The sequence below is a fragment of the Pseudoxanthomonas sp. 3HH-4 genome (assembly GCF_006716465.1).
GTDB lineage: Bacteria > Pseudomonadota > Gammaproteobacteria > Xanthomonadales > Xanthomonadaceae > Pseudoxanthomonas_A.
Genome location: NZ_VFPB01000002.1, coordinates 55,325 through 111,099, shown reverse-complemented (window position 1 = coordinate 111,099; position 55,775 = coordinate 55,325). Strand labels below are relative to the sequence as shown.

The window sequence follows — 55,775 nt, the reverse complement described above, 5'->3', positions numbered from 1 at the left end:
ATGTCCATCGATACCCAGAAAGTGATTGCCGACAACGCGCGCGGCGCCAACGACACCGGCTCCCCGGAAGTCCAGGTCGCCCTGATCACCGCCCGCATCGAACACCTGAGCGGCCACTTCAAGACCCACAAGAAGGATCACCACAGCCGCCGTGGTCTGCTGCAGCTGGTCAACCGCCGCCGCAGCCTGCTTGATTACCTCAAGAAGAAAGACAACGAGCGCTACAAGACCCTGATCGAAAAGCTCGGTCTGCGTCGCTGATATATCCCCCACCGCGGCGCAGAGATGCGCCGCGGTTTGCATTTCAGGGAACGGAATGCGCTGCACCCGCTGGCCGCACCGGGCCCGCCTCCCTCAGCACCACCGGCCGGACGCATCCGGCCAGCCACACGCGACAAGGGTCGCGTGAGGTCCAACCCGCACAAGGCATCTCAAGGAACCAACGTGGCAAAAATCACCAAAACCTTCCAGTACGGCAAGCACCAGGTCACCCTGGAAACCGGCGAAATCGCCCGGCAGGCCGGCGGCGCCGTCGTCGTCAAGTTCGATGACACCGTGCTGCTGGTTACCGCCGTGGCGGCGAAGTCGGCCCGCGAAGGCCAGGACTTCTTCCCGCTGACGGTCGACTACCAGGAGAAGTTTTACGCCGGCGGCCGTATCCCGGGTGGCTTCTTCAAGCGTGAAGGCCGCGCTACCGAGAAGGAGACGCTGATCTCCCGCCTGATCGATCGCCCGCTGCGCCCGCTGTTCCCGGAAGAATTCCGCAATGAAGTGCAGGTCATCGCCACGGTGATGTCGCTGAACCCGGAGATCGACGGCGACATCCCGGCGCTGATCGGTGCTTCCGCCGCGGTCGCCCTGACCGGCGCGCCGTTCAACGGCCCGATCGGTGCCGCCAAGGTCGGCTACGTCAACGGCGAGTACGTGCTGAACCCGACCGTCAGCGAACTGAAGGACTCCAAGCTGGAGCTCGTCGTCGCCGGTACGTCCAACGCCGTGCTGATGGTGGAATCCGAAGCCGCCGAGCTGTCCGAAGACGTGATGCTGGGCGCCGTGATGTTCGGTCACCGCGAAATGCAGAAGGTCATCAACATCATCAACGAGCTGGTCACCGAAGCCGGTACCAAGAACTGGGACTGGGCTGCGCCGGCCAAGAACGAGGCGATGATCTCCGCGCTGAAGGAAGCCGTAGGCACCCAGCTCGAGTCCGCCTTCCAGGTGCGCGACAAGTTGCAGCGCCGCGACGCCATCGCCGCCATCAAGAAGGATGTGATGCAGCAGCTGGCAGGCCGTGCCGAAGCCGATGGCTGGAGCGCCGGCGCGCTGTCGAAGGAATTCGGCGAGCTCGAGTACCAGACCATGCGCGGTTCCGTGCTGGCCACCAAGGTCCGCATCGACGGCCGTGCGCTGGACACCGTCCGCCCGATCTCCTCCAAGGTCAGCGTGCTGCCGCGCGTGCACGGCTCCTCGCTGTTCACCCGTGGTGAGACGCAGGCGATCGTCGCCGTCACCCTGGGCACCGCCCGTGATGGCCAGGTGATCGACGCCGTCGGCGGCGAGTGGAAGGACCACTTCCTGTTCCATTACAACTTCCCCCCGTTCTCGGTGGGCGAAGCCGGTCGAATGATGGGCCCGAAGCGTCGCGAAATCGGCCACGGTCGCCTCGCCAAGCGCGGCGTGCTCGCCGTGATGCCGACGATGGAAGCCTTCCCGTACACCATCCGCGTGGTCTCGGAAATCACCGAGTCGAACGGCTCCTCCTCGATGGCCTCGGTCTGCGGCAGCTCGCTGGCGCTGATGGATGCCGGCGTGCCGATCAAGGCGCCGGTGGCCGGCATCGCGATGGGCCTGGTGAAGGAAGGCAATGACTTCGTCGTGCTGAGCGACATCCTGGGTGACGAAGACCACCTGGGCGACATGGACTTCAAGGTCGCCGGTACCGCCAACGGCGTGTCCGCGCTGCAGATGGACATCAAGATCGAGGGCATCACCGAAGAGATCATGAAGCAGGCGCTGACGCAGGCGAAGGCCGGCCGACTGCACATCCTGGGCGAAATGGCCCATGCGATGACCTCGCCGCGCCAGGAGCTGAGCGAGTTCGCGCCGCGCCTGATCACCATCAAGATCCACCCCGACAAGATCCGCGAAGTGATCGGCAAGGGCGGTTCGGTGATCCAGGCCATCACCAAGGAAACCGGCACGCAGATCGACATCCAGGACGACGGCACCATCACCATCGCCTCGGTGAACGGCGCCGCCGGCCAGGCCGCCAAGGCCCGCATCGAGCAGATCACGTCCGACGTCGAGCCGGGCCGCATCTACGAAGGCAAGGTCGCCAAGATCATGGACTTCGGTGCGTTCGTCACCATCCTGCCGGGCAAGGACGGCCTGGTGCACGTGTCGCAGATCTCCAACGATCGCGTGGAGAAAGTCAGCGACGCGCTGAAGGAAGGCGACGTGGTCAAGGTCAAGGTGCTGGAAGTCGACAAGCAGGGCCGCATCCGCCTGTCGATCAAGGCCGTGGAAGAAGGCGAGGGCGTGTCGGCCGAGTAAGCCGCACGACATCGCGACGCGCTATGGAAAAGCGGGCTTCGGCCCGCTTTTTCTTTGGCTGTTTCCTTCCTTCGTCGACTTCGACGCTCATGGCGCGAGATGGTCGATAAGCAATGCGTCAAGCAAGGCGCGATGCGCGAGTACCATCCCTCTCCCTGCCTGTGGGGAGAGCAACTGTCTTGACTAGCAGGAAGCGTAAGTTCTCCGCGGACATCCAGTATTCGATCAGCCTGTAGTCGCTGCGCTGCGGAAGGGTCGGCGCCAAGAGCGCCCCTCATCCACCCTTCGGGCACCTTCTCCCCGCAGGCGGGGAGAAGGCCACAAGCGTGTCGCCTTCTTTGAGGCACAAGCACGGCGAGACAACCCCTCTCCCTGCGAAGCGGGGAGAGGGTGCCAAAGGCGGGTGAGGGGCAATGCCGGGGCCGCGATATCTCATCGAAGGTGATGCATCGAGTGCTGCTCGGGCATATTCGCGCTCGATGCATCTGCCGCCGCATTGAACGCGGTGGCGACGGCGCCCCTCATCCGGCGTGCCGGCCACCCCATATCGAGTACGGGGCAGGCTCTTCTCCCCGCGCGCGTGGAGAAGGAGTTTCTCCATCGCTGCGCGCGGTGCTTGTGCATCGACAGGCGTCACGACCGGTTGTGCAGGACACACCATCCCCCTCCGTGCGCCGATCATCTCGACGCCATCGCCGATAATGACCGCCATGCATTCAACGAATACACGCGCAGGCGCTTCAACCTCCCTCTGGTCAGGCCGCGGGCTGGTGCTGCTGGGCATCGTGCTGTCCGCATTCAACCTGCGTACCGCGGTGACCTCGCTCACACCGCTGCTCGACACCTTGGGTGATACGTTCGGCTTCGGCGCCACCATGACAGGCGTATTCGGCATGCTGCCGACGGCAGCATTCGCGGTGTTCGGCGTGGCGACGCCCGCGCTGGCGCATCGCATCGGACTGGAGCGCACTGCACTGCTGGCCATGTTGCTGGCGACACTGGGCCTGCTGCTGCGCAGCGGGGCTGGCGATACGGCCGCGTTGATGGCCGCCTCGCTGACGGCGCTGGCCGGCATGGGCATCGGCAACATCGTGTTGCCGCCGCTGGTGAAGCGCTACTTCGCCGATCGCGTGGGTACTGTCAGCACGCTCTACATCACCGTCCTGCAGGCCGGCACCATCCTGCCGGCGCTGGTGGCCGTACCTGTGATGGAAGCTGCCGGCTGGCGCATATCGTTGGGCCTGTGGGCGGTGTTCGCCGCCGCGTCGGCGGTGCCGTGGTGCCTGGTGCTGTGGCAGGAACGCAGCAAGGCCTCGCCGTTGGCACGCACGCACGATGCCGCCGTTACCGTCGACGACGAAGCTCCCGAGCTGGCCGCGCCGCGACCGCAGGGGCGCGCATGGCGCTCGCCGGTGGCCTGGGGCATGGCGCTGATGTTCGGCATGACGTCGCTGGTGACGTATTCGATGTTCACCTGGTTGCCGAAGCTACTGGTCGAAGCCGGGGGTTCGCCCGCGCTGGGCGGCACGATGGTCGCACTGTTCTCCACGTTGGGGCTGGCGGCCTCGCTCACGATGCCGCTGATCGCGGTGCGCATGCGCAATCCCTTCATCGTGGTCGTGGTCTGCGCCGGCTTCTACGCCGTCGCGTTCGTGGGCCTGCTGCTGGCGCCGATGGCCGCACCAGCCCTATGGGTGGCGTTGCTTGGCCTGGGGCCCAGTACGTTCCCGCTGTCGTTGACGATGATCAACCTGCGCACGCGCACGCCGGAGGGTTCGGCGGCGTTATCCGGTTTCATGCAGGGGGTGGGTTACACGTTGTCCTGCGCGGGACCGCTGGTCTTCGGCCTGCTGCATGAGTACACGCATGGCTGGTCATGGCCGATGGCGTTCCTCGGCATCTGCGTTTTAGTGCTGCTGGTCGGTGGCTATCTGGCATGCCGGCCGCGGTATCTGGAAGATACTTGGCACTAGTGGGTAGGATGGGATGAGCCCGCATGCGATACCCATGATCGTGGCTTCGGCGTATCGCAGGATGGGTATCGCTGCGCTCAACCCATCCTGCGAGCTTAGCCCGTAGTTGGCGCCTGGCGAGTGCCGTTCAACGGGGTGCCGGGGAGGTGTGCGCGTGACCGAACTCCCTCGCGAGCGTTGCGCATGAAAGAATCACACTGATCTTTGGCTGGAGGCGGTCATGAGACTTGGGCAGGGCATGTTCATGGGCTTTGCGCTCTCGTTGTGGGTGCCGAACGCGGTGGCTGATCCTCTCTTCCCGCGTGCGAAGGTGACGTACTACTCCGTCGCCGGAGACAACCTGCGGGCGATCCAGCGTGCTTTACGGACCAACGGGCCCAGGAATGAAGACGGGCGCGTGGTGCATGGACTGACTCGATGGCAGGTCGAATGGACATTCGAGGTGGAAGGCGCCGGAAACACCTGCGAGGTTGTTGACCTAACGATCGCGTTGGACACAACGGTCACGCTGCCACGATGGACGCCCACTGGCGGTGCATCCCGGGACCTTGCCAAGGCCTGGACGCGGTATCTGGATGCACTACGCCTTCACGAACACGCTCACTACCGTCATGGATTGCAGGCGGCGGAGGCCGTCCGGGCCCTCGCAAAGTCGCTGCCACCCAGTAACTGCGCGGCACTGTCCAGGTCTTTCAATATCAAGGCACTGCGCATCATGGAGATGTACAGGGTGCGCAGTCGCCTTTATGACCAGCGAACGCGACATGGAGCAACCGAGGGTGTCGCCTTGGAGTGAGGTCGGAATCGCCCGGGCTCGTCATGCACGCTCTGTCGGGATTCACTCGCTCACTCCACTGCACAGCCTGGACTTGCCCGGACATCCTAGTGGACCTTCATGGCCTGCTGGTCCCAGCGCACCTGCAGCGCTTGTTTCCCGCGCCATGCGCCGATGTGGACATGAGGCGCGCGGGCGTAGCCGTTGTTGCCGACAAGGCCGATGAGTTCACCGGCTTCTACGTGATCACCTTCTTTCACGGCGAACGCCTGCAGGTGGGCCACGACGAACACCGTGCCATCGGTTGCCCTGAGGATGATGCTCGAGGCGCGGCTTTCGTGAGGCTGACCCGGCACGTTGACGAGCGGGTTCACGTGGAGCTTGACGACTTCGCAGTCACAGGGCGAATTGACCGGACGGTTCCATCCGTACCAGTCCTGATTCCTCGCTCCGTCGTTCCTGTACAACCCAAGGAACGAACGCTTCGTGTCATCGCCGAAGGCAGTGATCATGCAGTCCTGGCCGAGAGCATCGCCAAGGTGGGGGAGCTCGTTCTCGGCGTGCTCCGAACACATGTAGGGGTCATCGAAAAGCGGATGCGCCATCGCCTGCTGGATCGGAACGCGCGCTGGCGCGACGGGTTTCTCGGCGAAAGCCGGTAGCGAGAGCATGGCAATGACGAGAAGCATGAATGCACGCATGGTGTCTTCCATCGGATGTTGCGGCACCTTACCCCGGCGCCATCCCTGGTGTGAGGGTCAGACAGCCCCATGACCACTCGCAGTGGTCGGGACGCCGCTGTCGAGATCGAGGTTGCCTTGTCCGGGCCATACCGGGCATAGGACTTGAAGTCATGAAGACTTCCGGCAGGGGCAGGCGGGTCGCGGCGGTGCTATCTAGTCGGTTTCCTGACACCGCTGGGGAGCCCCTGCATGACCACCCGTCGTGACCTGTTCAAGCTGGGCGCGCTGGCCGCCGCCGCGGCTGCGCTGCCGTCCTTTGCCTCTACTGCCAGCGAGGGCAAGCCGGTGGGGAAGGCGGCCAAGCCGCTGAATATCCTGATCCTCGGCGGCACCGGCTTCACGGGTCCGTTCCAGGTCGATTACGCGCTCAAGCGCGGGCACAAGGTCACCTTGTTCAACCGCGGGAAGCGGCCCTCGCCGGAATGGCCGGGCGAAGTGGAACAATTGCACGGCGACCGCAATACCGGCGACCTGGCCGCACTGAAAGGGCGCAAGTGGGACGTCTGCATCGACAACCCCACCAGCCTGCCGTTCTGGGTGCGCGATGCCGGCCAGGTGCTGAAAGGCAACGTGGGGCACTACCTCTTCATCTCCACCATTTCGGTATACGCCGATGGCGGCAAGCCGGGCATCAACGAGGATTCGCCGCTCGCCGTCTACAAGGGCAAGGATGCGATGGCTGAAACCCAGGAGACCCTGCGCGCCGACATCGAGAATCTCTACGGCTCATTGAAGGCATTGAGCGAAGCCGAAGCCCGCAAGCAGTTCGGCGGGAACGTCACCATCGTGCGCCCGGGTTACATCGTCGGTCCGCGCGACGAAACCGATCGTTTCACCTACTGGCCGCACCGGGTGGCGCAGGGCGGCGAGATCCTGGTGCCCGGCCAGGGCAAAGATCCCATCCAGATCATCGACGGCCGCGACCTGGGCGAATGGATGATCCGCCTGGCCGAAACAAAGACCACCGGCACCTTCAACGCGTGCGGCCCGGATTACACGCTCGGCATGGACGCCATGGTGCATGGCTGCCAGGCCGTGACCGGCGGCGGCTTGACGCTGACGCATGTGTCCCCCGAGTTCCTCGAGCAGCAGCAGGTCGGCCTGCCGATCTGGGTGTCGCCGATGCACCCGCAGTACGGCGGCTACGGCGCGGTCAGCAATGCGCGCGCCATCGCGGCGGGGCTGACCTTCCGTCCGCTCGCGACCACCGTCACCGACCTGCTGGCCTGGTTCCGCGGCCTGCCGGCAGAGCGCCAGGCCAAACTCAATGCCGGCATCACCCGCGACAAGGAAGCCGAGTTGCTGAAGGCGTGGCACGCGCGCAACGGCTGATGGCATTCCTGCCATGCAGGAGGGGCTTCAGGGCCCGACCTGTCACCGCAGGCGCGACCGCGCCCACGGAACATGAGCGCCCGGGCGCAGCGCGGGTGGCTGCCGTCTGATGGGCAAGCATCGGGGCTGAAGCCCCTCCTACAGGAGCCTTGATTCAGCGCTCCCGCCGCACCAGCGTTCGATCCACAGGCCCCCGGCGCTGCCAGTCGGGCACGACGCGTTCGGTGGGCGCGCTGGTGGCGGCCGCAGGCGTTCCCGCCCCCGGCACCACCAGCGACGGAATCGATGCGGTGACCGCCACCTCTTCGAGCTTTGGCGCGATGTCGGTGCCCTGCATTAGGCCAAGCGGCGCATAACCGGTGTAGCCGGGGAAGACCTGGCTGAGGTTGGCGTTGCCCATGCGGCGGATCAGGATCTCCGACATCACGCGGCGGTAGTCGGTGGTGACCGGCACGTCGCCGAAGGTGGGGGAGAGAGTTTCCGGATTCAGGCCAGGCCAGCTGCCGTAGAAGCGGCGTCCGTTGACCGGACCGCCGAGCACCAGCATGGGATTGCCGTAGCCATGGTCGGTGCCGCCGTTGGCGTTCGCACGCACGCGGCGTCCGAACTCGGACTGCACCACCACCGTCACCCGCGCCATCTCGCCGGTGCCGTTGAGTTCGGCGTAGAACGCGGCCAGTGCCTGCGACAGCTCCGCGATCTTGTTCTGGTAGTAGTGGTACCCGCTGCCCGCCGTGCCCTGGCCCTCGTGCGTATCCCAGCCGCCGAGATCCAGCGTGGCGTAGCGCAGGCCGAGGTTGAAGCGGATGGTCTGCGCAATGGTCCACAGCTGCTGCGCGAAATTGCCCGTCGGCCAGCTGGCCGGCAGGCTGGCGTAGCCCTGTTGTCCGATCAGGCGCAGCGCGCCATTCGCGCGGCGACCGCTGATCTCCATGCCGGTCTGGCCGTTCCACAGCGAGGCCACGGTTTCGCTGACGCCACGCAGGCCGCTGGGCGAATCGCTTCGCGTGCGCTGCCAGCTCCATGCGGTGGTGTTGAGCGAGAAGTCGGACGGGCTGCTCATGGTCAGCGCATCGATCGCGCCCATCAGGCCGGCCGGCTGGGTGCCGCTCACGCCGAGCGCGGGCAGGGTGCCGGCGCCATTGGGCCGCGTCTCCCACGCGCGCGTCATCCATCCCGTCGGCGAGCCGTACTTCCCGGGCGTACCCAGGTCGATGTAAAGCTGCGCATCGAAGTGGCTGCGGGTGACCGTGGTCGCCATGCCGCAGGCGTGCACGATGGCCATCCTGCCGTCGTTCCACAGGTCGCGCAGACCGCTGGCCGAGGGGTGCAGGCCAAAGCCGGTGCCAGCGCCGCCCGACAGGGTCAGTGGCAAGGCGCCGTAAGCGCCGCTGGTCTCGATTTTCAGGCTGGGGCGCGCTTCCTCGTAGAAGCCGCGGTCCACACCGTCGATGGGTACCACCAGGTTGAGGCCATCGATGCCGCCCCGCAGGAACAGATGCACGACGGTGTCATAGCTGTTGACGGCGGCGTCGACGGGGGCGGCGAACATCAGGCTGCCGCCCGCGGTGCCGACGATGGCGGCTGCGCCGCAGCCTTTGACGAAGTCGCGTCGGGTCAGTCGGAAGTCGGTCATCGGGGCCTCAGCGGCTCATGAATTCGGGAGTCATCAGGATTAACGCCACCAGGCTGCGCAGGCGCTCGTGGTTGTAGTGCCGCTTCAGGTCGCTGCCCTGCCACGTGTTGGTATCGGTGATGACATAGCTGTTCGGATCGCCGTTCTGCGCCATGAAGGCCACCAGCGCCTGCTTGCGCGCCGTTTCGGGCTGATAGCCGAGCAGACGGGTGCACCACCACGTCACCAGCGTGTTCGCCGTCCAGTTGGCCACGGGGATGTTGGCACGCGTGGTATCGACGATCGGGTGCAATGGCACGTCGCCGTCCTTGCTTTCGGTCAGCCAGCCCAGCAGGCGCCACGTCATGGCGTAGGAATTGGAGCCCGACCACGCCAGCCCGCTGTCGGGATAGCCGTTCGGCGCAGGCCAGTTGTACGGCGTGTGGCCGGTGAAACCGTACATCCACATGAAATCGCCGCTGCGGCCGTGGTCCAGCCGGATCGTCCAGTCGCCGCCGAGCGTCCGCATCGCCGCGACCGTTGCGTCGAACGGGCGACGGTTCTTCTGGCCGAAGCTGTTGATGAAGTCGTCGGAGTTCAGGATGTGCCGCAGCACCAGTTCGATCTGGTTCGGCGCGCGCCAGTTGGAACGGAAGATCGTCGCCGCGCTGTCGATCAGCGCCTGCTTCGGCGTGTCGCTGATGAAGCGGCGGATGAGTTTCTTGCAGATGAATTTGGCCACGCGCGGATGGCTGGCCAACCGGTCCAGTACGTCGCGACCGTCCTTCAGTGCGGGCTGTTCGGGATAGATCAGCATGCCGAGCAGGAATTTGGGGCCGGCGTCGTGCCAGGACTGCCGGTAGACGAAGCTGCCGTCGTTCTCGGTGGGAAACTGCCAGTGGCCGTTCTTCGCCGACCAGCCGGTGAACGCGGCCGAGGTTTCGTACACGTCGATGTCGGTGTAGCCGATGGGATACGCCGGATCCTCGGGACAAGGCGGCACCTGGAACGGGTCCATGAAGCCGAGGTAGTTCTCCGCGCCCAGCGTGTGCAGCTCCAGCAATTCGCGGGCGAAGTTCTCGTTGGGGCCGGAGCGAGAATTGCTGATGTTGTCCAGGTAGTAGAGCATCGCCGTGCTCTGGGCCACGCCTTCCAGCATCGTGCGGAAATTGCCCTTGGCGTTGGCGCGGATCACGTCGCGGTCGTAGTGCACGAACACCGGGCCTGTACTGAAGTCGTTGCCCAGTACGTTGAAGTGGTCGTGCCAGAAATTCACCAGCACCTCGCGCAACTGGCGGCGCGAATACACCGCGCGCACGAACGCCGCGCGCTGCACTTCATTGGCGGGCCGGATGCGGATGCTGTACTCCGGGTCCGTCACCACGTGGTCGGCCCACAACTGGGTCAGCGACTTGTTCAACGTGGTGTAGCCGGCGGTGTTGAGGCGGTTGGTGACGGCGCTGTCGTCGATGGCGTCCCAGTTGAGCTGCCAGTCCACGTAGTTGGCCAGGCGCTGGCGGTCGCTGCTACCCAGCGCGTTGAATTCGGCGATGCTCGCGGCGGTGGCGCCGTAGCTGAGGTTGTTGAGCGCCTGCACGGCGAACGGCGGTCGCGCCATCGTCATCAGGGTGGGATTCGACTGCCCCATCATCACGCGGCCACCGCTGGGTGCGGCCACCGCTACCGCCTCCGGTGCGGGCGTGGTGTCCTTCGGACTGGCGCGTTCGCCGCCCTTCCAGCCGTACAGGCGGTTCAGGCGTTCACGGACCTGTACGCCGAGATCGGGCGCTGCGATGTGCGGCTTTGCCTGAACGCGGGCGTCGAGGCGCGCACGCGTGCCCACGGCCTTGCGTCGCCACGGGCCACGCGCGAACAGCCGACGCCACGGGACGGTGTAGTACGCCATGCGGATTTCCCTGCCTTCCCCGGAATGCGGGAAGTATTGGCCAAGCGCCGTGCGCCGTTTGCGACCGCGCGCACAGGCCGGTCACGCCACGGGAGGTGTCAGACCCAGCCGGTGGCGTAGAACACGCCGATGATCACGAACACCGCCGTGGTCTTGATCAGCGTGATGGCGAAGATGTCCTTGTACGACTGCCGGTGGCTGAGGCCGGTGACGGCCAGCAGGGTAATCACCGCACCATTGTGGGGCAGGGTGTCCATGCCGCCGGAGGCCATCGAGGCGACGCGGTGCAGCACCTCCATCGGGATGCCCGCCGCGTTCGCGTTGGCGATGAAACTGTCGGCCATCGCCGCCAGCGCGATGCTCATGCCGCCCGAGGCGGAACCGGTGATGCCCGCCAGCGCGGTGACCGAAATCGCCTCGTTGACCAGCGGATTGGGAATGGCCTGCAGCGCATTGGCCACGACCAGGAAGCCGGGCAGGGCGGCGATGACGGCGCCGAATCCGTATTCCGACGCCGTGTTCATCGAGGCCAGCAGCGCGCCGCCGATGGCGCTCTTGGTGCCCTCCGCAAAGCTGGCGAACACCGGCTTCCATGCGAACGCGATCACCGACACGATGCCCACCAGCAGCGCGCCCTGTACGGCCCAGATCGCGGCGACCTTCGAGACCTCCTGCACCACGGGCGCGGGATTGCCGATGACGGCAGGCACGAAGGACTGACTCTCGCCGTAGAAGCCGGGAATCCAGCGGGTGAACAGGAAGTTGGCCACGCCCACCAGCAGCAGCGGCAGGATCGCGATCAGCGGATGCGCCAGCCTGTCGCCCTTGAACGGTTCGGGTTCGTTGCGCAATTCGTCGTTGCCGGCGTAGCCCTCGCCATTGCGCGCGGCCACGCGGCGGCACCATTCCAGGTAGCTCATGCCCACGATCAGGATGAACACGCCGCCCAGCGTGCCCAGCACCGGCGCGGCCCAGCCGGTGGTGCCGAAGAACGAGCTGGGGATGATGTTCTGGATCTGCGGCGTGCCCGGCAGCGCGTCCATGGTGAAGGTGAAGGCGCCTAGCGCGATCGTGCCCGGCACCAGCCGTTTGGGGATGTCGCTCTGGCGGAACAGCTCCGCCGCGAACGGATACACCGCGAACACCACCACGAACAGCGATACGCCGCCGTAAGTCAGCAGCGCGCACACCAGCACGATGGACAGCATGGCGCGCTGCGCGCCGACCACCTTGATGGTGGCTTTCACGATCGCCTTGGAGAAACCAGAGATCTCGATCAGCTTGCCGAACACCGCGCCCAGCAGGAACACTGGGAAATACAGCTTCAGGAAGCCGACCATCTTGTCCATGAACAGGCCGGTGAACATCGGCGCTACCAGCGAGGGATCGGTCAGCAGCACCGCGCCCAGCGCCGCGATGGGCGCGAACAGGATGACGCTGTAGCCGCGGTAGGCCACGAACATCAGGAAGCACAGCGCGGCCAGCACGATCAGGAACGACATCCGGTACTCCTCGACATCTGCGACCCCTCGGCCAGCGCCGATTGCAAGTGCGGCGAGTATCCGCAGCCGCACGCCGGCCGGCCCACTGTACGAAGGTACGATGCCGCCCACGCGGCCCGCCCCCTAGTGTTCGCTTCAATCGGCGGCATCCGTCCGCCGCCAACGTCATACCCGGGAGGAGGGGAGACCCATGAAGCGCAAGCATCTGAGCCTGGCCATCGGCTGCGTCCTGTTGTCGTCCGTGCCGGTGGCATGGGCGCAGGACGCCGCGCCGACCAGCGCATCGCCAGCCACCAATGCCACCACGCTGGATTCGGTCAAGGTCACCGCGCGCAAGCGCGAAGAGACCCTGCAGGACGTGCCCGTGGCCGTCACCGCATTCACGCCGGAAACGCTGGACAAGCTGAACATCAAGGACCTGGGCGACCTGGATGCGCAGGTGCCGAACCTGACCGTGTACGCGGCGCGCGGCTCCACCAGCACCGTCACCGCCTACATCCGCGGTGTGGGCCAGGCCGATCCGCTGTGGGGCGTGGATCCGGGCGTGGGCATCTACCTGGATGACGTGTACATCGCGCGTCCGCAGGGCGCGCTGCTGGACGTGTTCGATGTGGAGCGTATCGAGGTGCTGCGCGGCCCGCAGGGCACGCTGTACGGCAAGAACACCATCGGCGGTGCGATCAAGTACATCTCGCGCGGCCTGCCGCAGGAGACTACCGGCTTCGCCTCGGTCACCGTGGGCAACTACAACCAGTTGGACGTGAAGGCCGCGCTGGGCGGCGAGATCGGCGGCAAGGACAGCGGCCTGCGCGGCCGCGTGTCGGTTGCCAGCATGAACCGCGACGGCTTCGGGGAGAACAAGTTCAACGGCCAGGAGATCAGCGACAAGGAGATCAATGCCGTCCGCATGCAGCTGGGTGCGTACTCACAGGACGATTTCGACGTGCAGTTCGCGTTCGACTACCTGGATGACCAATCCGGCGTGCGCGGTGGCAAGCTGTTGTCGGTCAACACCAGTCCGACGGCGAACTTCCTGTTCCCGGGATTGTCGGCCTATACGCCGATGGACAGCCGCTACGACATCTACAGCGCCATGCCCAACGTCAACGACACCGAGATGAAGGGGCTGTCGGCGACCGTGAACTGGCGTCCCAATGATGATTGGGCGTTCAAGTACATCGTCGCCAAGCGGGAGTCGGATACCGAGACCAATATCGATTTCGACATGACGCCGTTCCCGGTCGCGGACGTGAAGGCGTTCTACAGCGACAGCCAGGTGACCAACGAAGTGCAGGCCAACTACGATGGCGGCGGTCGCGCGCGCGGCGTGGTCGGCATCTATCATTTCGACGGCGATGCCGGCGGCCAGGTGCTGAACAACTTCTTCGGCCTGAGCTTCGGCGATACCCAGGGCGTGGTGAACACCAGCAGTCTGTCCATCTATACCGACTGGACGTTCGACCTGACCGATCGCCTGAAGCTGGACGTCGGCGCCCGCTACACCGACGAGGACAAGCATGCGGTGGCCTACAACATCGGCTATACCGATGCCACCTTCACGGTTCCGAATGGCGTGGTCGCCGCGAACTTCGACAAGACCATCAATTTCAAGAACGTCTCGCCGAAGGTCTCGCTGGACTACCAGATCACCCCGGACATCATGGTCTACGGCCTGGCGTCGCGTGGCTTCAAGTCGGGCGGCTACAACATCCGCGCCAACACCACGGCGGTGCCGCGCTCGGGCGAGCCGTTCGACGACGAGTCGGTCGACAGCTTCGAGATCGGCAGCAAGATGTCGTTCCTCGACCAGCGCATGTTCCTGAACCTGTCGGCGTTCCACAACAAGTACGAGGACATCCAGCTGTCGGTGTTCACGCAGTACATCGACGGCAACGGAAACCCGCAGTTCTTCGGCGACTTCACCAACGCCGGCAAGGGCACGGTGAACGGCGTGGAGGTGGAGTACCAGTTCCTGCCCAGCCAGAACTGGCTCATCAGCGGCAACCTGGCATGGCTGGATGCCAAGTACGACGAGTTCATCACCGGCGGCGTCAATGTCGCCGACAGCCAGTACTTCACCAATGCGCCCGAATTCTCCGGCGCACTCAACGTGGAATACCGGACCGATCTCGCGAACGGGGGCAACCTGTCCGCGCGGGTGACCTACTCGTATCAGTCCGAGGTCTATCCCACCACCGACCTGAGCGAGGCGATCAAGCAGCCCGGCTACGGCCTGCTCGGTGCCGGCGTGGTCTGGCGCGCGAACGACGCTTGGTCGTTCTCGCTGCAGGGGACCAACCTCACCGACGAGGAATACCGCACCACCGGTTACAACCTCCAGGCGGCGCTGGGCGTCCTCTCCGGCTTCTACGGCCCGCCGCGCCAGTACAGCCTGACCGCGCGCTACGATTTCTGAGTCCGGCGTCGCAACGCATGACGCGGCGGTGCGTGAGCATCGCCGCGTTGGCGTTTCCGGACGTCAGGGTTTGCGCGGGTGTTCGGTTTTGCGGGGAGCCTTCACGTATTCCTCGGCGAGCAGGCCGGCCACGCCGGTGGTCGGCGGGGGCGTGTCCTTGCCCGTCCTGGCGACGGAGCATTCCTGCTTGTCCTGGGCCAGGTTGGGACAGCTGACGCACTGCTTGCCGTCGGTGTTGTTGACGCAGATCTCGTAGTTGTCGCCCTTGTTGGCGATGCTGCAATCCGGGCCGCGCGATATGCAGATGCCGAGCGCGGTGCTGGTGCGCGTTGCCCAGGCGGGCGCGGATGCGGCAAGCAGCACGAGGGACAGCGCGGCAGCGCGCAGGAACATGTGGTTGTGCATGACGATCTCCTTGTTCGACTCCGTGTGGGCACCCCCTTGGGCCCGGCGATGACGGAACCGCATGGCGGCAATCCCCTCGGGAGGAGCGTTCCGCACCGGCTTCGTCATGAGGAAGAACGAGGCCCTGCGGAGGCGTCGGCCACGGGAATGGACAGGGGACAGTGCCGATCGTCGGCGCGGTAAGATCGTGGCTGGGCGGACAGGAGCATTCGAGGAAGCATGCTGAGCATCGGCGTGGTGGTACTGGCGTCCCTGCTGTGGCTGGGCGTGCTGTTCGGGTCCGCGCTCTACGCCGAGCGGCACCCGCGCGTGCTGGCGGTGCAGTGGCCGTACATCTACGCGCTGTCGCTGGCGGTGTACTGCACCTCGTGGACGTTCTTCGGCACCGTGACCCAGGCCGCTCGCTACGGTTGGCCACTGCCGCCCACCTTCGTCGGCACCATCCTGTTGTACGTGTTCGGCGCGTTCCTGCTGGTGCGGCTGGTGCGGATGGCGCGCGAGTCGAATGCCACGTCGCTGGCCGACCTGATCGCCACGCGACTGGGCAAGGACGGCTGGCTGGCGGCCACGGTCACGCTGATCGCCGCGCTCGGATTGATTCCCTACATCGCGCTGCAGCTGAAGGCCGTGGCGATGAGCTTCGCGCTGCTGACCCGTTCGCCGGGTAACGATGCGCTGCCGGCGTGGCAGGACAGCGCGCTGTACGTGGCGCTGGCGATGGCGGTATTCGCGATGCTGTTTGGCACGCGCCGCGCGAGCGCGGTGGAACACAACCGCGGGCTGATCCTGGCGATGGCGTTCGAGTCGCTCTTCAAGCTGGCGGCGATGCTGGCGCTGGGATTGTTCGTGTGGTTCGGCCTGCCGGACCTGGAAGTGCCGCCGCCGGCACCGGCCCCGGCTTCCACCACGTATGGATTCCTGCCGCTGGTGGCGCTGGGCGTGCTGGCGATGTTCACCCTGCCGCACCAGGTGCACGTGGGCGTGGTGGAATGCCGCGATGAACGGCATGTGCGCACGGCGCGCTGGCTGTTTCCTCTGTACATGGTGTTGATGGCCGCGCCGCTGCTGCCGCTGGCGCGCGCGGGCGGCGCGATGTTCGGCGATGCGGTGCCCTCCGACCTCTACGTGCTGGCGCTGCCGCTGTCGCAGGGGCACCAAGGGCTGGCGCTGCTGGCGTTCCTTGGCGGCCTGAGCGCGGCTACCGGCATGGTGGTGGTCAGTACGCTCACGCTCAGCCTGATGATCGGCAACCACTGGCTGGCGCCGGGCCTGTTGCGGGGCGGCTGGGTGCGCGGTACCGGTCGCGACCTGCGCGGAGCCGTGCTGACACAACGGCGCGTGGGGATCGTGGCGGTGATGCTGCTGGCGTGGGCGTACAGCCGCCTGATCGCGGGCAACGATGCGCTGGCGGACGTGGGCGCGGTGTCGTTCTCCGCATTGGCCACGCTGGCGCCCGCGCTGGCGTTCGCCATCTGGCGTCCGCAGACATCGCCGCGGGCCGTCATTGCCGGCATCGTGGCCGGGTTCCTGGTATGGGCATGGCTGTTGCTGCTGCCGGTGGCGATGGACGCACGCGGTGTTTCGCCGGCATGGCTGCAGACGGGGCCGTTTGGTCTGGCCGGCCTGTCGCCCGACGGCTTCTTCGGCCTCACAGGGTGGAGCCGCCTGGGCCGCGCCGTCGGTGTCAGTCTGTTCGCAGGTGCCGTGGTCACGCTGCTGGTGGCCAGTTGGCGGGGTTCGGCACCGCGTCGCGCCGACAGCCGGGGCTTCGATGCGAAGACGCTGCGCGATGCCGGCAGGCGCTTCCTGCCGCGCGAGCGCGTGGAGGAGCTGCTGGTCGACGCGCCGCGCAATGGACCGGTGCCGGCGATTATCGAAGCCCGGCTCGAGCGCGAACTGTCGGCGGTGCTGGGCTCTGCGTCCGCACGGCTCCTGCTGGACGCGGCACGCCGTGAAACCGGCGACCTGGAGACGGTGGCCGCCATCGTCGGCGAAGCATCGCAGGATCTGCGCTTCAACCAGCAGGTGCTGGAGGCCGCGTTGCAGAACATGAGCCAAGGCATCAGCGTGATCGACCGCGAGCAGCGGCTGGTGGCCTGGAACCGGCGCTATGCGCAGATGTTCGGCTTTCCCTCCGATCTGCTGCAGGTCGGGCGTCCCATCGCCGACCTGACCCGCTGGGCGCTGCAGCGCATGCCGCAGCGGGGACACGACGAGCGTGCGCTGGAGCGGCGCCTGGCCTTTATGCGTGCCGGCACGCCGCACCTGACCGAGCGCGTGTTCCCGGATGGCAGCATCGTGGAGGTGCGCGGCAATCCCATGCCGGGCGGCGGCTTCGTGGCCACCTACACCGACGTCACCGCATCACGCCAGGCCGAGCGCGAACTCAAGCAGGCCAACGAGACGCTGGAGCAGCGCGTGGTCGAACGCACCGCCCTGCTGGAAACCGCCAAGCGCGAGGCCGAGCATGCGAACGATGCGAAGAGCCGCTTCCTGACCGCGATCGGCCACGATCTGCTGCAGCCGCTGCACGCGGCACAGTTGTTCACCGACGCGTTGTCGCAGCAGTTGCCGGAGGCGCGGCAGCGCGAGACGGCGCTGCAGGTGCGTGGTGCGCTGGATTCCACCACCGATCTGCTGACGGGCCTGTTGGACATGTCGCGCCTGGACGCCGGCGGCCTGCTGCCTGAGCCGCGCGACCTGCCGTTGATGGAAGTGCTGGAGCCGCTGGCCTCCGAGTTCCGCGTACTCGCGCTGGAGCGAGGACTGTCGTTCGACATCGTGCCGACGCGTGCCTGGGTGCATACCGATCCGCAGCTGCTGCGCCGGATCCTGCAGAACTTCCTGGCCAATGCCGTGCGCTACACCGCGCGTGGTGGTGTGCTGCTCGGCGCGCGCTGGCGCCATGCGCACGTGCGCATTGAAGTGTGGGACACGGGGCCTGGGATCGCCGAGTCCGACCAGCGCCGGATCTTCGAGGAATTCCGCCGCGGCGACGATGTGCCGGGACAGGGCCTGGGCCTGGGCCTGTCGATCGCGGACCGCATCGCCGTGCTGCTCGACGCACCGCTGTCGCTACGCAGCCGGGTAGGGCACGGCTCCGTTTTCGCGGTAGACCTGGTGCGCGTGGCGGCGCCTGCGGCGATGCCCTCGCTGGCCGGCAAGCCCGGCCTTGCCGGTCGCCATGTGCTGGCGGTCGACAACGATCCTGCAGCGCTGGCTGCTCTGCGCCAGGTGCTTGAAGGCTGGGGATGCAGCGTCGCGATCGCCAGCGATGGCGCAGCAGCCGATGCGGCATTGCGCGAGAGGCATGCGGACCTCTGGCTGTTCGATTACCACCTGGATGCCGGCGACACCGGCGTCGCGCTGGCCGAACGTCTGCGTGCCTCGCATGGGCAACGTCCGTGCCTGATCCTGAGTGCCGACCAGACCGATGCCGTGCGCCGTGCCGTCCGGGATGCGGAACTGCCGCTGCTGGCCAAGCCGGTGCGGCCGCTCGCATTGAAGTCGGTGCTGGACCGGCTGCTGGCGGCGCGGGCCGCGTGACCGTCATCCCGGCGAAAGCCGGGACCCAGTGCCTTCTGCGTGACGACGAATCCTGTGGGAAAAATCTCTGGGTCCCGGCTTTCGCCGGGATGACGGAGTGAAGTCGGTAGAATCCTTGCTTCGCCGCAAAAGAGTACCCCATGCCCTATACCCCCATCGTCGCCACCCTCGGCTACGTGCTGTCGCCCGATCGTACGCAGGTACTGCTGATCCATCGCAATGCTCGTCCGGACGACCAGCACCTGGGCAAGTACAACGGCCTGGGCGGCAAGATCGAACGGGACGAGGACGTGGTGGCCGGCATGCGTCGCGAGATCCACGAGGAAGCCGGGATCGATTGCGATGCGATGGCCCTGCGCGGCACGATCAGCTGGCCGGGTTTCGGCAAGCACGGCGAGGACTGGCTGGGATTCGTCTTCGTCATCACCGCTTACAGCGGTACGCCATTCGAGCGCAATCCGGAAGGCACGTTGGAATGGGTCCCGGTGGAGAAGATCCTGGACCTGCCGTTGTGGGACGGCGACCGCCACTTCCTGCCTCTCGTGTTCGACGAGGACCCGCGCGGATTCCACGGCGTCATGCCGTACCACGAGGGTCGCATGGTCTCGTGGGACTACTCGCGCATCTGATGTTGCTCGTGCGCATGTCGTTCGTGTAGGAGCGACGTGAGTCGCGACCGCGCCCCGATAGCGGTTCGCGTCGCGCGGTGATGAACGCGCCGCAGCGCGCCAGGGAGGAGAACGGGCTGCATTTGGCGCAGCGTCGAATCTGCGGTCGCGACTCGCGATGCTCCCACTGGGAGCAACTTCGTGTTCCACGCTGTCCGCTTGTCCACACGCCATGTGGAGAGCGTGTGGGAAACCGTGTGGATAACCGCGTCGGCGCCTTGTGCCGCAAGCCTGTCAAGATGGGTGGCGAATTTTTGACCAGTCCATGACGGTGCGGTGTCCGGGTTGTCCACACCCGGTGTGGATGGTCTGTCGATCAACATGTGGATAAGCGATGGCACGCGTTGCGGTGCAACGCTGTCAAGGTGTGTGGCGAAAAAATGACCGCAGTTCTTTGGCATTCGCGGAATCTGCATGTTTCACGAGAAGGGCCTCGTCGTCCCAGCGAACGCTGGGACCCAGGTTGCTTCTGCTCGGCGGTACTGCGACCCAAGCGAAGCATCTGCAGAATCCGAATGGATCCCGGCTTGCGCCGGGATGACGGCAGGGACCAAGAGGTGCTGTCTCGGCGGATTACGGGATCACTCGATATGTCGCGCCGGATCCGTCAGCTCCAGTTCGCGCAGCACCACGCCGGCCTGGGTGCGGTTGCGTACCCCCAGTCGGTCGAAGATGGCGGACAGGTGCGCCTTGACCGTGCGTTCCTGCACATCCAGGCGGTCGGCGATCTGCTTGTTCAACAGGCCCTGGGCCACCAGCGTCAGTACGCGGAACTGCTGCGGCGACAGGCTGGCCAGCCGGCCCGCTAGTTCGGTGTCGTGTTCGGACGACTGCGCGCGCGCCACGGCGCCACGCAGCGAGGCGGGCAGCCATTGCTCGCAGGCCAGCACGCTGCGGATCGCATCGCGTAACTCATCCAGCCCGGAACTCTTCGGCAGGTAGCCGGCAGCACCGTGGTCCAGTGCCCGGCGCACCACCCGCGGATCATCGTTCGCCGACACCACCACGACGGCGACCGCGGGAAACTGCGCACGGATCGCCGCCAAGCCAGCAAGGCCATGGTTGCCCGGCATGTGCAGGTCCAGCAGCACCAGATCGATGTCGTCGTGCGCTTCCAGCGTCGCGATGACGCCATCCAGCGATTCGGCTTCACGCACCGTCAACTGGGCCACGGCGTCGGCCGCCGCGCCGCGCAGGGCGGCCCGGAACAGCGGGTGGTCGTCGGCGATCAGGAGGTTGGGCATGAAGAGCAGGAGTGAGTGGAGGGGAGTGAGAAGTGGGTGGGGCGAGCTGGCTTTCGCTCACTCCTCTTCGCCATCCACTCGCTTCACTGCACCGTCCAGCCGCCATCCACGACGATCGTCTGCCCGGTGATGTTGCGCGCGGCCGGCGAGGTGAGGAAGGCGGTGATGCCGGCCAGTTCGTCCAGGCCGATAAAAACGCCCTTGGGCATCGGCTTCAGCATCACCTGGCTGACCACGTCGGCCTCGGAAATGCCGCGGGTACGCGCCTGGTCGGCGATCTGCTTGTCCACCAGCGGCGTCTTCACGTAGCTGGGGCAGACGGTGTTGATGGTGATGTCGGTGTCGGCGGTTTCCAGAGCCAGCACCTTGGAGAAGCCGACCAGCCCGTGCTTGGCCGCCACGTAGGCGCTCTTGTACGGGCTGGCCACCAGCGCATGGATGCTGCCGATGTTGACGATGCGGCCGAAGCCGCGTTCGCGCATGCCCGGCAGCACGGCGCGGGTCAGGCGGGCCACGCCGACCAGCATCACTTGCACCAGGAAGTCCCATTTCTCGATGGGAAAGTCCTCCAGCGGCGAGACATGCTGCAGACCAGCGTTGTTGACCAGCACGTCGATGGGGCGCGAGATCATCGCCAGCGAGGCATCGATGCTGTCCTGCGAGGTGACGTCCAGCGCCACGGCCTCCGCCGAGCCGCCGTTGGTGCGGATCTGCGTCGCGACGGCTTCGGCCGCGTCGAGGCTGAGGTCGCTGACGATGACGTGACGGCCGGCTTCGGCCAGTTGCGCGGCAATGCCGGCGCCGATGCCGCTGGCGGCACCGGTGATGAGGACGGTATGGGTCTGTTGCATGGGGGCTCCTGCGTGCTTGGGCTAGGGTAGCAGGCAGGCGCGACGGGTTCGTGGTACCAAAGTACGATGACGGCGCTTCCCGCGGAGGGTAGTTTCGTGGCACTGACCGGAACCCTGGATGATTTCCACGCATGAACGCGAAGATGCGCATGTCCTGCGGCTTGTTGCTCGGAGCGGCGCTGGCCGCCTGCAGCAGTACGCCGCCCAAGCCTGAAGCGGTGGCCCACATGATCCAGCTCCAGCGCGTCACCGAGCACCGTGGCGATGACGATCTGCTCACCGCGGGCCTGGGCCTGGATGGCCTGCGCGCGATGGCGGCGCCCGCATTCGCTGATTCCGCCAATCCCACGCCCGCCGAACTGCGCCGTCGCGCGATCTGGGCCAACTGGCGCGGCATCGCCGATCTCTCGCTGACGGGCGGTTACGGCCAGGCCTATGGCAGCGTGGCCAACGTACCGGGGCGCGAGTACTCGGCACTGGCGAAAGTACCGGGTGCCGTGCAGCCGCACCGCGTGCTGGTGCAGGTGCCGGACAGTTTCGATGCCACTAAGCGCTGCGTCGTCGTCACCGCTTCGTCTGGCTCGCGCGGCGTCTATGGCGCCATCGCGGTAGCCGGACCGTGGGCATTGCCGAAGGGGTGCGCCGTCGCCTACACCGACAAGGGCGCGGGTACGGATTATTTCGATCTCGACGAGCAGCGCGGCGCGCGTGAGGACGGCACCATTGGCGAGCTTGGCGTCGATGCGCTGGCCTTCGTGCCGGACGCGCCAGTCGGTGCCAGCGGTGTGGCGGTGAAGCACGCGCATTCCAAGGACAATCCGGAAGCGGACTGGGGACGGCACGTGAAGCAGGCCGCCGAGTTCGCGCTGGCCGCGCTGGATCAGGCGTTCCCACAGGCGGCGCCGTTCCGCTTCGACAACACGCGCGTGATCGCAGTGGGCATCTCCAACGGCGGTGGTGCCGTGCTGCGTGCCAGCGAGGAAGAGGGCGGCTGGCTGGATGCCGTGGTCGCGGGCGAGCCGAACATCCTGGCGGCGGATGCACACGGTGCGCGGTCACTGTATGACTACACGACGGAAGCCGCCCTGCTGATGCCATGCGCGCTGCTGCACCTGCCCGCGGACACGCTGCCGCAGCCGCCGCTGCGCGCGCAGGCGGATCCGGTGTGGACCGCGCGTTGCGCCACGCTGAAAGCGGCCGGGCTGGTCAGCGGCGCGGATGCGAAGGCACAGGCGGCATCGGCGCATGCACAGCTGAAGGCGAGCGGCTGGACCGATGCAGCGCTGGTATCCGGCGCGTTGAGTGTCGGTTTCGACCTGTGGCGCGCCGTGGCGGTGACATACGCCTCCGCCTATGGCCGCTATGGCGTCGGCGAGCATCCCTGCGGCTTCGCATTCTCTGCGCAGAACCCGGACTTCAGCGCGCGCGCGGCCAGCGCCGCCGAGCGCGCCGCGTGGTGGTCGGACGGCAGCGGTATTCCGCCGGGTGCGGGCGTGGGCATCGTCGACACGAAGGTGGCGCCGCCGGACTTCACCCTGCCTGGCCTGCAATGCCTGCGTGCCCTGCATACCGGCACCAGCGACGACGCGCGCCGCGTGCAGGCCGGCATCGCGCAGACCGCCGCACGCTTCCCGCGCACGCGGCGACCGGTGGTGGTGATCCATGGACTAGACGACGGGCTGGTGCCGCCGGCGTTCTCCAGCGCGCCGTATGTGGAAGCTGCGCGCGCCGCCAATCCCGACGTGCGCTACTGGCAGGTGCGGCATGCGCAGCACTTCGACGGTTTCCTGGCGCTGCCGGCCTATGGCGCGCGGTACGTGCCCCTGCTGCCCTATGTCTACGCGGCGCTGGACCAGGTCAGCGCCACGCTGGATGGAAGCCGGGAGCTGTCGGCGAATGCGCTGATCAGTCCGCAACCGCGGGGCGCGGGCAGCGTCGAAGCCAGCCAGTTGGCGATTCCGCGCTGACCCCGCTGTTGTAGGAGCGACGTGAGTCGCGACCGCAGACCTGGGCAGTCCGGGCAGATGGGCCACGCAACGGATCATGGCTGCTCTGTTGCCGCGGTCGCGACTCACGTAGCTCCTACAGGGAGCTGAGCGCGGCCCACGACGATTTCACCCGGTTCCGCTTACCCTGTAGGCCTTCCTTGGTCACGCCTGCCGCCATGTCCCGACACTTTTCGATGATCCGCGACTTCCAGCTGGCCGACTGGTTCACGCTGGGCAATGCCTTCTGCGGCACGGGTGCGGTGTTCGCATCGATGCGCTTCCTGCAGGAAGGCATCCTGCGCGACCTGATGATCGGCATGGCGCTGATCCCGCTGGCATTCATCTTCGACGCCCTCGATGGCCGCGTGGCCCGCTGGCGCAAGCAGGCGTCGGTGCTGGGGCGCGAACTGGATTCGCTGGCCGATGTCATCTCGTTCGGTGTCGCGCCTGCGGCGCTGGCCTATGCCTGCGGCATGCAGGGTGGCTGGGACTGGCTGGTGCTGTCGTACTTCGTCGCCTGCGGCGTCAGCCGGCTGGCGCGCTACAACGTCACCGCCGAAACACTGGCTGAAGGCGGCGACAAGGTGAAGTTCTTCGAAGGTACGCCCATCCCCACCAGCCTGGCGCTGGTCATCGTGCTGGCCATCGCCGCGTACCTGGGTCATGTCGGCCCGGCGCTGTGGCTGGGCGAGGTGAAGCTCGGTCCCTGGCTGTTGCACCCGCTGGTGCTGTTGTATGCCGTGTCCGGCACGCTGATGATCAGCAAGACGCTGCGCATTCCCAAGCCCTGAGAACCGTGAGGTGAGGGCGCGTCATGCACGCGCCGCCCACCGCGGCTAGAATCGGTCGGGAAGGGAGGGCACATGGCAAATTCCGTTCCACCGTGGCCGGGCGATTTCGAATCGGTGGCCAAGCAGTACTGGAGTCTGTGGGGCGATGCCCTGCGACAGTCCGGCGCAACGCCGACGATGGCCATGCCGGGCGCAGCGCCCGGCTGGCAGCAGACCGTGGACTGGTGGTCGAAGCTGGTGCCCGGCGGGCAACCGCAGGTGGATGAAGCCGTCGGCCGTTTCCAGCGACAGGCTGGCCAGTGGTTCGGGCAGATGCAGCAGGTCGCCGCGCAGTTCACCGGCCGCGACCATGACGCCAGCGACATCGGCCGCGCCTGGCGCTCCGCGCTCGGCATGGCCGACCCCACGCCGGCCCATAACCCGTTCGCCGACATCTTCCGCAGCATGCAGGGCGGTGCGCACGGCATGGACGGGTGGATGCAGCAGGTACGCCCCTGGCTGGAGAACCTGCAGCGCGATGGCGATCGCTGGATGCACCTGCCGACGTTCGGCCTGTCGCGCGAGCACCAGGAACGCTGGCAGCATCTGGCGCAGGCTTACCAGGACTACCAGCGCCAGGTCGGCGAGTACGACACGCTGATGCTGCAGGTGGCGCAGGATGCCTTCGTGCGCTTCGAGCGCAAGCTGGAGGAGCACGCCGAACCCGGCCGCCAACTGCAGAACGCCCGAGCCCTGTTCGACCTGTGGATCGACGCGGCCGAAGAAGCCTATGCGCAGGTCGCCATGTCCAGCGATTTCCGCCACGCCTATGGCGGATTGGCGAACGCGCAGGCCCGGCTGCGTCTGGGTGTGCAGCGTGAAGTCGAACAGGTCTGCACCCTGTTCGGCATGCCGACGCGGACGGAAGTCGATGCCGCCCACCGCAAGGTCGTCGAACTGGAGCGCGCACTGCGCAAGTTGACCCGGGCTCAGGCGGCGCCCGTCCGTCGCGCACCGGCGCAGCGTGCCGCGGCACCGGTGGACACGCCCAGGGTCGCCGAAACACCTCAACCTGTCGTGCCGGCACCGGCAAGACCGAAAGCAGCGAAGAAGCGTGCTTCGGTCCGTCGCAAGCCATCACCGGTGCCGAAAGCTGCGCCCAAGAAGCGCGCCGCCGCCAAGAAGCAGGCACCCAGGAAACTTGTGCGACGGACAGTGGTCGCCGCAGCACCGGTCGTAACGAAGAAGGAACGCATGCCCGCGGCGACCAAGACTGCCGCGCGCAAGCCGGGCAAGGCCAGGAAGCACGTCGCCAAGGCGGCGAAAGCGCCTGTCCCCAAAGCGCCGAAGAACGCCGCCCCGCCCGCCGGCAAGCCGGCGTCGGTCGTGTCGATGAAGGACTGGGTGGCGCGCAACACCACGCGCAGCGCAACGAGCGATACGCCCAAGGCCGGCAAGAAGACCAAGCGGGGTAGCAGCAAATGAACGGGCCGCTCAACTTCACCGCCGAAGGGCTGGCCCACGAGGCCACCACGTTGACGCAGAAGCTTTCCGCCGGCCTGCATACGTTGCCGGAAGTGGAGGATGTCCACTACGGCGCCACCCAGAAACAGGAAGTCTGGCGCGACGGCAAGGTCGTGCTGTACCGCTTCATCGGCGAGAAGGCGCCGACGGCGAAGATCCCGCTGCTGATCGTCTACGCACTGGTCAACCGGCCGTACATGGTGGACCTTCAGCACGACCGCTCGCTGGTGAAGGGCCTGCTGGCGCAGGGCGAGGACGTTTACGTCATCGACTGGGGCTATCCGGACCGATCGGATCGCTTCCTCGAACTCGACGATTACATCAACCGCTTCATCGACGGCGCAGTGGACCACCTGCGCGACAGCAGTGGACGCGATGCCGTTAACGTACTGGGCATCTGCCAGGGCGGGGCGTTCTCGCTGTGCTATGCCTCGCTGCACCCGGAGAAGGTCAAGAACCTGATCACGATGGTGACGCCGGTGGATTTCCACACGCCGGACAACATGCTGTCGCACTGGACGCGCGAATTGGATGTGGACCTGTTCGTCGAAGCGCTGGGCAACGTGCCGGCGGACATGATGAACGCCTGCTACCTGATGCTGAAGCCGTTCCGCCTGAACCTGCAGAAGTACGTGGGCCTGGTGGACATCCTCGACGACAAGCGCGCCATCGAGGACTTCCTGCGCATGGAGAAATGGATCTTCGACTCGCCTGACCTGGCGGGCGAGGCCTTCAAGCAATTCATCAAGCAGTTCTACCAGCGCAACGGTTTCATCAAGGGCGGCATCGAGATCGGTGGCGAGGCCGTGGACCTGGGCTTCGTCGACATGCCGGTGCTGAACATCTACGCCGAACAGGACCATCTGGTGCCACCGGATGCCTCGCGCGCGCTGAAGGGCGTCGTGGGTACGGCGGACTACACCGAGCTGAGCTTCAAGGGCGGGCATATCGGCATCTACGTGTCCAGTCGTGCGCAACGCGAAGTGCCCACTGCGATCCATAACTGGTTGGGCCAGCGCGCGCGCTGACCGCGTGCGCTGTGCTTCCTGTAGGTGCGACGTGAGTCGCGACCGCGCCGCGACAGATCTCGGGTGTCGCGGTAACGAACGCGTCGCAACGCGCCCTGTAGGCGAACGATGGGATGCTGGAGCATCGAGCCGAGCGGTCGCGACTCACGTCGCTCCTACAAAAGAAAACGGCGTGCTTCCTTCGCCTGTCTTGCGCTAGGCTAACCACATGCTGTCACGCATCACCGTCGCTGCCGTTCTGCTTGCCTTCGTCGGGCCGGTGCTGTCTGCACCTTCATCAACCGCCAAACGCGAGATCCAGGCATTGATGGAGGCGCTGTCGGCGTCGTCATGCGAGTTCCAGCGCAATGGCACCTGGCATGGCCGCGACGAGGCGCGCAAGCACCTGCAGCGCAAGTACGATTACCTGCTGAAGCGCAACCTGGCTGATACCGCGGAGCAGTTCATCGAACGCGCCGCCAGCAAGAGCAGCATAAGCGGGCGTGCCTACCAGGTGCGGTGCCCTGGGCAGCCGGCGCAACCGGCGGCGACGTGGTTCAAGGCCAAGCTCGATGTGCTGCGTGGTTCAGGCGCGCCCGGTGGCTGACGCGCTAGACTTGGTCACGGACAATCGTGGGGAGTTGCTGGCGATGAATGACACTGCTTCCAAACCGTTCGCACGTTCACTGAATGACCGCATGATCGCGGGCGTCATGGGCGGCATCGCACACCGTTATGGATGGAGCCCCACGTTACTGCGGGTGATCTTCGTGATCGTGTCGATCGCCTCCGCGGCGTTTCCGGGCATCCTGGTCTACCTGATCCTCTGGCTGCTGATGCCCAACGAACAGGACTGATCCATGGCGCCGGCCGGGTTGTGGATGGCGCGCGTACTCGGCGTTGTATGGGCGGTGCCCAATACGCTGATCGGCCTGATGGCGGGTGTTGCCGGGATGGTGTTCGGCGCGCGCGCGGAATGGAGCCGACGCGACTTCGCGCTGGTGTTCCACCGCTGGCCGTGGGGACCCGGCGGCGCCATCACCTTCGGCAACAGCATCCTGCACACAGGCGACACGCTGGAGTGCGAGTGCATCACCTACGAGCACCGTGCCGGCCATCGACAGCACCCGCCGATCCGCCTGGGCGACCACGAGCGTGCGCACGTCTACCAATACATGGTGCTGGGCCCGCTGTTCCTGCCGGTCTACCTGCTGTGCGGCGGTGTCAGCGTACGCAATCCCTTCGAACGCGCCGCCGACCGTTACGCGCTGACTGGCAAGGGCTGGTGGCCTTGGGGTTCGCCCTAGTCAGTGGTGCTTCGCGCGACCCGAGCCCGATTTCTTGCCGCCGCCGTCCTGCTTGTTCACGGTGGCCCAGGCGATACGTTCCGCTTCTTCCTTTGAACGGCCGCGTTCGCGCTCGCTTTCCTCGATGTGTTCCGCCTGGCGTTTCTGCTTGCCGGTATAGGCGGATTTGTCGCCACGGGGCATGACGGTGCTCCGGTGTGATGAGTGGGTAGCTTGCGGCCTCCCGCGTAATCGCCGCATGACGGTCACGTCAAGGGTGTGCAACTTTGCTGCCCCCGGTCACCGTTCCAGGCGTTCGAAGGAAAACAGCGGCCACAGCGGATGCTTGCGGCGTTCGATCAGTGCGCGCAGCAGGCCGGCACCGAGCATGCTGTACGTGATGCCATTGCCACCGTACGCCATCGCGAAGTGCACACGCGGCCCCCATTGCGTGTGCGGCCCGAAGAAGGGCAGGCCATCGGTGGTCTCGGCGAACGTGCCGGCCCATGAGAAAGCCGGCGTGACCTCCCACTCGGGGAACAGGTGGTGCAGCCGCTTCAGAAGCGTCCGCGCCTTCTTCTCGACGCGTGCATCGCGTTTGGCCGGGATGTCCACGGCATCGTCCTCGCCGCCCAGCAACAGGCGGCCGTCGGCGGTGCTGCGCGCATACAGATATGGGCGTGCGGTTTCCCACAGCAGTGTGTCGCGCAGAAAGCCGAGTTGCTCATCCGGCAATGGATCGCTGATGACGGCATAGCTGCTGCGATTGCGCGCCACGTTCTGCCGCAGCCAGTGCTGGCTGGCATAACCCGCCGCGACCACGAGATGCGCGGCACGCACGCTGAAACCTGTCACGGTGCGCAGCGTCACGCCGCGCGATGTCGTATGCAGGTCGATCACGCGCGTGCGATCGAATACCGCGGTGCCCTGGCGATGCAGGCGCTGCAGCAACCGGTGCGTCAGGCGGTAAGGATCCACCTGCGCGGCCTGGGTGCTGAGCAACGCCGCCGCCGCCTCGAAGCCATAGTCTTCGCGTACCCGGTCCGCCGACAGCAGTTCCACCTCCAGTCCGTGGCGCACGCGCAGGGCATGCTCTTCTTCCATCGGCCGTACGTCGCGATGACGGCTGGCGTAGTAAAGGCTCTTGTTGCGCGCGAAGCCGACGTCGCGCCAAGGCGCAGCGACCTCCCGCAGCTGGTCGATGGCCCCGGCGCAGGCAAGGTAGGCGAGGGCGGCATCGTCTTCGCCATAGCGCTTGGCCAGGTCGACCATGTGGGTGTCGATTTCGTACTGCAGCAGCGCCGTGCTGGCGGCCGTGCTGCCCCAGCCGATGTCCCGCTGTTCCAGCACGGCGACATCGAATCCATGTTGCGCGAGTTCATCTGCGATCAGTGCACCGGTGATGCCGCCGCCCAGCACGGCGACATCGCAGCGATGATCGGACGCCAGCGGCGGAAAGGCCTGCATCAGGCCATTGCTGACCGCCCAGAAGGGGTATCCGCTCTTGAGATCCATGCACATCCCGCGCCATCACGATGCTGCCATCCTGGCAGGGACGGCAGCAGGACGGAGTGAAAGCGCGGTGTGCGGTCAGCGCGGTAGCGCGCCCTGCAGGAAGAGCTCCACCGATGCCAAGGCCTGGGCTTCCAGCGTGTCGACATCCGGCAATTGCGGGCTGCCGGCCGCCAGCCGGAATATCTGGTCGCCGAACAGGCTCATGTAGAACTGAGCCGCCGCCGCCCTGGGCGACGCCAGTTGCATGCGTCCGGCGGCCACCTGCTGTTCGAAATAGTCCGCAAGCGTGGCGCGGATGGACGCCACCGCGTGGTCGAGGAACCAGTCGCGCAGGGCGGGGAAGGATTGCCCCTCGCCGATCACGATGCGGTAGACCACCTGCGAATCGGTGCGCGCCATGACCTGTGCCATGCGGATCGCCACCCGGCGCAGCGCCTGTTCGGGCGGCAGCTCGGTCAGGTTGAGGTCGCTGAGCAGGTGGATATGCATGTCCAGCCGCCGCTCGAGGATCGCACTTGCCAGACCTTCCTTATCGCCGAAGATCCGGTACAGGGTGGCCAGCGAGCCACCGGCGCGGGCGACGATCTCGCTCAGTCGCGCATGCTGGTAACCCTTCTCGGCAAAGACTTCGGTGGCGGCGTCGAGGAACTTCTCCGCACGGATCTCGCCACGGCGGCACAGGTCCACCTGCGGGCGAGGACGCAGCGGCGAAGCCGTCGAGGGTGCATCGTTGAAAACGTTTTCCAGATATTCGGAAGAAATGCTCACGGGAACTCCCTGCACACGTCCGGTTGCGACGATATCCGCAGCCTAGCAAAAAGGTCATGTGACTGTTGCAACGGCGTTACATCCGCAGGGTGACTTGGCGGGCGTCCGACAGGCGCGAAGCCTCGCGGCGTGGCCTAGACTGCGTGTCGGGGCCCACGGGCCGACGGAAGGGAGTGGAAATGCGGCGGATATCGGGATGGGCGCTGGGCGTCCTGCTATGCATTTGCGTGAAGACGGAGACGGCGTGTGCGCAGACCTGGGTGATCGAGCGGGCGACGGTGATCGCATCACCCGACGCCGCCCCGCTGGCCGACGCCGTGGTGGTGGTACGCGACGGCCGCATCGCGTCGGTCGGCTCCAGGAGCGAGGTGAAGGTGCCGGACGATGCGCGGCGTATCGACGCGGCTGGCCGGGTGCTGGTCGCGGGCTTCTGGAACAGCCACGTTCACTTCCTCCTGCCCGGGCTGACGGAGGTGGCCGAGGCACCAGCTCCGGTGCTGGAGCTTGAAGTCCGCTCGCTGCTGTCGCGCTGGGGTTTCACCAGCGTGTTCGACCTGGGTGGCCTGCCGGGCAATGCGCGCAGCCTGCGCGCGCGCATCGATGCGGGCGAACTGCGCGGCCCGCGCATCCTGACGGTGGATGCACCTTTCTATCCTGCTGATGGCACGCCGCACTACGTCCGCGACGTGATGAAGCAGCACGGCGCCCCCTCGGCCGAGGTCGCCACACCGGAGCAGGCGCGCGTACGTGCCCGCACGCAGTTGGAAGAGGGCGCTGACGGCGCCAAGCTGTTCATCGGTGCCTTGGTCGGCGGGCCTCGAGGTGTCGTGCACATGACGCCGGCGATCGCAGGTGCCGTGGCCGAGACGGCGCACGCCTTGGGCCGCCCGGTATTCGCCCACCCGAGCACCACACAAGGGCTGGAGATCGCCCTGCAGGCGGGCGTGGACGTCCTGGCGCACAGCACGCCCATCGACGGTCCCTGGCCCGAGGACATGGCGGAACGGCTGGTGGCGGCCGATGTCGCACTGGTGCCATCGCTCAAACTGTTCGAAGTCGAGTTGCGCAAGGAAAGCCTGCCGCCGCCGGTCATCGAACGCTTCCTCGGCATCGGCCAGCAGCAACTGCGCGCGTTCCGCGAAGCGGGCGGGCAGGTGTTGTTCGGCACCGACGTGGGCTACATCACCGACAGCGATCCGCACCGCGAGTACGCGCTGATGGCCGGCGCCGGCATGGACTGGCGCGCGATCCTGGCCAGCCTGACGACAGAACCGGCACGCCGCTTCGGCCATGCCGCGCGCAGCGGCCGCATCGCGCCGGGCATGGATGCGGACCTGGTGCTGCTGGGTCACGACCCCGCCACCGAGGTGCTGGCGCTGGCCGACGTGGTGTGGGTGATGCGTGCGGGCGAGATCCAGTACGAAGCCGCCGAGTAGCGGCGTGCGGCTCAGAGGTATCGCGTGATCGTCGGCGCCTGCTGCCAGTTGTCGTGTGCGCCGTCCACGTAGGTGATGGGGGCGGCGTCCAGTTCCTCGGGCGTGGCGTCTTCCAGGCACCCCAGGTTGACGCCGTAGATGCGCTCGCCATCGGGCACGTTGTTGCCGATCCCGAACGGCCGCACGCCACAGGTACGGCAGAAGTGATGCGAGTGGCGCAATGAATTGAACCGGTACTCGACCAGCTCGCCTTCGCCCGCCAGCAGGCGGAAGGCATCCGGCATCACGATGGCCGGCCAGAACCGGTTGCGCCGGCACACCGAGCAGTTGCAGCGGTAGGTGGGCCGGGTCAGGTCGATGTCCGCCTCGAAGCGGATCGCGCCGCAATGGCAGCTTCCCCGATAGGTCTTCAGCATGCGGCCTCCCGTGCCGATATCGTTCCGGGGGCTGACGGGGTCGCCCCGCCGTGCCTGGCCGATGGACGGGAGCATACCGGACCCCTCCACAGCCGGAGCCGTGCATGCTGCAAACCGTCGACGTTGCCGAACTGCGGCCCGGCATGTACGTGCAGAAGCTGCTGGGGCCTTGGATGCAGCACCCGTTCTGGCGCACCTCGTTCGTACTGGACGAGGCACGCCTGGCGCAGCTGCAGGACAGCGGCGTGGAGCAGGTGGTGGTCGACCTGTCGCGCAGTCATGCAGCCGGAGAGGACGGAAGCGAAGAAGAGGCCGTTCCCGCCCCCTTTGACGCCGCCGCGCCCCTGGCTGAACCGGCGGAAGCGCGGCGACGCATCATCGTGCCCGACAGCACGGTCAGTCTGGCCTCGGAACTGGCCCGCGCCCGCCGCATCTGCGACGAGGGCCGTGAAGCCGTGGAAGCCATGTTCCGCGAAGTGCGGCTGGGCAATGGCGTGGATGCCGGCCGCGTACTGCCCCTGTTGGACGAGATCACCGGTTCGGTCGATCGCCACCCCACGGCGCTCGTCAGCGTGGCGCGGCTGAAGGACGCCGACAGCTACACCTACCTGCACTCGGTTGCCGTCGGCGCGTTGATGGCCATGTTGGCGCGGCAGCTGCAGTTGCCGGAGGACCAGGTGCGTGATGCGGCGCTGGGCGGCCTGCTGCACGACATGGGCAAGGCCATGCTGCCGCAGGAGGTACTGAACAAGCCGGGCAAGCTGACCGATGAAGAGTTCGACATCGTCCGCCAGCACCCGGTCCATGGCGAACGGCTGCTGCGCGAAGGTGGCGTGACCCAGGAGGCGATCCTGCACATTGCCCGCCACCATCACGAGAAGATCAACGGCGGCGGCTATCCGCAACGCCTGTCCGGCGCGGAGCTGCCGCTGCTGACCCGCATGAGCGCCATCTGCGACGTCTACGACGCCATCACCTCCGACCGTCCGTACAAGGCCGGCTGGGATCCGGCAGAGTCGCTCCGCCGCATGGCCAGTTGGCAGGGGCATTTCGACGAGATGCTGATGAAGGCGTTCGTGCGCAGCATCGGCATCTACCCGATCGGCGCGCTGGTGCGATTGTCCAGCGACCGCCTGGCGGTGGTGGTGGAACAGAACCCTGCCACGTTGCTGGCGCCGCGCGTGCGCGTGTTCTATTCCGCCAAGTCGCGCACGCACCTGCTGGGGGTCGACGTGGACCTGGCCACTGCGGGTGAGCGCGAGCGCATCGTCGGCGTGGAATCGCCTGCCAAGTGGGGTTTCCGCGACCTGGAAAAACTCTGGCTGCCCTGAGCGCCTGTCGCTGTCGATCGCGGCCGTACCCGTTCGTCGCAAGGTCAGTTCCCATGCCACAGGAGGCAGACCATGCGATTCCTTTCGATGATCCGGATCGACGAAACCACCGGCCAGCAGCCCAGCGAGCGGCTGATGACCGACATGATGGCGCTGATCGGCGAAATGTCCGCCGCAGGCGTCCTGCTCGATACAGCAGGCCTGCTGCCCACCGCGCAAGGTGCCCGCGTCCGCTCGCGCTTCGGCGACGTCCGGGTCACCGATGGCCCGTTCACCCAGGCAAAGGAGGTCATCGGCGGCTATGCCATCCTGCGTGCCGATTCGCTGGACGATGCCATCGCCCACACCCGCCGTTTCCTCGACGTGCATGGTGATGAATGGGACATCGAATGCGAAGTGCGCCCCATCGAGGAACCGCCCACCGACGCCCTCACCGCCAGCTGACCGGAGGAGAAGCCCCATGCAGACCTACACCGGCAGTTGCCATTGCGGCGCCGTGCGCTTCGAGTGCGACCTCGACCTCGCCGCCGGCACGCGTCGTTGCAACTGCAGCTTCTGCCTGAAGACGCGCATGTGGAAGGTGTTCGCCCTCGGCGACGGCTTCCGCCTGCTCCACGGCGCCGACGCCCTGTCGGATTACCGGGCCCACGCTTCCGAATGGCCCGCCGGCCATGTGCACCACTACTTCTGCCGCCATTGCGGTGTGCGCGGCTTCAGCAAGGGATATCTGGAGATGGCGCCCTTCAACGGCTGGTTCCACGCCGTCAACGTCGCCACCTTGGATGGAATGGACGATGCACGGTTCGCTGCCATCCCCGTGCAGTACGAGGATGGGCGCCACGACGACTGGGACCATCCGCCGGCATCGCCGTCGTACCTGTAGGTGCAGGCCCGCCGTTGACTTCCGGCACGTGCCCCGCGCGCGGACCTCCCCCATGATCGCCCTCTGTCGATGACGCGACCGAAGGCGAACTCCATGTCACTGCTGTCCCTCGTCCTGGCCGCCGCCAGTGCTTCCACCCCGGCCGCGCCTGCAGCCGATCCCGCTACGCTCGCCGCCATCGAGGCGACCTGCTTCGACTACGTCGACGGCCAACTGGAAGGCGATCCGGCGCGCGTGGCGCGTGCGCTGCATCCGGACCTGGCCAAGCGCGCCGTGATCGGCGATACACCGGACGAGCGCCTCGGTCTGCGCCGCATGTCGAAGGAAGAACTGGTCAGCCTGACCCGGCAGGGCGTGCTGAAAACGCCGAAGGATGCGTGGAACCGCACCTGCCGCGTGCTCGACGTCACCGCCGAGACGGCCGCCGTGCGCCTGGAGACGCCTTGGTTCGTGGACCACTTCCACATGGGACGGTTCGACGGACGCTGGATCATCGTCAATGCGCTGTGGCATTCGAAGCCGCGCTGATGATCAGCCGGTGTGCTGCACCGCCGCCTTGCCGAACAGCGCCGCACTCAGCAGCCACACCGCCCCGTAGATTCCAGTAAACACGAGCACGAATGTCGCCGGTTCGTGTGCGCCCATCAGCAGGGTGGCGATGCCCGCCAGTACTTGCATCGCGGCCATCGTCGCCAGCGTGATCGACATCCCGCGTGGGCGCAGCCGTGAGAGGAGAGCGCCCACGCCACCCATCACCAGCACCCCCATGAACAGCAGGTTCGCCGGGTGTTCCGGTTCACCCACGATGCCCACGGCCAGGTTCGCCCACACCAGCAGGAACGCCGCACCGATCGCGATCACGCTCGCGGCCAGGTAGGCTGGCACGCGCGCGACCCGCGCCATCGCTTCGAACGCGAGGCAGGCGATCAGCAGCATGGCGCCGAAGAGCGCGAAATCGGATGCCGTCCACGCGACGTCGGCGGTGAACTGCATCGCCACCCAGGGCAGCAGCAACAGAGCAGCGGCACCGCCCCACGCCAGGGATCGCAGCAGGCGGATCCAGCGTGTCGCGTCAGGCAGGGTGTCGCACGTCATCGTCATGTCTCCCGGGGGCCCCGGCGGGGTTGCGGGGACATGCTGGGCCGGGGTGATGGGCAGGGGGCGGAGGCTGTGTGAAGCCAGTGCGAAGTCAGGGCGCCGCCGCCGCACGGTGCCCATAGCTGAGCACCCGGGTGACCTGCCAGCGGCCGTCGCGTTCGCGCCAGATCATCACGAAGTCGGCTTCGCCTTCGCAGGTGCCGGTCGACAGCGCGCAGAACCGGTGCGTGCCCTGTGCGATCGCGCCGAAGCCCTTGATCGGGAATACCTCCAGCGTGCCCGGCACCCGTTCGCGCCGATAGTGGCCGCATACGTTATCGCGGGTCCGGCCGATCATCTCGTCGCGGGTCCAAGTGACGCCGCCGTTGTCGTGGTAGAACTCCACGGCCTCGTCGAAGTAGGTGGCGTGCTTTACCAATTGCGCGGGGTCGGCGCAGGTGTTGAAGGTGTCGAACACCGCGGTGTCCAGCGCATCGATCACCTGTGTGAGCTGTTCGGGCGTGCGCTCGGCCGCAGCGGCGGATTCCACCGCACCGAATAGCAGCACGGTGGCCATCGAGCCCGACAGTGCGGCCTTCGCCAAGCGTGACCGAACGGCGCTCATGCCGACACCAGCGGTGCGCGCGGACGCCCGCCCAGCAGGCGCGTCGGCAGCATCAGCACGGCGTGCAGGAACGAGAACAGGGCGGAGAAGGTGATGCCCACCAGACGGAAGGGCAGCGACAGCAGCCACACCAGCGGCCACGCCACCAGCGCCAGCAGGGCGAGCGGCCAGCACAGGACGAACAACAGGCACCAGGCGAGCAGGGCGATGAGGGTTTTCACGGAGCGGCTCCTTCGGTCGGTGCGCCACCAACGGGCGACATGCCGTCAGCGTGCCGGGGCAGGATGCAGCGGGCAATGCGCGCGCGACGAAAGCACGGCACGGGCGACCAAGCCCGGTGCACGGTGGACGAAAAGTCTGCGAGCAGGCGTGGCTCCGCGCCCCGCTGTTCAGTCCGCAGCGTTGATCGTCTGCAGCAACTGGGTGACCCGGTAGGGCTTGGGCAGGTAGCGCACGCGGTCCGGCAGCGGCGGCAGTTCCGCGCGCGGATGGCCCGAGGCGAGGATCACGCGGGCGTCGGGGTACAGGGCAGCGGCTTCCCGGGCCACATCGATGCCGGAGATGTTGCCCGGCATGGCCACGTCCGAGATCACGACGTCGAAATGCGTCCCGTCATGCAGGCATGCCATGGCCTTCTGGCCATCGATGGCCGTCACGACCTCGAACCCGGCGATCTCGAACGCATCCGAAAGGATGTCGAGCAGGTCGACTTCGTCGTCGATCAGCAGGAGGCGTCTGGCGTCTGTCATTCGGAGTCTCGTGGGACGGGAAGGCAAACGGAAACGGTGGTGCCTTCGCCGGAGGCGCTTTTCAGTTCCGCGAATCCGCCGGACTGGCGCGCGAACCCGAACACCTGGCTCAGGCCCAGCCCGCTGCCCTTGCCCACTTCCTTCGTGGTGTAGAAAGGCTCGAACACACGTGCCTGGTATTCCACCGGAATGCCTTCGCCGTTGTCGCTGACCTGGATGCAGATGAAGCGACCGGGTGGCGCATCCGCGACGTGCGGGAGCGCGCAGTCTCGCAGCGTCGCCGTGATCGCGATGTGACCTCCGGAAGGCATCGCGTCGCGGCTGTTGGACACCAGGTTGAGCAGGGCGGCCTCCAGTTGTTCGCGGTCGACATCGATCCCGGGCAGGTCGTCATCGAAGCGGGCATGCAGGGTCACGCTGTCGTGGCATGCGCGTCGCAACGTGTCCATCGCATCGTGGATGACGGTGGCCACCGAATGCCGTTCCGACACCAGCACGCGTCCGGTGCCGAAGGTCAGCAACTGCCGGGTGAGCAGCGCGCCACGCTCTGCCGCCCGCATCGCGCCCTGCAGATGCTTCTTCGCCTTGGGCTGCATCGTGTAGTGATCCACGAGTTCCAGGCTGTTGATGATGATGTTGAGCAGGTTGTTGAAGTCGTGTGCCAGGCCCAGCGTCAGCTTGCCGACGGCTTCCAGCTTGTGCGACTGCAGGAGGGCATCGCGGGATTGTTCCAGCCGTTCCTGGTGTTCGAGGCGGTCGGTGATGTCGCGCGTGACTTTGGCGTAGCCGACCAGCACGTCTTCCTGCCAGATGGGGTCGATCACCACGCTGGCATGGAACACGGTGCCATCCTTGCGCACGCGCCAGCCCTCAGCCGCGAAGCGCCCCTCTTCACGCGCGATGCGAAGGCTTCGCGCGGGCGCATCGCTGGCGATGTCGTCCGGGGTGTAGAAGCGCGAGAAATGGGTGCCGATGACTTCATCCCCGGCGTAGCCCTTGATGCGCTCGCCGCCGGTATTCCAGCTGCGCACATACCCTTCGGTGTCCAGCATGTAGATGGCGAAATCGATCACGCCGTCGATCAGGCGCTTGAGCTGCCGTTCCTCGATGTCCGGAAGCTGCCCACCGGTCCCGCTGTCCGGCACGTCACCTACATGCGCAGGGTCGCGGTCGGAATCGGGAACCGCGCTCCGATGGGGTCGGGCGGCGGACTTCGATGTATCGGGCATGGCCGGCCAGCGGCGGCGTCAGGACGCGGGCGGCAGTTCCGCGACCGCGCGCAGCAGGGCGGTCTGGCGTTCCATCATCCAGCGTGCGGCCCAGCCCGCGCCGGCATCCAGCGAGCGCACTGCCACCTGCTCCTGCGAAATGCCCTTGCCGGAGATCAGGATCCTCGCCATCCATCCCTGTCGTTCGGGGCCGATCTCGACGATGGGCTGGCCATGGCAGATGAGGGTTCTTCGTTGATCCTCCACTCTCCACGAGAAGCCATCCGGCAAAGGTGCTGATATGCGCGTGGACACGGTGATTTCCCCTCAGGCGTGCGCCACCTTCGCATGAATGGCGTTCCTGACACGTGACGACGCGCACCGCAGAGCGCGCTGCGTCGCGCAGGAACGCGGGCTTCACCTGCGTGTCCGCCTGCCTGAACGCCCATATCCGATCACGTCGGTGGCGTGTAGTCCGCCAGCACTTCACCGTCCACGGAGACCAGCCGGTCCAGGCGGATGCGTTCGCCGGTGTCGAGTTCGGCGTACTCGCTGCCCCCGTTTGCATACAGCGCGACGATCCGTGCGTTGCGTTGTTGCGGCACGCAGTCTTCATCCATGAACCGGATCGAGGCCGTGCGGCGCCGGGTCGCCGTCGCTTCCAGTACGTCGTGGAATTCGCAGTTGATCGGTGCGTAAGGCGTGGAGGGCCGGGGCATGGGCGTTGTTCCTGGGCAGGTGGGCGGGCAGGGCACGGGGTGGAGTATCGTGCGCCCGGAAACGCCGGGAAGGGAGTCGCCCGCCATGGAATACGCCACGTGAGCACACCGGTACAAGAACAAGGCCGTGCGCGCCAGGATCCCGACCTGCTGCGTCGCCTCCTGCGGGCGAAGGACCGGATGGATGCCGCCTCGCACGAGGCGTGGCCGATGCAGCGCCTGGCGCGCGTGAGCCATGTGTCCGAGGCGCACTTCGCGCGCTCGTTCAAGGAAGCCTTCGGCATTCCACCGCACCGCTACCTGCTGACGCGCCGCATCGAGCGCGCCAAGGCGCTGTTGCGCGATACGGAAACCCCCATCCTCGAGATCGCCCTGCAGACCGGCTGGAACAGCCTGGGCACGTTCGGCCGCACCTTCCGCGACATCACCGGCGAGAGCCCGGGCGCGTTGCGCGCGCGCGAACAGGCCGCGCGCCACGCGCTGGAGTGCGTGCCGCACTGCTATGTCAGCGCCGCCTACCGGCCCGGCCTCACCACCGCAGTTTCGGAGAAGCGGCGGCAGGAGGGCGGTGATACAAAAGCGCCCTCAACCAGACAGGAGGTTCCATGAGTCAGGGTATCGGGGTGGTCGGTCTGTATGTCCGCGATCAGGACGAAGCACTGGCGTTCTATGTCGGCAAGGTCGGGTTCCGCGTGCACACCGATGCACGCAACGGCGACTACCGCTGGCTGACCGTGCAGCATCCGGACCAGCCATCCGTGCAGCTCGGCCTGTTCAAGGCACAGGCGCCGGTGCTGGACGACGCCACCGCACAGGCGGTCAACGAGATCGTCGCCAAGGGCGCCATGCCGCCGCTGGTGCTCAACGTGGACGACTGCCACGCCGAGTACGAGCGCATGCGCGCCAACGGCGTGGAATTCACCCAGGCGCCGGAAGCGCGCTACGGCAATGTCGATGCCAACTTCCGCGACCCCTCGGGGAACGGCTGGAAGATGATCGAGTCCCGGCGCGCGGCGCAGTGAGCGTCCACGCCATCGTGTCGCTTGCACAGGAGATCGCAATGAACGGGAACGCGTGGATCCGTCAGTTCCATCGTTGGCTGTCCATCACCTTCACCCTGGCCGTCATCGCCAACCTGGTGGTCATGGGGCAGGAAAAGATCGCGCTGTATGTCGGGCTGTTCACGCTTCTGCCGTTGGCGTTGCTGCTGCTCACGGGCCTGTACCTGTTCGCACTGCCGTATCTCGCCAAGCGGCGCAGCAGCGCAAGCAGCGGGTAGATCGACGCGCGACCGGCACACGCGGCATCGTCGACCTCGCTTGATCGCTTGGATGCGTTGCCGCGCAAGGTCGGCAAGGCACTTACGCTTCGTTGTGGCGTTGTCGGGCCGGAAGGACGGGCATCATGCGGGGTGCTGTGCAGCCTGGGGTTGAGGGGTCGTGCGGGTGAGGGTAGGTTGCATTGCAGGCGCCGTCGCGACTCCACGTCGTCCGGACCGTTTCTGTCACCCGGCCCAGCAGAGGACGCCCGATGAAGTATCTGATTTCCTTTCCCAGTGCTGCGATGGTCGTATCCGGAGACGAGCTTGAAGCGGCGGGTCGCGACTCGCGCGCGGTGATCGAACAGGCAAAAGTCGCGGGGGTGTACGTCTTCGGCGGTGGCATCGACGAGAGCGTGGTGCCGGTGCTTGTGTCGGGCGATGGCGCTGTCGCTGAGGGCGGATATCCGTGGGCGCCGCCGCTCAACGGCGGTTTCACCGTACTCGAACTGCCATCCCGCGAGGAGGCCGTCGCCTGGGCGGCGCGCATCGCGAAGGCGTGCCGATGCGATCAGGAGTTGCGGGTATTCATGTTCGATCCGGCGTCGTGAGGGGGCGGATGCGCGGTCAGCGAGATAGGTTGGGCTGCGCCTGCGAAGCCCAACATCGGAGTGTCGGAGGATGCGCGATGTTGGGCTTCACTTCGTTCAACACACGCTATGGCGTGTGTTCTCCCCTGGCTATGCGATATGCGCAGGCGGTCGCGTCTCAGTCCTCGATGGCCTCCACGCCCTGTCGATCCAGTTCCGCCAGGCGATCGCGCATGGTGGTGAGTTGCTCGGGTGTGTGGCCGATCCAGCCCTTCACTTCGGCGACCACGCGCAGCGGATCGCGCGTCCGATACGACCGGGTGGGATTGCCGGGGAAGCGCTGGTTGGTGAGGTTGGGATCGTCCTCGAACGGGCCGGTCGACTCGACGATGTAGATGTGCCCGCGGCCTTCGCCGGCCGCAAGCTCCGCGCCCCATGTGGCCGCTTCCAGCATCGCGGTCAGGTAGACGTACTTGGCGATGCGGCGCTTGCCGAAGTTGGAGGTGTAGCCCGCGACGATCAGATCGCCGGGCGCTAGTTTCGCCTTGGTGCCGTGGTAGTAGATCTCGGTATCGCGCATGGGGGTATGGCTCTGGTGGCCTGCCGTATCGACAGGCCGGCGATACTGCCGCCCGCACCGGGCCTTGCCGCAAGCCCCCGGGCGTTATATAAATTGATGGTGGGAGGCGCAGCGCGCCTCCCTTTTTTTGTGCGCGGATTGCGATACCGGGCGCGAGGCGCGGCCTGCCAGCATGCAGGATGGGTGAGCAAAGCGGCTTGAAAGCCGCCTGCGGCTCGACTCATCCTGCGTGACCTGCGCAACAGATGAATCACCTCTGTGTGCAGTAAGTAGACAGCCTGGCACGGCCTTGGGACGCGTTTGCTTCTGGCCGGAAGCGGACGTCATCAGCTTTGCGAGCAGCTCGTTCTGGCTGCGCGCTTGCTCTTCCGTTGTGGGCTACCGTCCATAACGTGGGGGTGGCAGGGCTCATGCTGGCGTGCGCCTAGCTATATTCCTAGACCTGCGGCTGGCTTGCGGGCAGACTTGATGGAGTATCAGCGCTGGGGTTTGATCGAGATGCAACCGATCGTCATGTCGGGTGTGCTGATTGTCGAGGACAATATGCATGCCGCGCTGCGCTTGCGGCGCTTGGTGGCAGGCCTCGCCAATCAGGCACGGATCGATGTGGCCGGTACGCTGGAGGAGGCGCGATCGCGACTCAAGGCGCATGCTTACCCGCTGGCGCTGGTCGACATGTACCTGCCTGATGGCGATGGCAATAGTTTGATCGCCTGGATGAGAGCGCACATGCCCGAGGCTGCCGCGGTTATCGTTTCCTCTTTCGCGGAGGAGGAAAGTGTGTTGACGGCCTTGCGCAGCGGCGCTGTCGGCTACCTGTTGAAGGAGCGCGACGACGAGGAGCTGGTGGTATCGCTCAAGAGCCTGCAACGCGGCGGGGCGCCCATCGATCCTTCCATCGCGCGCCGCATCCTGGCGCTGCTCGCTGTCAGCGCCCATCCGACGCAGCGATCCTCGCCGGTGCCGCCATTGTCGCAGCGGGAGATGGAGATCCTGCAGTTGGTGGCGCAAGGATTTACCAATCGAGAGATTGCCGAGCTGGTCTCGCTGTCGCGGCTGACGATAGAAAGCCACATCAAGAACATCTATCGCAAGCTGGCCGTCGGATCGCGCACAGAGGCGGTGTACGAGGCGCGGGCGCGAGGCCTCTTGACGTGAGGCGCACGGCCCGCGGTTTGGCGTTGCTGTGGCTCTTGCTGCTGCTCGTGGCATGTCCTGCGCTGGCGCAGTTGGCACAAGGCGTTATCCGCCTGGATCGCGCCGAGGCCGTACGTTCAGACTGGTCGGCGCAGGCGCCACCGCGGCAGGGCTGGGTACGGGTAGGACTGCGCGACCTGTGGGAGAAGCGTTGGCCCGCCCATGACGGCGTGGTGTGGTACCGCGTCCGCTGGCAGCAGGCGGATGCATCGCAGCCGGTCGGGCTGTTGCTCGACTACACCTGCTTGGCGGCTGCGGTCTCTCTCAATGGCCAGCCGATCGACCGGGACGCCTCGCTGGTGGAGCCGCTGTCACGCAAATGGCATGTCCCGCGTTATTACACCGTGCCACCGGCGCTGCTGCGCGAAGGGCAGAACGAACTGCTCGTTCGGGTTTCCGGCCTAGCCGCTTATCAGCCTGCGTTCGGTACCGTCAGCGTGGGCGATCCCATCGTCTTGCGCGGCCAGTACGAGCAGGAGCGTTTTGCACGTCGTGATATGCAGATACTCGACGTCGCCGTAGGATTGGTGCTGGCGGCGATGATCGGCATCTTCTGGCTCCTGCGCCCGCAGGACACGCTGTATGGCTGGTATGCGTTGAGCGCTCTGTTCGGGCGGTTGTACGATTGGAACTTCATCGCCGGCAGCCCGTGGCCCTTCCGCACCACCGATGGATGGCAGGCCTTCATCGCCGCGGTGTTCGTCGCCTCCGCGGCGACGCATACGATCTTCCTGCTGCGGTTCTCCGAGCGGCACTGGCCGCGCTTCGAGCGACTGCTGCTGGTGGTGACGGCGGCCATTCTGCTGCTGGCATTCCTGCTGCCGCAGGTGATGGGACCACTGCGCAACCTGTACGTGACCCCCGCCATCCTATTCCTGTACGTGGTTAGCGTGGTCTTCGTCATCTTCGCGCTACGCAGCGATCGCCGCGACTACAAGGTGCTCGCGGCCTGCATCAGCGTGCCGTTGCTGGTGTCACTGCACGACCTCGGCGTGTACATGGGATGGTACGGCGGCGTGAGCTACCTGGGTGCGTTTACCTCGCCGGTCATGCTGCTGGGCATGGGGTTCGTGCTGGCCTATCGCTTCGCGCAGACCATGAAGCGGGTGGAAGGCTTCAATGCCGAACTCCACCGCGAAGTGCAGACTGCCACCGCGACGCTGGCCGACACGCTCAACCAGCAGCATGCGCTGGCACTGGCGCATAGCCGCGCCGGCGAACGCCTGCAGCTGGTGCGCGACCTGCATGACGGATTCGGCGGCACGCTGGTGGGCGCGATTACCCGCTTGCAGCACGCACCGCACGAAACCTCGAGGGATGAGGTGGTGGACCTGCTGAAGGACATGCGCGATGACCTGCGCCTGGTGATCGATACCACCGCGCAGGAGCAGGCCGACCTGGCCGCGCTGATAGCGCCGCTTCGCCATCGCGCGAGTCGCCTGCTGGAAGCGGCGGACATCGATGCCCACTGGCGGGTGGAAGGGCTGGAGGGCCTGCAGTTGGGGCCTGGCCGCAGCCTGGACCTACTGCGCCTGCTGCAGGAGGCGCTGACCAATGTGTTCAAACACAGTCGCGCGGCACGGGTCGATGTCCATCTGCGCCGTACGGGGGATCGCTTGAAGCTGCGCGTGCACGACGATGGCATCGGCCTGTCGGGAACGGCGCCGGCGACTGGTAAAGCCCACGTCGCTGGCGCCGGTATGGCGAGCATGCGCCACCGCGCGCAGCGGCTTGGGGCGGAGTTGCGCATCGCGGGCGCGTCCGATGGCAACGGCACCACCCTCGAGCTGGATCTGCCTCTGGCTGCCTGAGCACGGTCGCGACGGCGGATCCTGCGCGCGTTACCTGATTTCAGGGATACCCCGGCCCGGGGGCGGCACCTACCGTGTGGGCCATCGTCGCCGGTGGGTGGCCGCGCCTTGGGCGCAGCGGCCGGCGGCATGCCACAGGGGGCATCGCCATGCGCACGTATCGCCGCAACATAACTGCTGTCCGTCACCTCATGCTGCCGCTTGTCGCGGGTGGCAGCCTGCTCTTGTTGACGATGTCCGCCGACGCCCAAGTGGTGGGCGGGACCGCGCCGACGCAGCCGTGCAGTCAGAACTCGGCCAGCGGCGGCATGGCATGCATGCCGGGCAGTACAGTGGGCGCGAATGGTGCAAATGGTCCGTCTCAGCCAGGCTGGTCGTCCTCGCCCGGCGGGCCAGGCAACGAAACCGGCAACGTCGCCATAGGCGAAAACAGCGGTGCAGGCAATGGCGGTCAGGGCGCGAACGGCACTGCCGGTGGTGTGGGCGGCACGGGCGGCGCAGGTGGTGCAGGGAATCTGGCGCTTGGCGCGGACAGTAGCGCAGGCAATGGCGGCGCGGCAGGCGGCGGTTCCGCAGGGGGCACCGGCGGCGCAGGCGGGGCGGGCGGCAACAACAACATCGCCATCGGCAACGGCAGCAGCGCCGGCACGGGTGGATCGGGCGCGGAAGGGTGCTGTGGCTTCTCAGGCGCCTCGGGTTCCGCCGGCACCCACAACAACATCGCGCTTGGTACCGGCGCATCGGCCAATGGCGGCGGCTCTGTCGCGCTGGGTTACAACAGCAGTGACGGGGGGCGGGCAAACGTGGTGTCGGTCGGCTCGTCGGGCCAGCAGCGCCAGGTCACCAACGTCGCGGCGGGTACCGCCACCACCGATGCGGTCAACGTCGGACAGCTGAACACCGCCATGGAAACGGCCAACGATTACACCGATACGCGCGAAGCGGCGGTGCGCAGCGACATGACCGCAGGGGATGCGGCGACGCTGTCGGCGGCCAACGGTTACACCGATACGCGCGAAGCGGCGGTTCGCAACGACATGACCGCAGGGGATGCGGCGACGCTGTCGGCGGCCAACGGTTACACAGACACGCGCGAAGCGGCGGTTCGCAACGACATGACCGCAGGGGATGCGGCGACGCTGTCGGCGGCCAACGGTTACACAGACACGCGCGAAGCGGCGGTTCGCAACGACATGACCGCAGGGGATGCAGCGACGCTGTCGACGGCCAACGGTTACACCGATACGCGCGAAGCGGCGGTGCGCAGCGACATATCCGCGGGGGATGCGGCGACGCTGGCGACGGCCAACAGCTACACCGACACGCGTGAAGCAGCGGTACGCCACGACATGGCGGCCGGCAATGCCGCCGCGCTGGCGACAGCCAACGGCTATACCGATACCCGCGAAGCCGTCGTGCGTTCCGACATGGTGGCGGGCGATGCGGCGACGCTGGCGACCGCGCAGGACTACGCCGACACCGGTGACGCTGCCACGCTGGCCTCTGCCAATGCCTATACCGATGCGCGCTTCACCGAACTCACGGGGTTGAGCGACGACTTCAACGCCTTCCGCGGCGACGTGGACCGGCGCATCAACCACCTGGACCGCCGCATCGACACGATGGCGGCCATGAGCGGCGCCTATGCGGGCATGGCGATGAACACCGCCGGTCTGGCAGGCAAGAATCGCGTGGGCGTGGGCATTGGCGCACAGGGTGGGGAGCAGGCGATGGCGGTGGGCTACCAGCGCGTCATCGGCAATCGCGCCAGTGTGTCGCTGGGCGCCGCATTCGGTGGCGGAGAGAAGAGCGTGTCAGCCGGCGCCGGCTTCAGCTGGTAGTGCAGCGCTCGCGCACAGCTTGCCTTCCACAGGGCCTGCTTAACCAAGGTGGTCCCGATGTCCGCTTCCGGCCGCAAGCGGAGACGGATCGGGTTCAACGGAGGTGCCTGCCTGGTGGGCGCTTCCACTGCGTCAGCCGTTGACGTCGAGCCTTGGTTCCTGGCGTCGTTTTCGGTGGTCGGCGGGCACGTTGCCGTGCCCGCCGTTGGATGTTCTCAGAAGTCCCAGCGGCCGGTGATGGACAGCGGAACTGAGACGCGGCTGCCGGTATCGTTGATGGCTGCCAGGCCGAGCCCGGCGATCGCGGAATCGTCGTCGGAAAGATCGTCGATGTAGTTCACCCCTGCGGCGAGCTTCATGCTGAAGCGATCGGTGAACGGGATGTGCACACCGGCTTCGAGCCCGCCGCTCAGCGCCCAGCCCTTCTCGTAGAACGGCGCATTCGGGATCGTGATCGCGGCGTCGGGAATCTCGAACGTGGCCCGGATGACATCGGTTTCGGTCGCACCCAGCCGCGCCGCGACGAACGGTCTGACCCGGCCACCATCGCGAAAGTAGTGCCGGTAACCCACCTCCCACGCGTACGCGTCATAGCCCGAGAACGTGCCGAAGACGTCGAGCTCGGTATCGAGCGCCGGCACGTAGGCGGCACCGACGCGCACGCGACCATCGTCGGCGCTGGTCTCCCTGGCCTGAAGGAATACTTCGCTCCGGTCACTCAGTCCGTAGCCCAACTCCAGGCCCCACGACATGGCGTTGCCGTAGATCTGCTCGTGGCTGCGGGAGCGAATGCGCAACTCCGCGCTGACGCCTGCCAGTGCGGGATTCAACGGACCGAGATCCGGCACCGGCGCCACGGCGCCCGAATGGACGTCGCCGCTGACAGGGAAGTCGGCGCCGCCAAGCACCGACATCGAGAATTTTCCCTGCTCGGGGCCTGCCGCGAATGCCGGGCCTGCCGCCATCAGCAAGACAGCGCCAAGAAGTTTGATCTGCATGTTTCTCTCCCATCAGAACGGTAACGCCTACCCACCGTAGGCAGGTGCTCTACGCAAGGGGAGCGGAAGTGGATTCAACGGCATGACGTACGTAAGCGCGCTTTCAGGACTCTTCACTCCGTGCCCACATTGCTGTACGCACTCGCCGTTCGGCGGCACTGCCACGGTCCTGTACGGGTTTTGCAGGGTGTGCCGCCTAGCCCGCCTCTGCTCCCGGAAGCATCCTCGATTTGCTTGAATGGCGTACGCTGGCGACCTATGCCAAGGCCTGCGTCCGCCCGCCTGATCAATGCCGCCGCGAAATCGGTTCTGAAGCCACTCGGCTGCATACCGAAGGGACGCTCCAGGATCTGGCTTGACGATCAGTCCTTCTGGGTCGGGGTGATCGAATTTCAGCCCTCCGCCTGGGGACGGGGCAGTTACCTGAATGTGGGCGCGTGCTGGCTCTGGTACGAGAAGGACTACGTGTCGTTCGATGCCGGTGAGTATCGCGTCGAGAGCTTCCAGCCGTACGAGAGCGATGAGCAGTTTGCTGCGGCAGCTCAGGCGCTCGTAGAGCGTGCGGCGAAGGAGTTGGTCGATCTTCGAGGGCGCTTCCCGTCGCCCTCCCACGTGCAGGACTGGCTCACGCGCGAGGCGCCCCGCACGCTATGGAATCACTACCACTTGGCAGTGTCCGCTGGCTTGGCGGGTGATGTGGATCAGAGCAAGCGATCATTCGCGGAAGTGAAGTCTTGCCCCGATGAATGGCCTTGGGTCATCGAACTCAAGCGGCGATCCGCCGAACTGGAGAAATTCTTGCTATCTGATAGCGGATTCAAGGATGAGGTCATGAACACGGTGGTGCGAACCCGCGCATTGCTGAAGCTTTCGGCTTTGCCGGAAAACGCACGTAGGATGGGTTGAGTAAAGCGATACCCATCGTCGTGATGGCGGCGCGCCGCGGTTCATGGGTATCGCCTGCGGCTCAACCCATCCTACTGCACTGCAGCCCGCACCTTGGCGTTGCCGCAAGCCCCCCGGCGTTATATGAATTCTTAGTGGGAGGCGCAGCGCGCCTCCTTTTTTTGCTTTGCGATGACGCGAATGGCTGGCAGGATTGGGTGCAGGAATGTCGTTTCGCTTGGGAGTCGGTCAGTCATGAAGCAGCTATCCCGCGTCGTGGTTTCTTGTGTGTTGCTGTGCGGCCTGACCGCCTGCGGTTGTGTGGACGAATACGTCGACATGCTGCCATCACCCGACGGCACGCTGAAGGCCGAGTTGCGCCATTGCGGCTGCAGCCTGACCACCTACCGTCGCACCCAGGTCACGGTGCTGGAGTCTTCGCGCAAGGCCGAGTGCATGGCCTCCACCGGCGTTGCCGGGTTCGACGCGCCCTTCGACCACGCACCGCTGAAGCTGCGGTGGCTGTCCAACGACACGTTGCATGCGAGCTACCCGGACTATCCCGACTTTCCGCAGACGCAGTACAGCGCGGGTGATCCGGCGAGGCCCAAGGTGACGCTGGTGTTCCAGGGCGAGCCTTAGAGTGCGCTTGGCTGATGACTGACACCCGGGATGCGCGGTGCTACGGCGTCGCGAGGTTCACCGGTCGTCCGGAAGCAATTGCACTCTGATCTCTGTTTCCTGGCCCAGCCTAGGGTTCTACTCAACTTGGCGAGAGGCCCAGTCACCTGCACGGCGGGCTTCTTCAATCCAATCCAGGGCTTCGCGGTAGCCGTCTTCGCTTTCCAGGACGCGGTCCGTCAGGGGCCGCCCTGTCAGTGTGAAGTACGCACCGAAGTCCGCAGGCGTGAGTCCGGCGGCCTCAGTGGCTTGGTGGAACAGGTGCCAGCGAATTGCGCGCTTCTCGAGTTCGTAGCGCGGCCAGAACTCTGGAAGGACCTCTGCACCTGCGCGTACGCGACTGACCGGCTCTCCCAGGCTCTTGTCCTTGGGGGCGAGGCGCTTGGCTGCGGCGAGGAGAAGGTGTGCCATATCCTGGCGCTCTACTGTCCCATTCGCCGCCTGCAGTTGGCGTGCGCACCGGTCGAGGGCGGCGGATAGCTCGCGGAGCGAGGCCTGGATGTACGGGTTCGGGTGGTCTTTGATCATCGTTCGACAGTGCGCGGGCCGCGAATAGCGCCCATCCATCACGGTAGACGTCTGGCGGGGCGATTTCCCTATGGCGATGAGCGCGATATCTCACAGTTGGGCGCAGCCGCTGGCGCATTTGCGGCGCTCCGACTTCTTATCGCGGCTCAGATCCACCGCAAGGAGACTTTCTTGCCCCTGTTCTTGTCGAACCGGCGCTGCTGGTCCCAGCATCTGGCTGGGCAGGGACGGCACAAACTACTCTTTGATCTTGTGCCCCCATGGAATCGAAAGGCCCCTCTGGCCCGTCTTCTATTTCAAATGGCTGCGATAGGTTGGGGTGAGCTTGCGAAGCCCAACATCGAGGTGTTGGAAGGCGCGCGGTGTTGGGCTTCACTTCGTTCAGCCCAACCTATGTTCCTGGGCGAATCGCCGCGTTGGATCTTCCCTTAGGGCTAGAGGGCCACCTTCAACTTTCCACGCGCGACACATACACCATCTTTTATGGCGTACACCTCGACGTAATGGTCGCCACTGAAGTCAGTTGTTTCGTACTTCTGCTTGAGCCCGTCCGCGTCCGGTGTGATCTCTCCTCGCAGCATCTTTCGCTCAATGGCGACTGGACCTTGATTCCGAACCTTCCACCAAATGGCGTAGGGTTCAGGAACGTCGCATTCAGAGACGTAGAACCTCAAATGTCGGCCGAGAGGAACACGCTCCCTTCGACGCAATGCCTGTCGAATCCTATCCTGCACGGCGTTACCGACACGGACCTCTCCCTCTACCTCGATGTGGTAGCGAATATCAACCGGGATACTGTCTTCGATGAACTGCTCACGGTCGAAGGAAAGAATGAGTACCGACCGATCAGAGGCAGTAGTTGTTGCGGGTGCGGCGGGAAACTTCCGGCCAAACACCTTCTTCCAATGCTTTACCTTCTTTGATTCTTCGGTCGCGTCGATTGCCTCTTGGCAACGCTTCGCAGCCTTCTTAGCTTTGGGCTGGAACTTGGTCTTGCATTTGACTCGCTGATTGCTTCCCGGAGCCCACCAGTAATCCTGTTCAGCCAAGTCACCTAGATAGGTGAAAAGGTCAACGAACATTTGCGGATAGTCCTTGAATGTGGCCTCGTCGTGCTCGTTGCGCTCGTCAAAGAAGTTGTAAACGAGCGTGTCGATAAGGAGTCCGCCCATCTTCAGGCCAACGTGATTCCGCCACTCGCGCAACATCTTGCACGCATTCTTAAGATTCCAGTTGGTTTCGGAATTGAGCTTATTTACAGCCTCAATCTCTGGGCGAGGCTTCGTTAGCTTCCAAGTGCCCGTGTTTGTGTCGCCGTGCGTGAAGTTGCCATCGGAATCTTCATAGGCAGGCAAAACCTCAACGTGGTAGTTCGAGAAAAACACGCCGACGACTTGACCATCAACTTTGATCTTCGTGCCGTTGTCGTAACGCTTCCGGAGCGATGCTTTGACATCATCGAGCATCGTCTTGGGGCCATCACTTCCGAGGCTCTTGTAGTGATCGAACTTAGCCTTCGGAATGGAAAAGGCCATGTCCAAGTCGCTTACGCCATCAATGGCGGTTCGGCGGCCATAGGAGCCAATCTGTAAAGTGTGTGCGGTGTCCGAGTCGGAGTCCCAAAAATCTTTGTTCAGCCGGGTCGTGATATTTGCGTACTTCGTCGAAATGTCTGCTGCATTACTTACTGCGATGTTGTCTCGAAATTGGCTGAAAAGCGAAGCGTCGCTCACGCGCAGAACCCCTTGTTAATCCAGTAGGCAACGCTGCAGACTGCGGCGCTCACCAAAGCGATACCGGTAATCGAGGCTGATAGCGGAATCTTGTCCCGCCAAAAGGTAAAAGGGCGGTACTCCTCCAGCCAGCTTCGCTCCGCTTGCCAGAAAAATTTGTAGTGTGCGTACCAGTCGCTTAGGAAAATCTGCTTGCTGATACCAATGCTTTGCGACTCATTGAGCAGCTCGCGATACCGCGCTTCAAGGTCGTCAAAATTGGCGGAGTCGTCTCGACTCTTTGTCTCGTAAAGGAGGGAGCGGAGCGTGGTAAAGATGGTCGTCAGACGACTTCCGACTTTGGAGTATTCCAGTCGGGTATCTTGGTAGGAATTGAAGTAGAAGACCGCGTAGGCAACGATCAACAAGAACGCCGCCAGGATGTTGTTGTTAAGCTGAGGAATGACAAGTGCGAGAACGCCGAAAGCGAAGCTCATGATGCTGATCCAGCCAGGCGCTTTCTCGACAATGTCATAGGTTGCTAGATGTTTCTTCGCCGCGTAGCCGATGTTGTAGCCGCTCTCGGCAATGTCTTTGAGCAACAGGTCCTTGTTCACTCGTCCCCCTGTGATTGACGGATTGCCGCTTACCCTCATGTGAGGGCGGACAGAATGAAGTCAAGGTAGGCGGTCACAGTCTCATCCCCTGCGACAAACGGGGCGGCCTTCCGCAACAGCTTGGTGCCGGAAATAGGAATCGAACAGTCGACACGATCCAAGGAAAAAAAGCCGCCCAAGAGGGCGGCTTCGTTGTCTCATCCCATCCAATGCCGTACGCGGGTCATCGAGTGAGGAGATCGGTCAATCCTGTGTAAGCTTTTGATTATAATGGTTAAGCGGCGTCCGTGCGGGATTCGAACCCCGGTTGCTACCGTGGAAGGGGTAGCTTCAAAAGAAACTAGTTGGATCAAGCCAGAGGTAGGCTTCTGTTCGTTAGGGGACTTCGATGGATGGCTAAGCAGAGGGATACCGAGTGTGAAACCAGCTTCGCCGTTGAAAGACGCCTAGTGCTCCGCCCATCCTGATAACGCAAGTGTGCAGAAACGAAAAAACCCTGGAGGTCCAGGGTTTGATCTTGGTGCCGAAGGTGGGACTCGAACCCACACGCTTTTAAGGGCGGCGGATTTTGAGTCCGCTGCGTCTACCATTCCGCCACTTCGGCGCGGACGGGGAGTATAGCCGAGCCCGGGGCCCCACCGACAGGGGCGCGGATCCGCACCGCCTCAATTGACCTGGTCCGTCCCCAGCAATCGCTCACCGCGGCGCTGCCAGCCGTCCGTGCCGGCCTCTTCCTCCGGCGTGAAGATCCCGCAGCGGACCATCGTGCGCTGGTACACATGCAGGCTCACCGCGATCGCCTTGTCGCTCGGATTGCGGATGGTGTGGTACTCGTGCGGCGGGATCAGGCTGCCCGCCGAGCCCGTGCCGGCCTCGATGGTGCCCGCCGGCACGAAGCGGTAGCGCACGTCATCGTGCTCCGCCAACTCGTACTGCGTGATCTCCAGCCGCCCGCGCCACACCCCCTCCACGCACCACATGCCCGAATGATCATGGATCTTCGTGCCCTGGCCCGGGCCCCACGTCATCGCGATGACGCTGTAGCCATGCTCCGGACTGGTGTACAGCTCACGGCGCGCGTAATGGTCGGAGATCGGCTCCAGCACGCAGGACGGCAGATGCACGTCCTCGTCGCAGATCAGTTCGCACAGCGACTTGCGCAGCGCATCGGTGACGGCACGGTCGTCGCCGAGGACGACGGCGGCATCCAGCGAAGCGATCAGCTTGTCGGCGCCGGGGAAATCGAGGGTCATGGGGCGAGCCCGGTGAAAGTGTGGGCCCATTTTAGCCGCGTGGGGCGGGGAGGGCGTCTTGCGGTGCGGGATGGGTTGGCCGTTCCCTCACCCCGCGCAGCGGGGAGAGGGTGCCCACCGGGCGGGTGAGGGGCGAACGGAGACCGGATGGGTGTGCGCCTGGGTGTTTGCCGCGCTCGCCCCTCATCCGCCTTCGGCACCTTCTCCCCGCTGCGCGGGGAGAAGGGAACAGCGAGGGCTCAGATCCCCGCCAGAAACCCTGCCACTGCCGGTCCGAACCGCTCGAAATCCACCAGGAAGGCATCATGCCCTTGCGGCGATTCCAGCGGCAGGAACTCCGCCTGCGCCCCGCCGGCCGCCAGCCCCTCGGCGATCTGCTGCTGCTGTTGCAGGGGGAACAGGATGTCGGTGGCCGCCCCGATCGCCAGCGCACGCTGCACGCGGATCCTGGCCAGCCCCTTCATCACGTCGCCGTCTGCGCGGTCCTCGCCACCGTATTCCGCCAGGTCGAACCAGTCCATCGACCGGCTGAGGTAGAGATAGCAGTTGGGATCGAAGCGGCGCACGAAGCGGCGCGCATGGCCTTCCAGGTAACTCTCCACCTGGAACTCCAGGCCGAACGGATCCTCGTCAGGACGATCGGATTCCAACCGCACCCGGCCGAAGCGGCCATCCCATTCCAGCGCCGAGCGGTAGGTGATCACGCCCAGCTTGCGCGCCATGCGCATGCCCGATTCCGGATACGTGTCGTCGTCGTACTGGCCGCCGTTCCACTGCGGATCCAGCCGGATCGCCTCGCGCTGCAGCGAGCGGATCGCGATGGAGAACGGCAACGCCTGCGCACTGCCCGAGATGTTGATGTGCGTGCGCGCCGCGCCCGGATGCAGCAGCAGGTAAGCCAGCGCGGTCATCCCGCCCATCGAATTGCCGATGATGCAGGCCAGCTGCTCGATGCCCAGCCCGCGCACCACGTCGAAGGCCGCGTTGGCGCCGTCTTCCACCGACAGCTCGGGGAAGTCGAGGCGGTAGAGGCCACCCGTATCCGGATTCACCGAGGCCGGGCCCGTCGAGCCCTTGCAGCTGCCCAGCGAGTTCACGCAGACCACGAACCAGCGGTCAGTGTCGATCGGCTTGCCGGGGCCGAGCATCGCCTCCCACCAGCCCTCCGCCTCGTTGCCCGGATTGCGCGCCGCATGCGCGTCCGGCGACAGCCCGGTGACGATCAGCACCGCATTGTCGCGGCGCTCGTTCAACGTGCCCCAGGTCTCGTACGCCATCCGCGCGCCATGCAACGCACCGCCGCGCTTCATGCGGAACGGGGAGGGCAGGGGATGGAAGCGGGTGCCGGGGGGGATGAATTCGGTCATCACGGCAGTGTAGGCAATGCGGCGGGGTGATGCCATTTCATGGGTGCATCGTGGTGTTGCGTGCGCACGCCGTGGTACGTCGCTTTTCCTCGCCCTGCGAAGCGGGGAGAGGGTGCCCGGAGGGCGGGTGAGGGGCGAGCGGAGACGCAGGCCTTGCGCATCGATCAACGGTCGACGCGCGTCTGCGAGGAGATGGGGAGAGTGCTGCGCAAAGAGCTCCCCTCATCCGCCTTCGGCACCTTCTCCCCGCAGGCGGGGAGAAGGGAACGACACACAGCGCTTCACGGCACCACGCGATCAATCGTCAGCGCGTAGCTGTTGCCGGCCTTGACGTCGGCGGTGACGGCAGCGGCTTCCAGGTCGCCGGTCTGCGCGGCAGGACCATTGCCTTTGGCGATGCGGGCGACCAGCTGCACCTGCGGTAGCTGCGAGAGCTTCAGCGTGGGCATGGGGCTGTCGCCATCGCCGAGCGGCACGGTCACCGGGAAGGTATCCACCGGCAGGCGTTTGGCGGCGACCGGCATCGGCGGGCCACCCACCTGGCGGGCGAACACGAACAGTGTGTCGCCCGGCGCCAGCTTGTCCTTCAGGGCCGGCGCCAGATCGACCGTGACCGTGAGCAGTGCAGGTGTGGCGTCGGCGACTGGTGCGGGCGCCGTGTCCGCCAGTGGCGGCAGGCCGGCGTCGGCACGGGCTTCGTTGATCTGCGTGCGCAGGGTGGCGGCGGTGTTGGGGTCGACCTTGGCCAGCAGCGGCTCCCAGGTCTTCGCCGCTTCCGCGTGCTTGCCTTCCTGCCGCTGCGCCAGGCCGACGAACCACAGCGCGCGCTGATGATCGGGATGGATGGCGATGGCCTTGTCCAGCAGCGCCATCGCCTGCGCGTCGAGCTTGCGCTCGGCATTGTTGAACAGCCGTGCCTGCGCGGCTTCGACCAGCAGGTCGGCGTCGGTTGGCAGCAGCTGCACGGCGCGCTCGAAGGCCTTCTGCGCTTCGTCGTAACGTTGCAGCGCGGCGTAGGACTTGCCCAGCAGGCGCCAGCCTTCCGGTTCGTTGGGCTGTTTCGCGAGCTCGGCTTCGAGCTGGGTCACGGCATCGTCCAGCGTCGTGGGCATCGTGGCGGTGGCCTGCGGCTCCAGCGCGGCAGGCGTGCCCACCACGCGGTACAGCGCGAACGTGGCGATGCCGAGTGTCGCCACGCCGGCCAGCACCAGGGCGCGCGCGTCGCGCCACAGCGGCCACAGCACCGCCAGCAGCACGGCGGCGGAAAGTGCGATGGAGAGGATCACGAAGGTGGTCATCACCACTCCTGGTTGTCGTCGTCGGTGGTCGGCGCGGGTTGCTTCGCGCGCTTGGCGACGATCCGGCCGACCCAGACGCCGCCGGCCAGCAACAGCAGCAGCGGTCCGAACCACAGGATGTAGGTGCTGGGCGCGACCTCGGGCTTGTACAGCACGAACTCGCCGTAGCGATCGACCAGGAACTGCTTCACCTGCGCGTCGTCCTTGCCCTGGCGCATCAGGTCCAGCACTTCACGCCGCAGGTCGTGCGCGATCTGCGCATTGGAGTCGGCCAGCGACTGGTTCTGGCACATCACGCAGCGCAGTTCGGCGGTGAGTTTGTGGAAGC

At 65.8% G+C, this 55,775-nt stretch carries 56 protein-coding genes and 1 tRNA gene (1 of these 57 cut by a window edge); 29 read left to right on the top strand and 28 right to left on the bottom strand.

Features of this window, described 5'->3' with window-relative positions:
• From rpsO to FB548_RS07855, 4 genes are all read left to right on the top strand, one after another.
• Positions 1-261, top strand: a complete 261-nt coding sequence (gene rpsO / locus FB548_RS07870) for a 30S ribosomal protein S15 (RefSeq protein WP_142124238.1) — start codon at positions 1-3, stop codon at positions 259-261.
• A gap of 183 nt (positions 262-444) precedes the next feature.
• Complete coding sequence (gene pnp / locus FB548_RS07865) at positions 445-2,553, top strand: polyribonucleotide nucleotidyltransferase (RefSeq protein WP_142124237.1); 2,109 nt, start codon at positions 445-447, stop codon at positions 2,551-2,553.
• A 710-nt stretch (positions 2,554-3,263) separates the two neighbouring features.
• A complete protein-coding gene (locus FB548_RS07860) occupies positions 3,264-4,526 on the top strand; it encodes an MFS transporter (RefSeq protein ID WP_142124236.1) in 1,263 nt (420 codons plus the stop codon).
• A 220-nt stretch (positions 4,527-4,746) separates the two neighbouring features.
• The gene (locus FB548_RS07855; RefSeq protein ID WP_142124235.1) at positions 4,747-5,322 is read left to right on the top strand and encodes a DUF922 domain-containing protein; all 576 of its coding nucleotides are present in this window, start codon (positions 4,747-4,749) and stop codon (positions 5,320-5,322) included.
• Between the two features lie 86 nt (positions 5,323-5,408).
• Here FB548_RS07855 and FB548_RS07850 read toward each other — a convergent pair whose 3' ends face one another.
• Positions 5,409-6,014: a M23 family metallopeptidase gene (locus FB548_RS07850; RefSeq protein ID WP_142124234.1), complete on the bottom strand. Its 606-nt coding sequence runs from the start codon at positions 6,012-6,014 to the stop codon at positions 5,409-5,411.
• A 219-nt stretch (positions 6,015-6,233) separates the two neighbouring features.
• On the opposite strand from FB548_RS07850, the gene FB548_RS07845 reads away from it, so the two are divergent.
• A complete protein-coding gene (locus FB548_RS07845; protein ID WP_142124233.1) occupies positions 6,234-7,376 on the top strand; it encodes an NAD-dependent epimerase/dehydratase family protein in 1,143 nt (380 codons plus the stop codon).
• Between the two features lie 154 nt (positions 7,377-7,530).
• On the opposite strand, the gene FB548_RS07840 is transcribed toward FB548_RS07845, so the two are convergent.
• From FB548_RS07840 to FB548_RS07830, 3 genes are all read right to left on the bottom strand, one after another.
• Positions 7,531-9,012 carry a DUF1501 domain-containing protein gene (locus FB548_RS07840; protein ID WP_142124611.1) on the bottom strand — a complete coding sequence of 494 codons (1,482 nt, stop codon included), beginning with the start codon at positions 9,010-9,012 and terminating at the stop codon, positions 7,531-7,533.
• Between the two features lie 7 nt (positions 9,013-9,019).
• Positions 9,020-10,897: a DUF1800 domain-containing protein gene (locus FB548_RS07835; RefSeq protein ID WP_142124232.1), complete on the bottom strand. Its 1,878-nt coding sequence runs from the start codon at positions 10,895-10,897 to the stop codon at positions 9,020-9,022.
• Positions 10,898-10,995: 98 nt separating this feature from the next.
• Complete coding sequence (locus FB548_RS07830; RefSeq protein WP_142124231.1) at positions 10,996-12,399, bottom strand: GntP family permease; 1,404 nt, start codon at positions 12,397-12,399, stop codon at positions 10,996-10,998.
• Between the two features lie 190 nt (positions 12,400-12,589).
• Between FB548_RS07830 and FB548_RS07825 the strand changes: the two genes are divergently transcribed.
• Positions 12,590-14,815 (top strand): TonB-dependent receptor, encoded by a 2,226-nt coding sequence (locus tag FB548_RS07825; RefSeq protein ID WP_142124230.1) that lies wholly within the window; start codon positions 12,590-12,592, stop codon positions 14,813-14,815.
• Positions 14,816-14,878: 63 nt separating this feature from the next.
• On the opposite strand, the gene FB548_RS07820 is transcribed toward FB548_RS07825, so the two are convergent.
• On the bottom strand, positions 14,879-15,220 hold the full coding sequence (locus tag FB548_RS07820; protein ID WP_142124229.1) for a hypothetical protein: 342 nt from the start codon (positions 15,218-15,220) through the stop codon (positions 14,879-14,881).
• A 219-nt stretch (positions 15,221-15,439) separates the two neighbouring features.
• On the opposite strand from FB548_RS07820, the gene FB548_RS07815 reads away from it, so the two are divergent.
• Positions 15,440-18,766: a PAS-domain containing protein gene (locus FB548_RS07815; RefSeq protein ID WP_142124228.1), complete on the top strand. Its 3,327-nt coding sequence runs from the start codon at positions 15,440-15,442 to the stop codon at positions 18,764-18,766.
• 140 nt (positions 18,767-18,906) lie between these two features.
• Positions 18,907-19,395, top strand: a complete 489-nt coding sequence (locus tag FB548_RS07810) for an 8-oxo-dGTP diphosphatase (RefSeq protein WP_142124227.1) — start codon at positions 18,907-18,909, stop codon at positions 19,393-19,395.
• A gap of 620 nt (positions 19,396-20,015) precedes the next feature.
• Here FB548_RS07810 and FB548_RS07805 read toward each other — a convergent pair.
• Both FB548_RS07805 and FB548_RS07800 read right to left on the bottom strand, forming a co-directional pair.
• The gene (locus tag FB548_RS07805; protein WP_142124226.1) at positions 20,016-20,678 is read right to left on the bottom strand and encodes a response regulator transcription factor; all 663 of its coding nucleotides are present in this window, start codon (positions 20,676-20,678) and stop codon (positions 20,016-20,018) included.
• Between the two features lie 83 nt (positions 20,679-20,761).
• Positions 20,762-21,529, bottom strand: coding sequence for a 3-hydroxybutyrate dehydrogenase (locus FB548_RS07800; RefSeq protein ID WP_142124225.1), 768 nt, complete (start codon positions 21,527-21,529; stop codon positions 20,762-20,764).
• A gap of 131 nt (positions 21,530-21,660) precedes the next feature.
• Here FB548_RS07800 and FB548_RS07795 point away from each other — a divergent pair, with 131 nt between their 5' ends.
• The 7 genes from FB548_RS07795 to FB548_RS07765 all read left to right on the top strand — a co-directional run bounded on the left by FB548_RS07795 (position 21,661) and on the right by FB548_RS07765 (position 28,125).
• Positions 21,661-23,496, top strand: coding sequence for a D-(-)-3-hydroxybutyrate oligomer hydrolase (locus FB548_RS07795; protein WP_255470423.1), 1,836 nt, complete (start codon positions 21,661-21,663; stop codon positions 23,494-23,496).
• 197 nt (positions 23,497-23,693) lie between these two features.
• Positions 23,694-24,308, top strand: coding sequence for a CDP-alcohol phosphatidyltransferase family protein (locus FB548_RS07790; protein WP_185742028.1), 615 nt, complete (start codon positions 23,694-23,696; stop codon positions 24,306-24,308).
• 72 nt (positions 24,309-24,380) lie between these two features.
• Entirely contained in the window at positions 24,381-25,772 is a 1,392-nt protein-coding gene (phaE, locus tag FB548_RS07785; RefSeq protein WP_142124224.1) for a class III poly(R)-hydroxyalkanoic acid synthase subunit PhaE, read from the top strand.
• Entirely contained in the window at positions 25,769-26,839 is a 1,071-nt protein-coding gene (locus FB548_RS07780; RefSeq protein WP_142124223.1) for a class III poly(R)-hydroxyalkanoic acid synthase subunit PhaC, read from the top strand. The genes phaE and FB548_RS07780 overlap by 4 nt, the downstream gene beginning before the upstream one ends.
• A gap of 208 nt (positions 26,840-27,047) precedes the next feature.
• A complete protein-coding gene (locus tag FB548_RS07775) occupies positions 27,048-27,425 on the top strand; it encodes a DUF5329 domain-containing protein (protein ID WP_142124222.1) in 378 nt (125 codons plus the stop codon).
• Between the two features lie 43 nt (positions 27,426-27,468).
• Positions 27,469-27,675 (top strand): PspC domain-containing protein, encoded by a 207-nt coding sequence (locus FB548_RS07770; RefSeq protein WP_142124221.1) that lies wholly within the window; start codon positions 27,469-27,471, stop codon positions 27,673-27,675.
• A 3-nt stretch (positions 27,676-27,678) separates the two neighbouring features.
• Positions 27,679-28,125, top strand: a complete 447-nt coding sequence (locus tag FB548_RS07765) for a hypothetical protein (protein WP_142124220.1) — start codon at positions 27,679-27,681, stop codon at positions 28,123-28,125.
• On the opposite strand, the gene FB548_RS07760 is transcribed toward FB548_RS07765, so the two are convergent.
• The 3 genes from FB548_RS07760 to FB548_RS07750 form a co-directional block, all read right to left on the bottom strand.
• A complete protein-coding gene (locus tag FB548_RS07760) occupies positions 28,126-28,308 on the bottom strand; it encodes a hypothetical protein (protein ID WP_142124219.1) in 183 nt (60 codons plus the stop codon).
• A 96-nt stretch (positions 28,309-28,404) separates the two neighbouring features.
• Positions 28,405-29,619, bottom strand: a complete 1,215-nt coding sequence (locus FB548_RS07755) for an FAD-dependent oxidoreductase (protein WP_142124218.1) — start codon at positions 29,617-29,619, stop codon at positions 28,405-28,407.
• A gap of 75 nt (positions 29,620-29,694) precedes the next feature.
• Complete coding sequence (locus FB548_RS07750; RefSeq protein WP_185742027.1) at positions 29,695-30,387, bottom strand: TetR/AcrR family transcriptional regulator; 693 nt, start codon at positions 30,385-30,387, stop codon at positions 29,695-29,697.
• Between the two features lie 227 nt (positions 30,388-30,614).
• On the opposite strand from FB548_RS07750, the gene FB548_RS07745 reads away from it, so the two are divergent.
• Positions 30,615-31,823, top strand: a complete 1,209-nt coding sequence (locus FB548_RS07745) for an amidohydrolase family protein (RefSeq protein WP_185742026.1) — start codon at positions 30,615-30,617, stop codon at positions 31,821-31,823.
• An 11-nt stretch (positions 31,824-31,834) separates the two neighbouring features.
• Here FB548_RS07745 and FB548_RS07740 read toward each other — a convergent pair whose 3' ends face one another.
• A complete protein-coding gene (locus FB548_RS07740) occupies positions 31,835-32,239 on the bottom strand; it encodes a GFA family protein (protein ID WP_142124216.1) in 405 nt (134 codons plus the stop codon).
• 104 nt (positions 32,240-32,343) lie between these two features.
• Here FB548_RS07740 and FB548_RS07735 point away from each other — a divergent pair, with 104 nt between their 5' ends.
• The 4 genes from FB548_RS07735 (at position 32,344) to FB548_RS07720 (ending at position 34,981) form a co-directional block, all read left to right on the top strand.
• A complete protein-coding gene (locus FB548_RS07735; RefSeq protein ID WP_142124215.1) occupies positions 32,344-33,570 on the top strand; it encodes an HD-GYP domain-containing protein in 1,227 nt (408 codons plus the stop codon).
• A gap of 72 nt (positions 33,571-33,642) precedes the next feature.
• Entirely contained in the window at positions 33,643-34,014 is a 372-nt protein-coding gene (locus FB548_RS07730; RefSeq protein WP_142124214.1) for a YciI family protein, read from the top strand.
• A 16-nt stretch (positions 34,015-34,030) separates the two neighbouring features.
• On the top strand, positions 34,031-34,453 hold the full coding sequence (locus FB548_RS07725; RefSeq protein ID WP_142124213.1) for a GFA family protein: 423 nt from the start codon (positions 34,031-34,033) through the stop codon (positions 34,451-34,453).
• A 93-nt stretch (positions 34,454-34,546) separates the two neighbouring features.
• Positions 34,547-34,981, top strand: coding sequence for a nuclear transport factor 2 family protein (locus FB548_RS07720; protein ID WP_142124212.1), 435 nt, complete (start codon positions 34,547-34,549; stop codon positions 34,979-34,981).
• A gap of 3 nt (positions 34,982-34,984) precedes the next feature.
• Here FB548_RS07720 and FB548_RS07715 read toward each other — a convergent pair whose 3' ends face one another.
• From FB548_RS07715 to FB548_RS07685, 7 genes are all read right to left on the bottom strand, one after another.
• Entirely contained in the window at positions 34,985-35,548 is a 564-nt protein-coding gene (locus tag FB548_RS07715; protein WP_221625922.1) for a hypothetical protein, read from the bottom strand.
• Positions 35,549-35,642: 94 nt separating this feature from the next.
• Positions 35,643-36,155, bottom strand: a complete 513-nt coding sequence (locus FB548_RS07710; protein ID WP_255470419.1) for a nuclear transport factor 2 family protein — start codon at positions 36,153-36,155, stop codon at positions 35,643-35,645.
• Complete coding sequence (locus FB548_RS07705; protein WP_142124211.1) at positions 36,152-36,376, bottom strand: hypothetical protein; 225 nt, start codon at positions 36,374-36,376, stop codon at positions 36,152-36,154. Before FB548_RS07705 ends, FB548_RS07710 begins: the two co-directional genes overlap by 4 nt.
• A gap of 168 nt (positions 36,377-36,544) precedes the next feature.
• Entirely contained in the window at positions 36,545-36,904 is a 360-nt protein-coding gene (locus tag FB548_RS07700) for a response regulator (protein ID WP_142124210.1), read from the bottom strand.
• Positions 36,901-38,049 (bottom strand): PAS domain-containing sensor histidine kinase, encoded by a 1,149-nt coding sequence (locus tag FB548_RS07695; RefSeq protein WP_255470418.1) that lies wholly within the window; start codon positions 38,047-38,049, stop codon positions 36,901-36,903. Before FB548_RS07695 ends, FB548_RS07700 begins: the two co-directional genes overlap by 4 nt.
• A 102-nt stretch (positions 38,050-38,151) precedes the next feature.
• A complete protein-coding gene (locus tag FB548_RS07690; RefSeq protein WP_142124208.1) occupies positions 38,152-38,427 on the bottom strand; it encodes a hypothetical protein in 276 nt (91 codons plus the stop codon).
• A 140-nt stretch (positions 38,428-38,567) separates the two neighbouring features.
• Positions 38,568-38,831, bottom strand: a complete 264-nt coding sequence (locus FB548_RS07685; protein WP_142124207.1) for a hypothetical protein — start codon at positions 38,829-38,831, stop codon at positions 38,568-38,570.
• A 180-nt stretch (positions 38,832-39,011) separates the two neighbouring features.
• On the opposite strand from FB548_RS07685, the gene FB548_RS07680 reads away from it, so the two are divergent.
• The 4 genes from FB548_RS07680 (at position 39,012) to FB548_RS07665 (ending at position 40,700) form a co-directional block, all read left to right on the top strand.
• The gene (locus FB548_RS07680) at positions 39,012-39,440 is read left to right on the top strand and encodes a helix-turn-helix transcriptional regulator (RefSeq protein WP_142124605.1); all 429 of its coding nucleotides are present in this window, start codon (positions 39,012-39,014) and stop codon (positions 39,438-39,440) included.
• A complete protein-coding gene (locus tag FB548_RS07675; RefSeq protein ID WP_142124206.1) occupies positions 39,437-39,853 on the top strand; it encodes a VOC family protein in 417 nt (138 codons plus the stop codon). Before FB548_RS07680 ends, FB548_RS07675 begins: the two co-directional genes overlap by 4 nt.
• 38 nt (positions 39,854-39,891) lie before the next feature.
• Positions 39,892-40,110: a hypothetical protein gene (locus FB548_RS07670; RefSeq protein ID WP_142124205.1), complete on the top strand. Its 219-nt coding sequence runs from the start codon at positions 39,892-39,894 to the stop codon at positions 40,108-40,110.
• Positions 40,111-40,361: 251 nt separating this feature from the next.
• On the top strand, positions 40,362-40,700 hold the full coding sequence (locus FB548_RS07665; RefSeq protein WP_142124204.1) for a YciI family protein: 339 nt from the start codon (positions 40,362-40,364) through the stop codon (positions 40,698-40,700).
• Positions 40,701-40,857: 157 nt separating this feature from the next.
• Here FB548_RS07665 and arr read toward each other — a convergent pair whose 3' ends face one another.
• The gene (arr, locus tag FB548_RS07660) at positions 40,858-41,259 is read right to left on the bottom strand and encodes an NAD(+)--rifampin ADP-ribosyltransferase (protein WP_142124203.1); all 402 of its coding nucleotides are present in this window, start codon (positions 41,257-41,259) and stop codon (positions 40,858-40,860) included.
• 468 nt (positions 41,260-41,727) lie between these two features.
• Here arr and FB548_RS07655 point away from each other — a divergent pair, with 468 nt between their 5' ends.
• The 3 genes from FB548_RS07655 to FB548_RS07645 all read left to right on the top strand — a co-directional run bounded on the left by FB548_RS07655 (position 41,728) and on the right by FB548_RS07645 (position 46,108).
• Positions 41,728-42,417 carry a response regulator transcription factor gene (locus FB548_RS07655; RefSeq protein WP_221625921.1) on the top strand — a complete coding sequence of 230 codons (690 nt, stop codon included), beginning with the start codon at positions 41,728-41,730 and terminating at the stop codon, positions 42,415-42,417.
• On the top strand, positions 42,414-44,267 hold the full coding sequence (locus tag FB548_RS07650) for an ATP-binding protein (RefSeq protein ID WP_142124202.1): 1,854 nt from the start codon (positions 42,414-42,416) through the stop codon (positions 44,265-44,267). The genes FB548_RS07655 and FB548_RS07650 overlap by 4 nt, the downstream gene beginning before the upstream one ends.
• Before the next feature lie 191 nt (positions 44,268-44,458).
• Positions 44,459-46,108, top strand: coding sequence for a YadA-like family protein (locus tag FB548_RS07645; protein WP_142124201.1), 1,650 nt, complete (start codon positions 44,459-44,461; stop codon positions 46,106-46,108).
• Positions 46,109-46,323: 215 nt separating this feature from the next.
• On the opposite strand, the gene FB548_RS07640 is transcribed toward FB548_RS07645, so the two are convergent.
• Positions 46,324-47,106 carry a MipA/OmpV family protein gene (locus FB548_RS07640; RefSeq protein ID WP_142124200.1) on the bottom strand — a complete coding sequence of 261 codons (783 nt, stop codon included), beginning with the start codon at positions 47,104-47,106 and terminating at the stop codon, positions 46,324-46,326.
• Positions 47,107-47,571: 465 nt separating this feature from the next.
• On the opposite strand from FB548_RS07640, the gene FB548_RS07635 reads away from it, so the two are divergent.
• Together FB548_RS07635 and FB548_RS07630 are read left to right on the top strand one after the other, a co-directional pair.
• Positions 47,572-48,012 carry a hypothetical protein gene (locus FB548_RS07635; protein ID WP_255470417.1) on the top strand — a complete coding sequence of 147 codons (441 nt, stop codon included), beginning with the start codon at positions 47,572-47,574 and terminating at the stop codon, positions 48,010-48,012.
• A gap of 234 nt (positions 48,013-48,246) precedes the next feature.
• Positions 48,247-48,633 (top strand): hypothetical protein, encoded by a 387-nt coding sequence (locus FB548_RS07630; RefSeq protein ID WP_142124199.1) that lies wholly within the window; start codon positions 48,247-48,249, stop codon positions 48,631-48,633.
• A gap of 117 nt (positions 48,634-48,750) precedes the next feature.
• Here FB548_RS07630 and FB548_RS07625 read toward each other — a convergent pair whose 3' ends face one another.
• The 8 genes from FB548_RS07625 to FB548_RS07590 all read right to left on the bottom strand — a co-directional run.
• Entirely contained in the window at positions 48,751-49,200 is a 450-nt protein-coding gene (locus tag FB548_RS07625) for a hypothetical protein (protein ID WP_142124198.1), read from the bottom strand.
• A gap of 434 nt (positions 49,201-49,634) precedes the next feature.
• Positions 49,635-50,933 (bottom strand): nucleotidyltransferase, encoded by a 1,299-nt coding sequence (locus FB548_RS07620; RefSeq protein WP_142124197.1) that lies wholly within the window; start codon positions 50,931-50,933, stop codon positions 49,635-49,637.
• Positions 50,930-51,529 (bottom strand): SLATT domain-containing protein, encoded by a 600-nt coding sequence (locus tag FB548_RS07615; RefSeq protein ID WP_255470416.1) that lies wholly within the window; start codon positions 51,527-51,529, stop codon positions 50,930-50,932. The genes FB548_RS07620 and FB548_RS07615 overlap by 4 nt, the downstream gene beginning before the upstream one ends.
• A 518-nt stretch (positions 51,530-52,047) precedes the next feature.
• Positions 52,048-52,133 (bottom strand) — tRNA-Leu (locus tag FB548_RS07610).
• A gap of 61 nt (positions 52,134-52,194) precedes the next feature.
• Positions 52,195-52,782: a cysteine dioxygenase family protein gene (locus tag FB548_RS07605; protein WP_142124195.1), complete on the bottom strand. Its 588-nt coding sequence runs from the start codon at positions 52,780-52,782 to the stop codon at positions 52,195-52,197.
• Between the two features lie 239 nt (positions 52,783-53,021).
• On the bottom strand, positions 53,022-54,149 hold the full coding sequence (locus tag FB548_RS07600) for a homoserine O-acetyltransferase (protein ID WP_142124194.1): 1,128 nt from the start codon (positions 54,147-54,149) through the stop codon (positions 53,022-53,024).
• 281 nt (positions 54,150-54,430) lie between these two features.
• Positions 54,431-55,447 (bottom strand): tetratricopeptide repeat protein, encoded by a 1,017-nt coding sequence (locus FB548_RS07595; protein ID WP_142124193.1) that lies wholly within the window; start codon positions 55,445-55,447, stop codon positions 54,431-54,433.
• Positions 55,447-55,775, bottom strand: partial view of a cytochrome c-type biogenesis protein gene (locus tag FB548_RS07590; protein WP_185742059.1) — the 3' portion only. Its footprint extends 106 nt past the window's final position; only the last 329 of its 435 coding nucleotides appear in the window; the start codon falls outside the window, past its right edge — the gene reads right to left on this strand; its stop codon occupies positions 55,447-55,449. The genes FB548_RS07595 and FB548_RS07590 overlap by 1 nt, the downstream gene beginning before the upstream one ends.

Bases quoted from the DNA above. Each gene is read 5' to 3' on its own strand.
- rpsO (WP_142124238.1), top strand. From the start codon at position 1: ATGTCCATCGATACCCAGAAAGTGATTGCCGACAACGCGCGCGGCGCC.
- FB548_RS07860 (WP_142124236.1), top strand. From the start codon at position 3,264: ATGCATTCAACGAATACACGCGCAGGCGCTTCAACCTCCCTCTGGTCA.
- FB548_RS07855 (WP_142124235.1), top strand. From the start codon at position 4,747: ATGAGACTTGGGCAGGGCATGTTCATGGGCTTTGCGCTCTCGTTGTGG.
- FB548_RS07850 (WP_142124234.1), bottom strand. From the start codon at position 6,014: ATGGAAGACACCATGCGTGCATTCATGCTTCTCGTCATTGCCATGCTC.
- FB548_RS07845 (WP_142124233.1), top strand. From the start codon at position 6,234: ATGACCACCCGTCGTGACCTGTTCAAGCTGGGCGCGCTGGCCGCCGCC.
- FB548_RS07840 (WP_142124611.1), bottom strand. From the start codon at position 9,012: ATGACCGACTTCCGACTGACCCGACGCGACTTCGTCAAAGGCTGCGGC.
- FB548_RS07835 (WP_142124232.1), bottom strand. From the start codon at position 10,897: ATGGCGTACTACACCGTCCCGTGGCGTCGGCTGTTCGCGCGTGGCCCG.
- FB548_RS07830 (WP_142124231.1), bottom strand. From the start codon at position 12,399: ATGTCGTTCCTGATCGTGCTGGCCGCGCTGTGCTTCCTGATGTTCGTG.
- FB548_RS07825 (WP_142124230.1), top strand. From the start codon at position 12,590: ATGAAGCGCAAGCATCTGAGCCTGGCCATCGGCTGCGTCCTGTTGTCG.
- FB548_RS07820 (WP_142124229.1), bottom strand. From the start codon at position 15,220: ATGCACAACCACATGTTCCTGCGCGCTGCCGCGCTGTCCCTCGTGCTG.
- FB548_RS07815 (WP_142124228.1), top strand. From the start codon at position 15,440: ATGCTGAGCATCGGCGTGGTGGTACTGGCGTCCCTGCTGTGGCTGGGC.
- FB548_RS07810 (WP_142124227.1), top strand. From the start codon at position 18,907: ATGCCCTATACCCCCATCGTCGCCACCCTCGGCTACGTGCTGTCGCCC.
- FB548_RS07805 (WP_142124226.1), bottom strand. From the start codon at position 20,678: ATGCCCAACCTCCTGATCGCCGACGACCACCCGCTGTTCCGGGCCGCC.
- FB548_RS07800 (WP_142124225.1), bottom strand. From the start codon at position 21,529: ATGCAACAGACCCATACCGTCCTCATCACCGGTGCCGCCAGCGGCATC.
- FB548_RS07795 (WP_255470423.1), top strand. From the start codon at position 21,661: ATGAACGCGAAGATGCGCATGTCCTGCGGCTTGTTGCTCGGAGCGGCG.
- FB548_RS07790 (WP_185742028.1), top strand. From the start codon at position 23,694: ATGTCCCGACACTTTTCGATGATCCGCGACTTCCAGCTGGCCGACTGG.
- phaE (WP_142124224.1), top strand. From the start codon at position 24,381: ATGGCAAATTCCGTTCCACCGTGGCCGGGCGATTTCGAATCGGTGGCC.
- FB548_RS07780 (WP_142124223.1), top strand. From the start codon at position 25,769: ATGAACGGGCCGCTCAACTTCACCGCCGAAGGGCTGGCCCACGAGGCC.
- FB548_RS07775 (WP_142124222.1), top strand. From the start codon at position 27,048: ATGCTGTCACGCATCACCGTCGCTGCCGTTCTGCTTGCCTTCGTCGGG.
- FB548_RS07770 (WP_142124221.1), top strand. From the start codon at position 27,469: ATGAATGACACTGCTTCCAAACCGTTCGCACGTTCACTGAATGACCGC.
- FB548_RS07765 (WP_142124220.1), top strand. From the start codon at position 27,679: ATGGCGCCGGCCGGGTTGTGGATGGCGCGCGTACTCGGCGTTGTATGG.
- FB548_RS07760 (WP_142124219.1), bottom strand. From the start codon at position 28,308: ATGCCCCGTGGCGACAAATCCGCCTATACCGGCAAGCAGAAACGCCAG.
- FB548_RS07755 (WP_142124218.1), bottom strand. From the start codon at position 29,619: ATGGATCTCAAGAGCGGATACCCCTTCTGGGCGGTCAGCAATGGCCTG.
- FB548_RS07740 (WP_142124216.1), bottom strand. From the start codon at position 32,239: ATGCTGAAGACCTATCGGGGAAGCTGCCATTGCGGCGCGATCCGCTTC.
- FB548_RS07735 (WP_142124215.1), top strand. From the start codon at position 32,344: ATGCTGCAAACCGTCGACGTTGCCGAACTGCGGCCCGGCATGTACGTG.
- FB548_RS07730 (WP_142124214.1), top strand. From the start codon at position 33,643: ATGCGATTCCTTTCGATGATCCGGATCGACGAAACCACCGGCCAGCAG.
- FB548_RS07725 (WP_142124213.1), top strand. From the start codon at position 34,031: ATGCAGACCTACACCGGCAGTTGCCATTGCGGCGCCGTGCGCTTCGAG.
- FB548_RS07720 (WP_142124212.1), top strand. From the start codon at position 34,547: ATGTCACTGCTGTCCCTCGTCCTGGCCGCCGCCAGTGCTTCCACCCCG.
- FB548_RS07715 (WP_221625922.1), bottom strand. From the start codon at position 35,548: ATGACGTGCGACACCCTGCCTGACGCGACACGCTGGATCCGCCTGCTG.
- FB548_RS07710 (WP_255470419.1), bottom strand. From the start codon at position 36,155: ATGAGCGCCGTTCGGTCACGCTTGGCGAAGGCCGCACTGTCGGGCTCG.
- FB548_RS07700 (WP_142124210.1), bottom strand. From the start codon at position 36,904: ATGACAGACGCCAGACGCCTCCTGCTGATCGACGACGAAGTCGACCTG.
- FB548_RS07685 (WP_142124207.1), bottom strand. From the start codon at position 38,831: ATGCCCCGGCCCTCCACGCCTTACGCACCGATCAACTGCGAATTCCAC.
- FB548_RS07680 (WP_142124605.1), top strand. From the start codon at position 39,012: ATGGATGCCGCCTCGCACGAGGCGTGGCCGATGCAGCGCCTGGCGCGC.
- FB548_RS07675 (WP_142124206.1), top strand. From the start codon at position 39,437: ATGAGTCAGGGTATCGGGGTGGTCGGTCTGTATGTCCGCGATCAGGAC.
- FB548_RS07670 (WP_142124205.1), top strand. From the start codon at position 39,892: ATGAACGGGAACGCGTGGATCCGTCAGTTCCATCGTTGGCTGTCCATC.
- FB548_RS07665 (WP_142124204.1), top strand. From the start codon at position 40,362: ATGAAGTATCTGATTTCCTTTCCCAGTGCTGCGATGGTCGTATCCGGA.
- arr (WP_142124203.1), bottom strand. From the start codon at position 41,259: ATGCGCGATACCGAGATCTACTACCACGGCACCAAGGCGAAACTAGCG.
- FB548_RS07655 (WP_221625921.1), top strand. From the start codon at position 41,728: ATGGAGTATCAGCGCTGGGGTTTGATCGAGATGCAACCGATCGTCATG.
- FB548_RS07645 (WP_142124201.1), top strand. From the start codon at position 44,459: ATGCTGCCGCTTGTCGCGGGTGGCAGCCTGCTCTTGTTGACGATGTCC.
- FB548_RS07640 (WP_142124200.1), bottom strand. From the start codon at position 47,106: ATGCAGATCAAACTTCTTGGCGCTGTCTTGCTGATGGCGGCAGGCCCG.
- FB548_RS07630 (WP_142124199.1), top strand. From the start codon at position 48,247: ATGAAGCAGCTATCCCGCGTCGTGGTTTCTTGTGTGTTGCTGTGCGGC.
- FB548_RS07625 (WP_142124198.1), bottom strand. From the start codon at position 49,200: ATGATCAAAGACCACCCGAACCCGTACATCCAGGCCTCGCTCCGCGAG.
- FB548_RS07605 (WP_142124195.1), bottom strand. From the start codon at position 52,782: ATGACCCTCGATTTCCCCGGCGCCGACAAGCTGATCGCTTCGCTGGAT.
- FB548_RS07600 (WP_142124194.1), bottom strand. From the start codon at position 54,149: ATGACCGAATTCATCCCCCCCGGCACCCGCTTCCATCCCCTGCCCTCC.
- FB548_RS07595 (WP_142124193.1), bottom strand. From the start codon at position 55,447: ATGACCACCTTCGTGATCCTCTCCATCGCACTTTCCGCCGCCGTGCTG.